Source organism: Tenacibaculum sediminilitoris (genome assembly GCF_964513795.1).
GTDB lineage: Bacteria > Bacteroidota > Bacteroidia > Flavobacteriales > Flavobacteriaceae > Polaribacter > Polaribacter sediminilitoris.
The window spans coordinates 1-57,671 of sequence record NZ_CAZEQR010000004.1; the positions used below are offsets into that span (position 1 = coordinate 1).

Here is a 57,671-nt window from a genome sequence, read left to right on the forward strand (position 1 = left end):
ATTTATAAATGTAATAATGGAAAGGAACTTAAACAATTAATTAAAGAGTCTATAAATACATATAATAACAAAAGACCACATTTAAGTCTTAACATGAAAACACCTAACTTTGTACATAACAAAAAAACCAGAGAAGTTAACTTCTCTGGTTCAATATAATTTTTTAAATAACTGTCAACCTATTTTAGGACGACTCACATGTTTCTTGTTTTTAACAATATATTAACATAAAATATATTACTATGAAAACACCTAAGAAAAATGCTAAAATGCAATTAGAAAAATTTTCAACTATTTTTACTCAGTTAGGATTAGTATTAACTCTGTTTGTAGTTTTTCTTGTTTTGGAGCACGAAACAGCGAAAGATATTGCAATGATTAAAACTTCAAATGCTCAAGTCTATGAGAAAGTTTACACCTTTGATAAGCCTGTAATTATAAAAAAAGAAGTAAAACAGTCTGAAGAATTAAAGAAAAAACGTGTAATTAAAGACCTATCTAAACCTAAAGAGGTAGATGATAAAACTGAAGTTGCTACAGTAATAGATTTGCTTGTAGAAGATACATCTATTGATATAGATAAAGTTCCAGAGTCAAAAGAAATTGAAATAATAAAAGATACTGATGACCCTGTTTCAATTAAAAATGTGCAAAATGCTCCTGTTTTTAAGGGTTGTGAGGGACTATCAGAAGAAGAAAATATAAAGTGTTTTGAAAGGAAAATACAGCAGCATATACAGCGTAACTTTAAATTAGAATTAGCGCAAGAAGTTGGGTTAAGTTCAGGGAAATATAAAATATTAACACAGTTTATTATTGATAAAAATGGAGAAGTAATTGATGTTAAAATTAGAGCTCCTCATTCTGAACTAGAAAAAGAAACAAAAAGAGTGGTAGGTAAAATACCCAACTTTACCCCAGGAAAACAAAATAATAAAAGAGTAAAAGTAAGGTATATTTTACCTATCACTTTTAAAGTTGAATAGAATGATAAGTAAAGAATAGATAACGTGTTTGTACTAAGCATAAATGCTATTTGAAAAACAGTAAATTAAATAAACATTAAGTTAGAGTTTAAAAATAGAAAAAAATCAAAAAAATATTTGAGAAAATAAAAATCTTATTTATATTTGAATAGTGGTTTTTTAAACCACTTTCTTTTTCTTTTTCATAGCAATTTTTCCCACTCAATATTGAGTGGGTTTTTTTATGTTTAATTCCCAAAAGAGAAAAGAATATAAAACCAAATATTCTAGTGCAATAAACCAAAGGTTTTCTTTCCATGGAGAGTTCGCATACGCTTGATAACTCAGTATAACAACTAAGCTCCACAATACAGCATAGCGGTACTGAGTAAATACTGATAAGATTAAAAGAGTTGCAATATACCAAGGATGCATAGTTGTTGTAAAAAAATAATAAAAAGATAAAGCAAATAGCATACTTACAATTAACTGTTTTGTAGACTTGTTTTTTTTGAAAAAAGTAAGAATCAATAAAAAGCAAACGGTAAGAATAGGTATTATCTTACCAATAATGGCAATCTCATTATAGCCTCTAAATAGATAACCAATTTCTCTAGCTAAATAGTAAAAACTAGCATTAAACTCAAAGTTTTTAAACCATAAGCCAACAGAGTTGGTGTAGTTTGAAATTAATTCAGGAGAGTAGAAAGGAAGAAAAAATAGAACAATTGTAAGAACTACAGTTCCATAAAAGAATGCTAATTTTTTAAATCCTTTAAGGAGTGAAAAATTATTCTTTACAAACCATTGAAAAAATAAAGGTAAAAAGAGCAAAGGAATTAGTTTTACAGAAACCGAACAAGCCAGTAAAATAGCTGCTAAAAACCACTTTTGTTTATGTAGCGTATAAATACTCCAAACCAAAAAGAACAACATTACAGGTTCAAAATGTAAGTTTCCAGTAAGTTCAATTATCACAAAAGGATTTAAAATGTATAGAAAAATGTTTTTAACAGGTAATTGTAGCCTTTCTAAAAGCTTTTTTCCGAAGTATAAAATACCTATATCAGCCAAAATAATCAACACTCTCATTACAACAACACTCCCTATAATGCTGTTTTTAGCAAAAAAGGCAGCTATTAAAAAACATAACTGATTAATTGGAGGGTAGTTGGTGTAATGACTTCCATTTAAAACTCCCATACCCTCATACAACTCCTTAGCTTGGTTAATAGGGTAGTTCTGCTGCTCAATAAATGTTTGAGGTAAGTATAAATAAGGGTTCAATCCTTCTAAAATCATACGACCATCCCAGATAAAGCGATAAAAATCTTGTGATAAATTAGGAGTAGCAAAAAAGAAAACAAACCGAAATAAGACTGCAATTCCTACTAAATAAGCAAACGATAATTCTTTATCACGTAGAAGAGCAAAATAACAAGCAAATAGGCTAATCCAGAGAAAAAGTAATTTGTTAAATTCGGTACGTTCAATTGTATAGGCAAATAAAAAATAAAGAACTACACTAACAAAGGTTAGTATAATTGAGCTATATTTTTTTAAAAAAGACATTTAAGCTTTTGAGAAAATCGATTTAAAAAAGACATACCCAAAACCAACAAATAACATTAAATGAAAGGGGAATAAACCAAAGTCTCCACCCTGATCACCAACAGTAAAAGCACTATACATACCGAAAGCAAAGTATAAAGCTAATAAACCTTCTATAATTACATGTAAAGAAGGTCTTTTACGGATGTATTTATTATTTTTCCAGCTATCTTTTAATGATTTAATATTGAACTTAGGTGTTCTTACAAACTCACTTTTTTTACCTAAATGCCCCTCTAAAACAGCAATTGTATTGTGTAAAGAAAAGCCCATAGCGATAGAGAAAAAAGCAAAAAAAGCACCTATGTATTTGATGAAATTCCAGAAGCCACCCCCGTAAGTTCTTTTATACATAAACCAGTAACAGATAAAGAAAATTAAGGTACTTACAATGAAAAAGCTCATTACTAAAAAATATATTTTTAAATGAGCATATTCATTTTTAATATATAGCATCGGTATGCTTAATACAGCAACTAAAAAGATACAAGTAAACATTGAACTATTTAGTAGATGTAATGTGCCATGAAGTTTAGTTTTAAGAGAAATGTTATTACTAGTAATTATTCTCTTTAACATTTTTTGAAAATTCTCAGCACCTCCTTTATTCCATCTAAATTGTTGTGAACGAGCAGCACTAATTACTACTGGTAATTCAGCAGGAGTAACAACATCTTCTAGGTATTTGAATTTCCAGTTTTTTAACTGAGCGCGATAGCTTAAGTCTAAATCTTCAGTTAAAGTGTCACCTTCCCAATTTCCAGCATCGTAAATACATTCTTTACGCCAAATACCAGCAGTACCGTTAAAATTGATAAAATGTCCTTGACTATTTCTTCCTACTTGCTCTAAAGTAAAATGTGCATCTAAAGCAAAAGCTTGAATTTTTGTTAAGGTAGAATAATTTCTATTAATATGTCCCCAACGAGTTTGAACTACACCTATTTTAGAATCTTTAAAATGGGGAACAGTTTTTAATAACCAATTTTCTTTAGGTAAAAAATCGGCATCAAAAATAGCAATGAACTCACCTTTGGCTGTTTTAAGTCCTTCTTTTAAAGCACCAGCTTTAAACCCTTGGCGGTTCTCACGTCTAATATGTTGAATGTTTAAACCTGTTTTTTGAAGCTCTTCAATTTGTGTAGCTGTACTTTCAACTGATTCATCGGTAGAGTCGTCTAACACTTGAATTTCTAACTTTTCACGCGGATATTCTAGCTTAGCAATGTTGCTTAACAAACGCTCCATTACGTAAAGTTCATTATAAACAGGTAACTGTATAGTTACATATGGAATTTTTTTAATATCAGATAAATCTAGTGTAGGTAGGTTTTCTTTTTTTTTCTGAGCTTTTAAATAATTGATAAGCAGGTTTAGCTGTGCTATGGCATATACCAATATAAGTACTAACGATATGGTGTATAGCGTAATTATTATGTATTCTAAAACCATTATTTAAAGCTATATTTAAAGATCCAACCTAAAATTTTTATGCCGGCTAATATACTACCTTTTACAGTTCCTGAAACTTTTGATACCCCTATTCTATTTCTGTATTTCATAGGAATTTCTGTATAAGTTAATTTTTGTTTTAAAGCTTTTAACTGCATTTCTACTGTCCATCCATAAGTTTTATCCTCCATGTTTAAAGCAAGTAGTTTATCATACCTTATAGCTCTAAAAGGACCTAGATCTGTAAAAGTTGCTCCAAAAAATAACTTCATTAATGAGGTTGCTAACCAATTGCCAAAAACTTGTTGAGGAGTCATAGAGCCTTTTTCACGTAGTCGTTGCACACGAGCGCCAATTACAAAATCAATATCATCATTTATAATTGGAGCTACAAGTTCGGTAAGTTGCTCAGGATAATCGGAATAATCTCCATCTAAAAAAACAATAACATCTGGTTTCTCATTTTGTTTAATAATATATTCCATTCCTTTCAAACAGGCATAACCATATCCTTTTCTATCTTCAGTAAGTACAGTAGCTCCTGCATTTTTAGCATTAACTTCAGTGTTGTCTGTTGAATTATTACTAATAACAATTACCTCGTTTACTAAGGAAGGAATATCATTAATTACATGGACAATAGAATCTTGCTCATTGTATGCGGGGATGATAACTTTTATAAGTAGATTCATTAATTACTTTAAATCGTTGAGACTGTTTTCTTTTGCAAAAGAAGACAAATTATTCCATTCTTTTAACTTTATTCCTTTTATAAATTTTATAGCTTTTGTTAATTTATGTTTCTCGTATAACAAACAGTATCCGTTTTTTTTATTGTTTTTGATTTGACACTTTTGATAAACGTTTCCTTTATTACTATATAAAACCCACCACTTATTTCGAATACCATTAACAAAGTGTCCTTCTTTTTCTTTAGAGGAATTTTCACGGTAAAAATACCAGTACTTTACTGGAATATTCTTTTTAAAGCGTCCTTCTTTTTTTTTATTTCCATTTTTATAGTAGAAAATCCAATAATCGATTTTTTTATTTTTTTCAAGCCACCCTTCTTCTTTTAGTGTTCCGTTTTCATAGAATGATTTATGATAAACTCTTTGTCCGACTAAAGAGAACGTAATAAAAAGGCATAGTATGAAAACATTATTTTTCATTTACTAATTTCATTAAATCTACATCGTTACCTAATAAAATTTCTGTTGGGTTTATACGTCCTTTTTCTGGACCGTTTTCTAATTTTAATACTCCACGAGGGCATACAGCTGAACATACTCCGCACCCAACACAACTAGCACGTACTATATTTTCTCCTTTTTGGGCGTATGCTCGTACATCAATACCTTGCTCGCAATACGTAGAACAATTTCCACAAGAAATACATTGTCCGCCATTGGTAGTAATTCTAAATCGAGATTTAAAACGTTGTACAATTCCTAAATAAGCGGCTAGAGGACAACCAAAACGACACCAAACACGATTTCCGAAAATTGGATAAAACCCAGTACCAATAACTCCTGCAAACCAAGCCCCTATTAAAAAGCTATACGTGTCTTTAATCCATTGAGAGTTAATTCCAAGGAAAGATTGTGTTCCAGTAAAATAACAGTACAAAGTTACAATGGTCATTATTAAAGAAAATACCAAGACACTATGTATTAACCAACGCTCCAATTTCCATGCATTCAAGCTTTTATTGGAATGTTGACGGTATGGGTCGCCTAAAGTTTCTGCTAAACCACCACAACCACAAACCCAAGAGCAATACCATCTTTTCCCAAAGAAATATACCATTACAGGAACAATAATAAGCGTAAGTACAATACCCCAAACTAAAATAAACAAACCAATAGCTCCACTATTTCTTAAACTATCTAAATTCCATTCAAAAAAGAAGTCATAGTCTAACGGAAAAGCATTTTTAAAATCATACCCAGGCATATTTAAACTGGTCATGATTTCTGGAATAAGGAAGGCAAATACAATTTGAAAGAATAAAACAGAAGTTGTTCTAATAACTTGATATTTGTTGTGTCTGTATTTTATATACATTCTCACTCCCATTACTAGCATAATTACACAGTATAAAAAACCATATACAAACCATTGGCTAGCTTCTCCGCCGTTTAAAAATTTGCTAATAGGGTCTAATATAAAAGTCCAGTTCACCACATAATCAGGAAAAAAGTAAAGTAATAAGTAAAAAGTAACTAAGTAAATTAAAACTAACCAAGCTACCCAGCCTCTATTTGTACTTGCTTCTAAATAAATTCCGTTATTTTTTATTCCTTTAGGTCCTAATAAAATAAAATTAGGAAGTATAAATAATAGTGCTCCGAAAATACCTAAACCAAAAGTGAGTAACCATAGTAAACCCGAGTTGTTTTTGACAAAACTATTCCCTGATTTTTTAGCTAATTCATAACTTAATGTATGAGGTTTCCCATAAATTAAATATTGATATTGCTCCCCTTTTTTATCCCAGTTCTTTTCGGCATCGTATTTAGTAATTAAGGCATTATAATGGTTGTTTGATGATTCGTAAGCGTTTCTAACTCGACTAGAAAATTCAAAAATATGTAAGCTTTTATCAGTTACAATAGCTTTGCTAAGTTCATTTTTTATGATTTCACTTTTGTATCCTTTTTCAGTAATAAAATTATCTAATTCTGATTGGCTTAAGCTGAAAGAACCTGTAAAAATTACTCCTGAAAAAATGATTAACCCTATTAAGAATAGTAGTAAACCTATTTGTTTTATTATTTTCATACTAAACTCTGCTAAAAATTCGCTTCCAGTTTTTCTTTTTTAATTGAATATTGGTGTTGTTTTCTTTGTTGAATTTAGCTACAATTTCTGACTCGTGTAGCTTGTAAAATTCAGGGTCGAAGTTAGCGTCTGCTAAATGCTCTAAAACATAGGCTATGGAGCGATTTTTATTCAAAACTTTATCAAAAAATTCATGACGCATTCGTATTCCCATAGTATTTATACCAATAAATTTCTGTGTTTTTTTATTGTAATTAATTCGAATACATTTTTTACTACTTTCGTGTTCCCAATAAAAATGGGCTTCATTTTCTTTAGGTTGTGGCCATACCCAACCATAGGTTTGGTATTCAATATCAATAAACTTTGCCGAGTTAAACCAATGTCCTGGTTTATATTGAATTCGGTTGCCACAAATAGTTTGTGCAACAGTTTCACCCATCATTCTACCAGTGTACCAAACAGCTTCTATGGGGCGACGTAGACCAATTGCTTCATGTTGTTCTGCACAATCACCAATAGCATACACATCTTTGATATTGGTTTCTAAAAAATGATTGACTTTAACTCCCCTACCAAGCTCAATTTCTGAGCCTTTTAAAAAATCAACATTTGGAGAAACACCAGCAGTCAAACCAACAACATTACAAGGTATTTCTTCACCAGTTTCTTCAATAATTACAGATGTAACTTGTCCTTTTTTATCGGATTTTATTTCCTTTAGATTTACACTTAAACGTAAATCGATATGATTTTCTATAATTTCACGATTTATCATGGCAGATTCTTCCATGGGTAGCACTTTGTCCCAAAAACTATCTTCTCGAACTAAAAAGGTTACAGGAATATTTCTGCTATGAAGCATTTCGGCAAGTTCAATACCAATTAAACCTCCACCAACAATAACAGCTCTTTTACATACTTTGTTGTTGGGTGCATATTGTTCAAGAGCCTCTAAATCTTGTTTATGATACATTCCCATAACACCTTTTAAGTCTTGTCCAGGCCAACCAAACTTATTAGGTTTAGAGCCAGTGGCTATAATTAACTTATTGTAAGACAATTTTTCTCCAGTACTAAAGGCTATTTCTTTTTTTGAAGAATGCACTTTTGAAACAAAACCTTTTTTAAGGTTGATTCTATTTTTCTTCCAAAACCAAGATTCGTAAGGTTGTGTATGTTCAAATTTCATGTGTCCCATGTACACATACATTAAAGCAGTTCTTGAAAAGAACTCATCAGCCTCAGAAGAAATAATGGTAATTTTTTTGTCTGATAATTTTCTGATATGCCTTGCGGCTGTAACTCCAGAAATTCCATTACCAATAATAACAACGTGCTCCATAAATGTTGATTTGCAGTTTAGGTCGTTGCTAAAGTTAAGAACTTAATAAAGGAATTAAATTTAGAATGAATTTAAATAATAAACTTTTGTAAGTGGATGTTTTTTGTTACGACCTATAGCTTAACATAAAAATTAATGGTATGAAACGACAGATACTAAGCCTTTCAATATTTTTCTTCTTTCTAGTACAAATTTCAAATGCTCAAGATGATAAAGTAGAAAAATCAAACATTCAAACATATACGCCATCTAAGCTTTTAAATAATGGACAATGGGATATTAAATGGTTTAATAATTTGTATACAGAGACAAAATTTGCAGATGCAAATAGTAATACTAAGTCAAAACTAAGAGAAAACTACTTTACTTCAACGTTGGAAGCTTTCACAGGAACCTCTAAAAACAACCGTATTAATGTAGGAGCAATTGTAGAGTTTCGTTCTAATACGATTGAAGGACGTCAAGCATTATCAGTATTTAGTTTGAAAGATAATCCAAATTCTGAAAGAAAAGGAATTACTTCAATTGCGCCAGCAGTAAAGTTTCAACCACTAAAAAATGTTGGAAACTTTTCTGTTCAATCAGCAATACACATTCCTTTAGTTAGTAATGAAACAGAAAATGGTGTATTTTTAGATCAAACAGCTTGGGCTTTTCAAAATCGGTTTTTTTATGACTATACTTTTTCTAGTGGTAAATGGCAGTTGTTTACAGAATTAAATACTGAGTATAATTTTGGTAATGATGACAGTTTTGCTAATAATACTTTTGTGTTAGTTCCAGGACTTTTCTTAAGTTATTTTCCAAATGATAAATCTACAGTATTGGCTTTTACGCAGCACTCACAGAGATTTGGAGACTTTACACAAGATTATACTGCATTAGGTTTAGGAGGAAAATATCAAATTACGAAGGTTTTAAATTTAGAGTTGTTGTATAGTAATTTTGTAAGAGGAACAAACAATGGATTAGGAGAAAGCTTTAACTTAGGTATTCGAGCATTATTTTAAAAATAGTAAATTAGAGGAGTCATGAAAACTCTAAAACTCCTTTTTTTAAGCTTTATTCTGTTTTGTAGCTCTTGTACAAGTCAGTCAAAAAAAATAAACGGTATTAGCTTTGTTGCTTCTTCAAAAGAAGTAACGAATCAACATCTTCATCATGTAAAAAAGGTATCAGCAAATTATGTTGCATTGATGCCTTTTGCTTTTGTTAAAAGTTTATCATCTCCAAATGTGATTTATAATTCCAAGAATCAATGGTTTGGAGAAACAAAAGAAGGTGTAAAACAATATGCTAAAGAGTTTCAAAAAGGCAATATAAAAAGCATGTTAAAACCTCAAATTTGGGTTTGGAATGGTGCATATACAGGAACTATAAAAATGAATTCCGAAAAAGAATGGAGAGCATTAGAACAATCTTATGAAGAATTTATTCTTGTTTTTGCAGAAGTAGCAGAAGAAATTAATGCAGAAATTTTTTGTATTGGTACAGAGTTGGAACAGTTTGTAAAAAATAGACCTGAGTACTGGAAAAAACTCATTAAAAAAATCAGAAAGGTATACTCGGGAAAATTGACCTATGCAGCAAACTGGGATGAATTTAAACGAATAGATTTATGGAAAGATTTAGACTTCATAGGAATTGATGCTTATTTTCCGTTAAGTGATCAAAAATCTCCAAGTATTGAAGACTTTGAAAAAGGTTGGCAACCTCACAAGAATGAAGTTATTGAAATTCAAAGTAAGTTTAATAAGCCTGTTTTATTTGCTGAGTACGGATATAGAAGTGTTGATTTTACAGGTAAAGAACCCTGGAATTCAAATAAAATTGATGGAAGTGTAAATTTAGCAAACCAAGAAAAAGCGTTACAAGCCTTGTATAATCAGTTTTGGAAAGAAGATTGGTTTGCTGGCGGTTTTGTTTGGAAATGGTTTCATAATCATAAGAATGTTGGAGGACAAGAAAACAATAGGTTTACACCTCAAAATAAACCTGCAGAATTGACTATAAAAAAGATGTATGAAAGCAGTAAATAAGAATCATAAAAGCATACACCTGTTTTTGTTTAAAATAATAATTTTTGTAATGTTTTGGTTGTCTCTAAACTGTTATTCACAAGAGAAAAGAATAGAGAAAATCACTTTCTCTGGAGCTGAAAAAACAAAAACACATGTTCTAAAGAAAATACTAATCTCAAAAGAAGGTGGAATACTAGATTCTATTATGTTGAATCAAGATATGATTCGATTAAAACGCTTACCAGCAATTTCTAATGCAAATTTCCAAACATCTTGTGCTAATAACAAATGTGATGTTGTTGTAACTGTAGAAGAGAATTTTACCATAATCCCAGAAGTCAATTTTCATAAAACTATTAATCAGAAACTAGCTTACAGAATAGGAGTAGGTGAATATAATTTTTTAGGAAGGAATATTATTTTAGGTGGATTTTATCAATACAACGGATTTGATTCTTACGGAGTTAACTTTAGGGCCCCTACTTTATTTTCAGCAAAATGGGGAGTATCATTGAATCATCAAAATTGGACAAGTGAAGAACCGTTGTATTTTGATGGTGAGTCGGCTAATTATAAGTATCAGAATATTTCTTATGAAGTTTTGGTGTTATATCAATACGATTTTAAAAATCAGTTACAGTTCGGAATTAATTTTTTTAAAGAAAAGTACAACTACTTAAATGGAAGCGTATCACCTGAGGTTCCTAACCAACTAGATGTAAACAAAAAGCTATTGAAGTTAATTTATACTTTTAATGATTTAGATTACAATTACCAATATATAAACGGATTTAAAAATGAGTTTCACGGACAGTATGTGACATCTGAAAATGAATATCAGGATGACTTTTTGATTTTTTGGAATGACTTTTTTTATTTTAAAAGACTAGGAGAAAAAGGGAATTGGGCAAATAGATTACGTATTGGTTTGTCATCTAACGATGATACTCCATTCGCTCCTTTTGCGTTAGATAATAACTTAAATTTAAGAGGTGTTGGTATTTTGGTTGATAGAGGAACAGGAAGTATTGTGTGGAATACTGAATACAGGCACACGCTATATGAAAAAAAATGGTTTGTTATTCAAAGTAATGTGTTTGTAGATACAGGAACCTGGCGTAATCCGGGAGGAAGTTTTAGTGACTTTACCGATAGTAATAATGTAAAAGTGTATTCTGGTATCGGCTTACGTTTTATCAATAAAAAAATATTTAATGCAATTTTTAGGATTGACTATGGGCATGGGCTTACAAAGAATGCATCAAAAGGATTTGTATTTGGAATAGGGCAATATTTCTAACCTGTAAGTTTAGATACTAAAAAAAGCGAGGTTTATAATTTAAACCTCGCTTTTAATTACTCTTTTATAGAAGAATATTTTTATTTTTTCTTTTGGTGTACTAATTTCATTTCATCAATTAAGTGTTTTGCCCCTGCATATTTATCAACAATAAATAATACGTAACGAACATCTACCATAATATTTCTACAAATTTCAGGATCGTAATTCATATCGCTCATCGTTCCTTCCCATACGCGATCAAAGTTTAACCCAATAAGATTTCCTTGAGCGTCAATGGCAGGACTACCAGAGTTACCCCCTGTTGTATGGTTAGTTCCTAAGAAACAAACAGGCACTTTTCCGTTTTTATCGGTGTACTGACCAAAATCTTTAGCATCGTATAAATCACGTAATTTTTGAGGAACGTCAAACTCATAATCTCCAGGTACATATTTTTCAATAACACCATCTAAATAACTTACAGGATTATAGTATACGGCATCTCTTGGTGAATACCCACGAACTTGGCCATAGGTAACACGTAAGGTACTGTTAGCGTCTGGAAAATAACGAGCATTTGGTAATGCTTCCATTAATGCTTTCATATACGTTTTTTGTAAAGTGCTAATAGGCTGGTTTTTTTGTTGAAATTTAGGGTTTATTTTAGTGTAAAACTCCTCAATCATTGGTTTTGCATACTGGTAAGCAGCATCTTTGTTTAAGTTTTTTACCACTTTTTTAGCATTTCCTTCTAATAATTGTAGGGCTTTGTCTAAATCAGTAAAACTAGTTTTATCATAAATTGATGCATCTATATTTTCAGCATTGTATAAAGGCATTACATTTTTAAACACACCTTTATCTACATTTACATCAAAGTTTTTGTGAATTCCTTTAATTTTATTAATCAATGAAGTTTTGGCTTCTTCAAGTTTTTCAGGTTTGTTTAAAGCTACTTGTTCTAATTGATAAGCTCTAAAAGTCATTTGCATCAACTCGTTAGTAACCAAGAAAACTTCAATAAAGTTTCTTCTTTTAATGTTGATACCAGCAAAATCATCATATAATTTTTCGAATTCAGGAAGAATATTTCCGTAGTTTTTTTCTAACCCTTTTTCTTTTAATGCTTTTTTGAAAGTAGCTTCAAAAGCTTGACGCTCTGCAATAGCATTACTCTTTTTAATTCCTAAATTTTCACCAATCCATTTTTTCCAAGCGTTTGCAATACGTGCTTGCTTTGAAGCGTATTTAATACGAACAGCATCGCTTGCTTTCATTTGTGCATCAATTTCTTTTAACGCAGCTTCTCTAATAGCAATGTTACTTGGGTTAAACTCTTGTGTAATGTGTTTAATAGCAACGGCTGGTAAATACTCGTTGGTACGTCCAGGAAAACCAAAAACCATGGTGAAATCACCTTCTTCAATTCCGTCTAAAGAAACAGGTAAAAAGTGTTTTGGTTTGTAAGGAAGGTTGTCTTTGCTGTACTTAGCAGGACGATTGTTTTTGTCAGCATAAATTCTAAATAATGAAAAATCTCCCGTATGACGAGGGAAAACCCAGTTATCAGTATCACTACCAAATTTTCCAATACTACTTGGTGGAGCACCAACTAAACGAATGTCTTCAAATTTTTCAGTAACAAATAAGAAATATTGGTTTCCTTTATAAAAAGGCTTAACCTTAATGCCTTGCCAAGTTTCTTTTTGTGCTGATTTAGTAATTTTATTGATGTTTTTATCAATTGTTGATTGTTTTTCACGTTCAGTCATTGTATTAGTAACACCATTTAATGCTTTGGTAGTTACATCATCAATTCGAACAATAAATTCAACATATAACCCTTTATTAGGCAATTCTTCTTTTTTACTCATTGCCCAAAAACCATCTTTTAAATAATCGTTTTCAAGAGAGGAATGTGACTGAATTTGTCCAAAACCACAGTGGTGATTGGTTAAAATTAATCCTTCAGGAGAAATTACTTCACTGGTACAACCTCCATTAAAATGTCCAATAGCATCTTTCAAACTAGAGTTGTTTACATCGTAAATGTCTTTTGCAGTAAGTTTACTTCCTAAAGAGGTCATTTCTTGTTCGTTCATTCCTTCTAAAAGTGAAGGAATCCACATACCACCTTGTTGTGCAGTAACCTGAACGACAATAAATAGGAATAGAATTTTTATATACTTCATCTGTTTATTTTTAAAAAGCTAAAGATACAAATAGGCAGTAGAACAGCTAATTGAAAGTATGAAGTAATAGGTTAAAAAAGACTTAAAATATTATTTTTTTCCTATAGGATAGAGTTCTTGGTGAATAAAATCCTTTGGAAATTTTTCATCTCCTTCAAAACCTAACTCAATATCACGTCCGTTGTAAGGAATGTAGTTGGTTTTAAAAATATAGTCCCAAATACTTAAGGTAATTCCAAAGTTGACACCCATTTTTTTTTCTGGCGGAAGTTCTTTTGCGTGATGCCAAATATGCATTCTTGGATTATTTAAAATATATTTTAACCAACCGTAATCCCAGTTTATATTGGCGTGATTTAAGTGTCCGATAGTAATGTTAAAAAAATGCACAATGGCTACGTCTTGTGCTGTAAACCCACCCATAATAGCCAGCGGAATATACTTCATAGAGTTATATACTACGGGCTCCATCCAATGGTAACGAAGGTGCGCAGCAAACCCCATTTGTTTTACAGAATGATGTACTTTATGAAAGTTCCATAAAAACTCATAACGATGTAGTAAGGTGTGTGTAAACCACTGCACAAAATCAATAATGATAAAAAATACGGTGATTCTTGCCCAATAAGGAAAAGTATTAATATCAAACAATTGAAAACTAGCAACAGATAACCCCACTAAACCTAATACATCATCAAACAATTGCTCTGCTGTGTTTGATAAGGCAATAAGTACAATAAGGTTTAACAAAAAGAAATTAAAAAACATGTAAAATGTATCCAACCAAAAATCTTTACGGAATAAAGGTTGATTTTTACGCCATGGAAAGATGATTTCTAACCCCCAAACAATAAGAGAAATTATAATTAAACCATAAAAATAATTTTCCCAGTTTAACTCCATAAGTATTGACTGCTTAATGTAGTTCCAGTAGCCAGTGTATGAGTTTTTTATAATATCTATATATGTATCCATAAATGATTTAAAAATAGTAATTGTAAAATATAAATTAGTTAAACTATTTCTAAGATTTTAAAAATTACTTTATAGTTTGTTTGTAATAGCAGTAAATTCCTGCCCAGCATTCATTTTAGCAATTTTTTTACTCATAGTTTCACCTACATTTTTGCGTTTAATAATTCACCTAAAGTTATTATTTACACCATTAATGTATGAAAGAAAAGAAGTAGCCATAAAAAGTAGTATAAAAATCATGAGTTTCATTTAAGTATTGTTCTTTTGGTGATAGAATTAAATTAAACTTACATGCATAAAATTAAACAGCCATCAAAATATTTTGATGGCTGTTTAAAAAGGTGCTAAAAATAAATAAATTACTTTTTATTAGCTTCTTTAATATATTTCTCTAGAGCCATTGTCATTGAAGGCGTTTCAGGAGTTGGTGCAGCAATATCTACGCGTAACCCTCTATCTTCAACAGCTTTAATGGTAGTGTTTCCAAATACAGCTATTCGAGTATTGTTTTGTTTAAAATCAGGAAAGTTTTCAAATAAACTGTCAATTCCTGATGGGCTAAAGAATACTAAAATATCATAAAAAACATCTTCTAAATCAGATAAGTCACTAACTACAGTTCTGTATAAATCAGCACGTTTCCAATCAACTCCTAATTTATTTAATTCTTCAGGGATTAAAGGCTTTAACTTATCTGAAGATGGAAGTAAAAACTTTTCATCTTTATGTTTCTTAATTAACTTGGTTAATTCAGGAAACGTTCTGCTACCAACATAAATTTTACGTTTACGATATACAACGTATTTCTGTAAGTAGTAGGCAACAGCTTCAGACTGACAGAAATACTTCATGTCATCAGGAACGGTAAAACGCATTTCTTCAGCTATTCTAAAAAAATGATCTACAGCATTTCTACTCGTAAGTATAATAGCTGAATAATTATTTAAATCTACTTTTTGAGCCCTTACTTCTTTAACAGGAATTCCCTCGACATGGATAAACGAGCGAAAGTCAACCTTAACCTTTTGTTTTTCTGCTAAGTCAAAATATGGCGACGTTTCTGTCTTTGGTTTTGGTTGAGAGACTAAAATAGTTTTCACTTTCATAAAGATTCTCTTTATTACGTTGTTGTTTTATAAAGAATTAATAGCGGTGCTATTTCAAGGATGCAAAAGTACAAAATAAAATAAAACAACTTACTAATAACAAGCTTTTTATTATTTGTTAGAATTAAAAAAGCTCTAAAAATAAGTAAGATGCTAAAAGAAGAAATTAAAAAAATCTTATTAGAAAAAGTATACTGATAAAATATTATAATAGGGAGTAACCATAAACAAAGAACATATAAGTACCCTGACTTTATGTACAAAAAATAATTTATGATGGATGACAAACCCAAAATGTTGGCCAATACATAATCAATTAAAAATCGAGCAGAAAAATATAAAACTGTAAAAATAAGTACTCCTAAAAAAGCTAAAAAACTTTGCGAATATTTATCTGATAATAAGGTTAAAAACAAAAACAACGAGATTACAAGCATTGAATAAGCGAATAAAAGCAGCCTAAAAGGAGAAAAAAAAGAAGCACCTTCTTCAATTCTTTTATGAAAAAAACCAGGTGTAATAAATGCAATTGCATATCCATACAACTTGGTAGGTTTAAGCGACTTCATCATAGCTAATAGCACAATAGCTAATACTATAACTAAAGCAACCCAACTATCATTATTCGTAATTCGTTCTATTGCTTGCAATGGTCTTTATCCTTTTAATTAATACAAAATTAGTAATAAATAAGTGTATCTTTGCCCAGAATTATATGAAAATTACATGAAGTCAGATGCTTTAGTCATAATTCCAACGTATAACGAAAAAGAAAATATCGAAGCTATTATTCGAGCAACTTTTAGTCAAGAAAAGATATTTCATGTATTAGTTGTAGATGATAACTCCCCTGATGGAACTGCAAAAATAGTAGAAAACTTACAAAAGGAGTTTCCAAATCAGCTTTTTATTGAAAAAAGAACTGGAAAAAGTGGTTTAGGTACTGCTTATATTCATGGGTTTATGTGGGCTGTTTCAAAGAAATATGATTACATTATAGAGATGGATGCCGATTTTTCACACAACCCTAATGATTTAATTCGTTTATACAATACCTGTAAAGAAGAAGGAGCAGATGTTGCAATAGGATCAAGATATTCGGCAGGAGTAAATGTAGTAAACTGGCCAATGAGTAGAGTGCTGTTATCGTATTTTGCCTCTAAATATGTACGGTTAATAACTCGAATGCCAATTCATGATACGACTGCTGGTTTCGTATGCTATAAAAGAAAAGTATTAGAAACTATTAAACTAGATAAAGTAAAATTTGTAGGCTATGCATTTCAAATAGAAATGAAATACAAAGCGTGGAAGCATGGGTTTAATATCAAAGAAGTTTCGGTTATTTTTACTGATAGAGTTTTAGGAAAGTCAAAACTAAGTAAAGGAATTATAAAAGAAGCTGTCTTCGGTGTGATAAAAATGAGAATTAAAGGATTACCGAAATAGGATAATGACCACAATTACGATAAGAGAAGCAAGGAAAGAAGATTTAGAAATCTTGTTAGGATTTGAACAAGGTATTATAGAAGCTGAAAGACCTTTTGATTCATCATTGAAAGAAGGAAAAATTAGTTACTACAATTTGGAAGAAATGATTTTTGCTGAAAGCGTGCATTTAATTGTAGCTGTAGCTGAAGATGAAATTGTGGGGTCAGGCTATCTTAGAATAGAAAAATCTGGAAGTTATCGTAAAAATGAATTGAATGGATATATTGGTTTTATGTATGTAAAACCAAATTTTAGAGGCAAAAGAATAAGTTCACTAATTTTGGAGTCTTTAAAGGGTTGGGCAAAGAGTAAAGAATTAAAAGAACTAAGGCTAGATGTTTATAATGAGAATTTAGCAGCAATAAAATCTTATGAACGCTTTGGTTTTAACAAGAGTTTGATTAACATGAAAATGGAAATTTAGTAGAAAATGAAACAATCATATTTAATTAAAAACGCACAAATCGTTAACGAAAACAAAGTTTTTGAAGGCGATGTTTTAATAGAAGGAGAATTTATTAAGGAAATAGGTGAAAACATAATTCCTACGGATGATGTATTAATGGTAGATGCTGAAGGAAAATTCTTAATTCCTGGTATGATTGATGATCAAGTGCATTTTCGTGAACCTGGTTTAACACATAAAGCCAATATTGCTACTGAAAGTAAAGCTGCAATAGCTGGCGGAATTACGTCGTTTATTGAAATGCCTAATACGGTGCCGCAAGCTACGACTCAAGAATTACTAGCTGATAAGTTTGACATTGCAAGCAAAACCTCTTACGCTAACTATTCGTTTATGTTTGGAGGCACCAATGACAATTTAGATGAATTGTTAAAAACAAACCCTAAGGATGTTGCTGGAATCAAGTTGTTTTTAGGTTCTTCAACAGGAAACATGTTGGTAGATAACGAAGAAGTACTTGAGAAAATATTTTCATCAACCTCAATGTTAATTTCTGTACATTGTGAGGACGAAGCTACTATTAGAAAAAATACTGAAGCTTATAAAGCAACCTATGGTGATGATATTCCTATGAAATACCATCCATTAATTCGTAGTGAAGAAGCTTGTTATTTATCGTCTTCAAAAGCTATTGAACTAGCAAAAAAAACAGGAGCTCGTTTGCATGTTTTTCATTTATCTACCGAAAAAGAAACACATTTATTTAGAAATGATATTCCGTTAGAAGAAAAACAAATTACAGCTGAAGTTTGTATACATCACTTATGGTTTACTGATGCTGATTATGATACAAAAGGAACTCATATAAAGTGGAATCCGGCGGTAAAAACACAAAAAGATAAAGAGGGGTTATGGAAAGCATTGCTAGATGATAGAATTGATATTATTGCAACTGACCATGCTCCGCATACCTTAGAAGAAAAAGATAATGTGTATACCAAGGCTCCTAGTGGAGGTCCACTAGTACAACATGCAGTTACATCCGTCTTAGAAAAGGTAAAAGAAGGAGTGCTTCCAATAGAAAAAGCAGTAGAAAAGATGAGTCATAATCCAGCTAAAATCTTCAAAATTGAAAAAAGAGGATTTATAAAAGAAGGTTTTTATGCTGATTTAGTTTTAGTTGATGCGGATAAGAAATGGACGGTAAATAAAGAAAATATATTGTATAAATGTGGATGGTCTCCGTTTGAAGGTATTGAGTTTTCAAGTCAGATAACACATACATTTGTAAACGGAAATTTAATGTACCATGAAGGAGTGTTTAATGAAAAAATTAAAGGAAAACGATTATTATTCAACAGATAAATGAAGTCTTTTTTTTACACATGTATTGCATTATTTTTAATATCGTGTACCAGTAATACGATATACAAGAAACCTGAGAATTTAATACCTAAAGATTCAATGGTTTCGTTGTTAACAGATATGTATATCGCCTCTTCTGCTAAAAACCATAAAAATAAATTTTTAAAACGAGAAAAAAATTATTTTTTTTTAGTCTATGAAAAGTATAAAATTGATAGTACTCGCTTTGATATTAGTAATGCATACTATACATCTAAAGTTGATGAATATACAGAAATCTTAAAAAAAGTAAAATCGAATATTGATTCATTAAATATATTTTATAGAGAGCAACAAAAGATACAAGATTCAATAAAAAAAATAGAAAAGAAAGAAAGAATTCAAAAAGGCTCTATTCCAAAGAAGCTACAACTTAAATAAGTAAGATTTAAAAGATAAAAATAAATTAACAAAAAGAGTTTCAAGTTATTTTTGAAACTCTTTTGTTATGTTTAAGATAACAGTATCAATTGGTTCAAACTTAAAATTGAGTTGCTTTGTGATTTTTTTAGAACTATAAAATGATTTATTGTGTGCCGATTTTGCGGAGCTTTTAGTTAACAAAGGTTCTTTACCTGTTAAGACTGTTAAAAACCAATCAATTCTCCAGAAGATTGATGTAATTAGTTTGCCTACTTTTTTTGAAGGTCTTTTTTTATGTAAACTATCAGCAATGGTAAATAAAACATCTTTAAATGATTTGTTCTCTGAAACTAAAATAAAACGTTCATTTTTTATGTTAGAGTCCATCAGGTTAATCATTGCTTTTACCACATCATCTACCCCAACAAACCCAGTAACACCTTCTGTGTAAAATTTAAGATTATTATCTATTTGTGTAAACATTTTTCCAGAGCCTTCATGCCAAAAACCACCACCTAAAATAATCCCTGGGTTAACAATAACTACATTTAAACCTTCTTGGCTTCCTCTCCAGACTTCCATTTCTGCACCATATTTAGTAATTGCATAACCATGATTATCATTACTGTCTAACCATTCGTTCTCTTCATTGATAGGTTTATCATTAATGGTATCACCAACAGTAGCAATAGAACTCACAAAACAAAATTTTTTAATATTCTTGTCAAGCGCTAAATTAACTAAGTTAGCTGTTCCATCGATATTTACTTGGCGCATTTTCCTATAATCTTTAGGATTAAAAGAAACTAAAGCAGCACAATGATAAACCCGTGTAATATTATTAAATACAGGTTCTAAAGATGGTACATCGGTAATGTCAGCTTGTACCCATTCAATTTTTGAAAAATATTGTTGTACATTATTGGTGTAAAAAGAAAAGATTTTTTTTACGTGTTCACGCTTTTCTTCTGTCCTAAAAACAGCACGAATTTTCTCATTTTTTAGACTTAAATAATATAATAAATGTGAGCCTACTAAACCGGTTCCTCCTGTAACTAAAATCATAAGAGCGAATTTAGTTTTTTTTAGTTGATAAACTTATATTTGCTTCTTTAAAAACAGAATAAAATGACCAAGAATTTAGTAGAAGAATTAAGATGGCGTGGAATGATTCACGATATAATGCCAGGAACTGAAGAACAGCTACAAAAGGAAATGACAGCAGCTTATATTGGTTTTGATCCCACTTCTGATTCTTTACATATTGGAAGTTTAGTACCCATTATTTTATTGGTTCATATTGAAAAAGCTGGACATAAACCAATTGCATTGGTAGGAGGAGCAACTGGAATGATTGGTGACCCTTCAGGTAAATCTGATGAGCGTAACTTATTGAATGAAGAAGCATTGGCAAAAAATGTAACAGGAATAAAAAGAACTCTTGGGCGTTTTTTAAAATTTGATAATGGATTAGAAAACTCTCCAGTTTTAGTGAACAACTATGATTGGATGAAAAACTTTTCTTTTATAGATTTTGCCCGTGATGTAGGTAAACGTATTACAGTTAACTATATGATGGCTAAAGACTCTGTGAAAAAACGTATTTCGGGAGAATCTGGAGGAGGAATGAGTTTTACCGAATTTACCTACCAATTAATTCAAGGTTATGACTTTTACCATTTATACAAAACCTTTAACTGTAAATTGCAGATGGGCGGTTCTGATCAATGGGGAAATATTACTACAGGTACTGAGTTAGTTCGTAGAATGACACCTGGTGAAGATACAAAAGCATTTGCGGCTACTTGCCCATTAATTACTAAAGCCGATGGTTCTAAGTTTGGGAAATCTGAAGGAGGAAATATTTGGTTAGATGCAGATAAAACATCAGTTTACAAGTTTTATCAGTTTTGGTTAAATACTTCAGATGAAGATGCAGAAAAGTATATTAAAATATTTACTTTTTTAGATAAAGACACAATTGAAACTTTAATAACAGAGCATAAACAAGCCCCTCATCAAAGAGTTTTACAAAAGAAGTTAGCTGAAGAAGTAACAACTTTTGTACACTCTAAAGAAGAGTTAGATAAAGCAATAGCGGCATCTAATATTTTATTTGGTAAGTCAACAGCCGAAGATTTAAAAAGTTTAGATGAACAAACTTTTTTAGACGTATTTGATGGGGTACCACAAGCAGCGGTTACTTCAAAAGATATTACTGAGGGACTTGATATGATTGCAGCTTTGGCAGCTAAGACAGGTTTCTTAAAATCAAACGGTGATGCAAGAAGAGCATTAAAAGAGAATTCAATATCAGTTAATAAAGAGAAAGTAAATGAAGACTTTATTATTACTTCGAAAGATTTAATAGCAAATAAGTACGTACTGTTACAAAGAGGTAAGAAAAATTACTTTTTATTAAAGGTGGCTTAAGAGTAAACTCTTGTAAAGAAAAGTAAAAGCCCTTTAAAGCTTTTGTTTTTAAGGGTTTTTTGTTTAAAATATATAAACGGGGGCACTTTAATTAAGAAACAGCTTTTAGGTCAAATGTTAAAGGACATCTTTTACAGTTAATTCCCTTTTTTTGATATTTGTTACAACACTTACTTTTAGGCTTAATACAGTTCGAGCAAGCCGAACTACAAATAGTAGTTTTCTGTAATGTCTTAACCACAGTAGTTGAAGTTGATTTACTAGTTTCAGAATAAAAAACAATCATTATTTTTTCTATAAAATCTTTGCAAAGATAAGTTTTTTATTTAGAATAAATTAAAATAGAGATGAAAAGTGAATTTTTATTGTTGGCAATCAATAGAGTAACCTACAGCAAAACTTAGCACAAGGAACAATAGATGTAAAATATAGGTAGGCTATTTATTTGAATTGCAAATTTTAAGAAGATTAACTTCTGTTTTTAGAAATGAAAAACAAGATTGTATTAAAAAAAGAACAGATTTTAAGTAAGGATTCTTAAATTTGATGACAAATCCCTTAATTATTTATAAAAAATAAAAACATGGAAAAATCAATTTTATCAATTATCGTATTTGTTGTAGCGTTAGTATTTTCAAATGAAATAGTAGCACAGAAGTTTCCTGACTTAGATAAGAGTCCAATGGATGCGGCTGCATATCCAAGTAGCTATAGAATTTCAGATAAGAAAGTTAAAATTACATATAGTCGCCCACAACTAAAAGGAAGATCATTGGCAAAATTAGCTCCTGCAGGAAAAGTATGGAGAACGGGTGCTAATGAAGCTGCTGAAATTACGTTTTACAAAGATGTAATCTTTGGAGGTAAAGAAGTAAAAGCAGGAACATATACTTTATTTACAATTCCAGGAGATAAAGAATGGACGGTAATTTTAAGTACTGCTAAGAACGTATGGGGTTCTTATTTTTATAAAGAATCTGAAGATGTAGTACGTGTTAAAGGAACTGTATCAAACACAGCAGAACCAACTGAAGTTTTCTCAATAGTATTTGAAGGAGAAAATGACATTTTTAATATGTATTTAGGATGGGGTAATGTTGTAGTTACTGTACCAATTAAAGGTTAAAAAACAATAATTTAAATGAAAAAAGCATAACCAGATGGTTATGCTTTTTTCATTTTTTAAATATTTTACTCTACTAGTTCATATTTTAATTCAATATTAGAGTCCATTAAATAAGTAAAAACTATAGCGCCAAAATTAATAGGATGTTCAATATGCATTTCCAAAGGGAGTGTTAAAGAAGATTCACTTCGTGTTAACCAAATGTCATTGTAAACATGTACCAAGGTATCTAATATCAAATAATTATAACGCTCAATATTAATTGAGTTTACCGCTACCTTTTTATTTGGAAGTTGGATGGGAATAATTGTGTTTTTGTTTGATGAGACAGCTTCTCGTACATTTAAAATGGTATCAATCTCTATAAATTTGTGTTTAGGGTCAGAGATAAGATCAACAGCTAAACTCATTTTTACCAATACATTTTCTGGAATTACAGACACATCTTGTGGTAGTTGAGGTAATAAGTTAAATAAAATAGGAACATAACACTCTCTATATAATAAAGCATCTAGTGTTTCACTAAATAAAATATGATATTTTTCAGCCTCTGGTATATCAAACATAACAGCATCAGCATTGTAGTAATCCATTACGTAATTAGAAAGACTTAATTCTAGAATGAGGTTTTTAGCATATTGTATAGATTTGCTATTAATATCTAATAAAGAAAACTGTACCTCTTCTGAGGTAAAAAGGGGAGCGATTAAAGTAATGAATGGAGCATAAGGGCCACATCCAGCATAAAAAATTCGAATAGTCTCATTAGGGTGTTTTTGTTGCTTTTCTTTAATAGCCGTAACCATAGCTTTTAAAAACTGTACTGTCCGTTTATAATCTAATAAACATTGCGCTGCATGGTTTAAACCTAAAGCCTTACCTTTTACAGTGTCAACTGCAGCAAGGTGCTCTATACTGTTGTCAAAACCTGTGAGTTGAATTAATTCTTTAAAATAAACATGTATTTCGTTTATTAGATTTTCTGATTCATTTTGTGTAGTAGTATCTTTAAGTAATGTTAATACCTTTTCTTTAATATCTAAAGCAATAATAGTTTTATTCATATGTAGGTAGTTATATAGTCTCCTAAGTTATAAAAATAGAATTAGTAAAAACTTAGTTAAGTTAATTTTCTTCCTAATGCAAAATGATTCGCTTATTACTTAAAAACAGTCATTAAAGACTTTTTTTTGTTTTGGTAGTTAATAGGTTAATACTTTGCGAAAGAACAATTAAAAATTTAAAAACCTTTATTATGTCTACAAACTACACTACGCTATCTGTTACCAATCAAACTAAAAAATCAGTAGAGGTCTATGTAACTTTTGCTGCATCGAACAGTGCCAATAAATGTTGTCCATCACCTGTTGGAGTATCAGATTTTGGTTTTTTAACTAAAGTAAATAAACTAATGGGCAAATTTGAATTAGGAGCAGGAAAAACGCAAGAATTTGATTCGAAAGGGGCATGTTTTAGTGGAAATATTTGCTTTTACATAGAACCACAATGTCCAGTTCCAGGAGCAGACTTTAACCACGGAAAAGAAGGAACTAGTATCGCAGAATTTACACTAAACCCTAACACACCTTGTGCAGAAGCATTTGATATAAGCTGTGTTAATGGTGTAAATAGTTTTATTGCTATGGAAGTAGACAAAGGCGGAGGTTGGAATTACGGCCCTAACAAAACACCTATTACAAAAATTTATAATAAAGGATTACAAGAAAACTCAGGAAATCCGGGAGTATTTCCAGTAAACTGTACCGATTGTATTCAGTTAGTAGGAGATAAACCGTGCCCAATATTACCATTAGGTCCTGCACAAACAGAAAGAATTTGTAATATTCAACGATCTGGAAGAGGAGGAACGCTAAAAGTAATTTTAATAGCTTCCGTACCTTGTTAGAATAATATTAAACAACTTTTATTTCAATTTTAAACCTTACAAAGCTTAAAGGCTTGTGAGGTTTTTTTGTTTATTTAAGCTTTTATAAAGTATTAAAAAACTAAACTTTTTACTTATCAACAATAACCGTAAATTTGCATCCTTTAAAACAAGCGATTACAAATGCAATACAATCACCAAGAGATAGAAAAAAAGTGGCAAAAGTACTGGGCAAATCAAGGTACATTTAAAGCTGAAAATAATTCTGATAAACCAAAATATTATGTGTTAGACATGTTTCCTTATCCTTCAGGAGCAGGATTACACGTTGGGCATCCGTTAGGATATATTGCATCTGATATTTACGCTCGTTACAAGCGTCATAAAGGGTTTAATGTATTGCATCCACAAGGATATGATTCTTTCGGGTTACCTGCTGAACAATATGCGATTCAAACAGGACAGCATCCAGCAATTACTACTGAAACGAATATAAAAACCTATCGTCGTCAGTTAGACAATATCGGATTTTCATTCGATTGGTCTCGCGAAGTTCGTACTTCGAATCCTGAGTATTACAAATGGACACAGTGGATTTTTATTCAATTGTTCAACTCTTGGTATAATAAAGATACTGATAAAGCAGAAGATATTGCAACCTTAGTAACTGTCTTTGAAGCAGAAGGAAATGCGAATGTAAACGCAGTTTCTGATGAAGATATTAGGCTGTTTTCTGCCGAAGAATGGAAAAGTTTCTCTGAGAAAGAACAACAAGAAATACTATTACAATACCGTTTAACATTTTTATCTGATACCGAAGTAAACTGGTGTCCTGCTTTAGGAACGGTATTAGCAAACGATGAAATTGTAAACGGAGTTTCAGAACGTGGTGGGCATCCAGTAGTTCGTAAAAAAATGACCCAATGGTCTATGCGAATTTCTGCGTATGCACAACGTTTGTTAGATGGATTACAAAATATCGATTGGCCACAACCTCTAAAAGATTCTCAAACTAACTGGATTGGTCGCTCACAAGGAGCGATGGTTTCTTTTGAAGTGGATGGACATGATGCTAAAATAGACGTGTTTACTACACGTCCTGATACCATTTTCGGTGTGTCATTCATGACTTTAGCTCCAGAGCACGATTTGGTGGCAAAAATTACAACTGATGAGCAAAGAAAGGTTGTTGAAGAATACATAGAGGCAACAGCAAAACGTTCAGAGCGCGACCGTATGGCAGATGTAAAAACCATTTCAGGAGTGTTCACTGGTGCGTATGCATTGCATCCTTTTACAGGAAAACAGGTACCAATTTGGATTGGTGATTACGTGTTAGCAAGTTACGGTACGGGAGCTGTTATGGCGGTACCATGTGGTGATCAACGTGATTACGATTTTGCAAAACACTTCGGATTAGAGATTCCAAATATTTTTGCTAATGTTGATATTTCTGAAAAAGCAAATGATGCTAAAGACGGAATCAAATTAGCGAACTCTGATTTTTTAGACGGTTTAAACTATAACAAAGGAATGAAAACCGTAATCTACGAATTAGAAAAACGTGGTGTTGGTTACGAAAAGATAAATTATCGTTTACGCGACGCAGTATTTAGTCGTCAACGTTATTGGGGAGAACCTTTCCCAGTATATTACAAAGACGGAATGCCTCAAATGATTGATGCAAAGCATTTACCAATTGTATTACCTGAAGTTGAAAAATACTTACCTACTGAAGATGGAAAGCCACCACTAGGAAATGCAGATGTTTGGGCATGGAATAGTATTGAGAATAGAGTAGTGAGTAATGAGTTAATAGATAATGAAACTGTATTTCCTTTGGAGTTAAACACAATGCCAGGGTGGGCAGGAAGTTCTTGGTATTTTAACCGTTATATGGATTCGAATAACGAAGGAGAATTTGTAAGCGCAGCAGCGGTTGACTATTGGAAAGAAGTAGATTTATATATTGGAGGTTCTGAGCATGCTACAGGACACTTATTATATGCGCGTTTTTGGCAAAAATTCTTATTTGATAGAGGATTGTTACCTGTTGATGAATTTGCTAAAAAACTTATCAATCAAGGTATGATTTTAGGAACTTCTGCTTTTGTTTATGAAGCAACTCTAGATGGTAAAAGCTTAAATATTTTTGAAACTACCAGTTTAGTTCAAGGTCCAAATTACTTGACTAATCAGCACCCAAAATGGGAGGAATATAAGTCTAAACTTCTTAAAAAAGGGTTGACAGAAGATGATATTTTAAGAGTTAAGTCTAGATCTATCCATGTTGATGTAAGTATGGTAAATACTTCTGATGAATTAGATACTGAAGCTTTTAAAAATTGGAGACCAGAATTCAAAGATGCAGAATTTATCTACGAAGAAGATGGGACTTTCAAAGTTTTACGTGAGGTTGAAAAAATGTCGAAATCGAAATACAATGTGGTGAATCCAGATTTGATTTGTGAAGAATATGGAGCAGACAGTTTACGTTTATTCGAAATGTTCTTAGGTCCGTTAGAGCAAACCAAGCCTTGGAAAACTTCAGGAATTTCAGGAGTGTATTCTTTCCTTAAGAAATTATGGAAATTGTTCACTGATGAAAATGGTATCAACGTTTCAGACGAAGAGCCAACAAAAGAAGAATTAAAAACATTACATAAAACAATAAAGAAAGTAGAAGAAGATATCGAGAACTTCTCGTTCAATACGTCAGTTTCTACCTTTATGATTGCAGTAAACGAGTTAACAGCACTAAAATGTAACAAGCGTGCTATTTTAGAGCCGTTACTAGTGTTAATATCTCCTTATGCACCACATATTGCAGAAGAATTATGGAGTCAGTTAGGACACAATGAGTCTATTGCAACCGTAGCTTTTCCAAAATTTGAAGAGAAGCATTTAGTTGAAAGTTCTAAAAACTATCCAGTATCTTTCAATGGTAAAATGCGTTTTACTTTAGAGTTACCGTTAGATATGAGCAAAGACGAAATTGAAAAAACGGTAATGGCACATGAAAAAACACAACAACAATTACAAGGAAGAGAGCCTAAAAAAGTAATTATTGTACCAGGGAAAATTATAAACATTGTAGGGTAAGCTAACCTTATAAATATAGAAAGCCCACAAGCAATTAATTTGTTTGTGGGTTTTTATTTTTAAACTAAATTCGCAGCCTGTAAAAACAAATTAAAATTTCAACGAATGAAAAAGATTTTTAAAATTAGCTATGTGGTCTTGGTTGGCTTAACTCTGATGATAAGTAGTTGTTCAGATAATGATTTGTCAGGAATAGCAAATACAAAACTCTCAGGAGAAGTATTTGGAACAAATTTTAGTGCCAAAGGAGGAAAATCGTTCATGTCTGGAAACAATGAGCTTTCAGTACACATTACGAACATAGAAGCTAATTGCAATTCTGATATTTTTGATTATGAGTTAGAGATTTCAACAAACATAAAGGCTGAGCTTGGTGTTTATAACAATGTAAATGTAGTATTTAATAAAAAAGGAGTAGCACCTTTAAATTATCTAGCAGGAAGTGTTGAGGTTGTAAGGTTTACAAGCAAAGAACTTACGTTAAAAATAAAAGCAGCTGCTAATGCTAATAATATAGTAGAAGGTTTTTTTACAGTTCCCTTTTGTAAATAATATATATGATTATTCATTAAAAAGACTTTTACCTTTATGTAAAGGTCTTTTTTTTATAAGATAAAGTCAAAAACTTTTCTCAAATTTGCTTTCCAAAAAATAAAATATGAAAAAAGTATCCCTCAACAACTCGTGGTTATTTGCAATAATTCCAATTGGAATTTTCATTTTCGTGGCACTTCCACAATTACAAAACACATACGATTCATTTCATAAAAGAGAACTAGAGGTACAGCAGAGTGTACAAGAATTAGATTCGTTGCAACAACTTACAAACCCTACAAGAAAAGACCTAAACGATATAAAACGTCTTGAAATAACTGTTCCAATTCATCAATTAAGTATTGGTAAACAACGATATACTTACTATAAAACAGGCGGAATGTTAGTAGTATTGGCTTTCATGTTTGTTGGAATGTTTGGTTCTGGTTATTGGACAAAAAGAAAGAAAAATTCACCAACCAATAAACAAATAGAGTTTTCTTTTGGTGACTTTACAACCGATGCTATTGGGCAAAACATTTCTTGGAGTGCAGTTAAAGGTTCAGGAAGTAATTTTTTAAGCGAACGTTTAAGAAAAACAGCCTTTGGCTATAAAATTACCTCTAGTTCTTATTTGAAGTTTGTAGCCTGGAGTTTCTTTTTAATGGGTTTAAACTATGTAGCTTGGTCTTATGTAGAGTTTTTTGAGTTTTCAAAACAGCCATTAACCTTTATGCATGGAGGTAAGCTGTTTTTTACCTCTGGAGGCCCTTTTTTATTAGTAGGTGTTTTCTTATTATTTTCTTTCGGAGCTAAAGTTTTTTTATATTCAAAAAAGAGGAAAGTATTAGTTGATGGTGAAATAATACCTTTTCAACGAGTGTATGCATTACAAGTATTGTCAAAATTTGTTGAGGGAAATAAGTCAGGAGGTTATTACTGTTACGAAGTTAATTTAGTTACTCAAAATGGAGAGCGTTATAATTTATTAAATCATGGAGATAAAGAGTATTTGTTAAGCGATATGGTTAAAATAAGTAGATGCCTAAATGTACCTGTTTGGAATAATGGGGTTGTATAAAATATATTCATAGGGTATTTGCTAAACTTTTATTAATTTACGCACAAACTATAAAAGCTACTACTATTTTATTCTGTAAAAAAAAAACACCCAACACATGTTACTTTTCTTCAGTAAAAGAGATACCAGAAAAGGTTTGGAAAGAACTTCAATGTACTCATAGTGCATATTTTCAACCAGCATATTTAGAAGCTTTAGAAAAAAACAATCAGCAAATACAATTTTCTTATATCTTGTTGTTTGATGAAGAAAAAAAAGCAATAGCTTTTGCAACTATTCAATTGGTCGATTTTTATTTGGATAGTGTTCAAAACGATTTACAATCTGTTATAGATTGGATACGTTGTATGGGTAGGAATCTACACTTGTTATCTCCTCAAAAACCATTTAAAATACTTACCTGTGGTAATACTTTTGTGAGTGGAGAACATGGAATTTTTATCAAATCAAATCAAGATAAAAAACAAGTTGTAAAACAACTCGCCAAAGCTATAGTAGCCTATGAAAAAGATATTTCACGAGAGGCAATTAATGTTTTTATGTTGAAGGATTTTGAAAACGAATCACTTTTTATTACTGATGCACTGCATAATGTAGGTTATAATTCGTTTAATGTAGAGCCTAGTATGGTATTAGTATTGAATAATGATTGGCATACTTTTAATGATTATTTAGCTGCACTTAAAACCAAGTATAGAGTAAAAGCAAGAAAAGCATTAAAGCAAAGTGCAGACTTGCGGATTGAAGATGTAACCATTGATTCTTTAGAGCAATTATTACCAAAAATGACGTTGTTGTATAAAAAGGTATCCAACAAGGCGAGGTTTAATTTAGGCGATTTTAATTTAGAAACATATACATCTTTAAAAGAAAATTTAAAAGACGATTATGTTATAAAAGCCTATTGGTTAGGGGATAAATTAGTCGGTTTTTTATCAGGAATAATTAATAAAAACTCACTCGACGCACACTTCGTAGGAATCGATTATACAGTTAATAGAACCTATGCCGTTTATCAAAGAATGTTATATGATTATATATTATTAGGAATTGATAATAAAATAGAAATTATAAATTTTGGGAGAACAGCAAGTGAAATAAAAAGCTCAGTAGGAGCAACCCCACAAGATTTAACAATATACTTACGACACAAGAAAAGTATTCCAAATCGTATTTTAAGTTTATTTTTGAATAGAATTCAACCAACAGAATTTAGGCTAATAAAGCCTTTTAAAATAGAAAGTGTAAAGAATTAAATTCTCTTTATTGTAGTAACAAATGAAAAACACACAAGAGTTATTAAATATACTTACCCTTGATGATTTAGGAGAGGGTAATTTTAATGGAGTAAGTAGAGATATAGGTAGCCCAAATGTTTTTGGTGGTCAGGTATTGGCACAAGCACTAAATGCAGCGTATAGAACAACACCTAAAGAGCGTATCTTACACTCGTTACATTCGTATTTTTTAGAAGCAGGAAACTTAGAGTTACCTATAACTTATAACGTACAAACTATTAGAGATGGAGGTAGTTTTTCTACGCGTAGAGTTACAGCCCACCAAAAAGATAAAACAATTTTTATATTGTCTTGTTCTTTTCATAAAAATGAAGAAGGGTATGAGCATCAAATGCCTATAAAAAAAGACTTAAAACAACCTGAAGAATTGTTAAGTTGGACGGATATGTTAGGTCAATTTGGAGCCTTCTTACCAAAGAAAATGAAAGACTTTTTAAGTATTGAGCGTCCTATCGATTTTAAACCTGTACAAATTGTAAACCCGTTAGATCGTAAAGATTTACCTCCAGTCGTTGATGTTTGGTTTAAACTAAAAGGAGAAACATCTGAGTTACCATTAGCAATTAAACAACAAATACTAACCTATATATCAGATTACAATATTTTAACCGCTTGTTTAAACCCTAATGCAAGTGTAGCCAACTTTGGAAACACACAAATGGCAAGTTTAGACCATTCTATGTGGTTTTATCGCAATTTTGATTTTAATGATTGGATGCTATTCTCTATAGAAAGTCCTAATACGAATGGGGCTAGAGGTTTTGCTTGTGGAAATATTTATACTAGAGATGGTGAACTAATTGCTTCGGTAGCGCAAGAAGGTTTAATGCGCCCTATAAAGAAGAAGTAATAATTTAGTTTTGTGTCAACTTATTTCAGGACGGGACACTTTTGATTTTGGCATTTGATGAAAATTAGGATTACTCCAGTCTAAGGTACCATATTTTCTGAGCCATACCAAAACAGTACTCCTACCTTGAATACCATAGACTTTTTGTACCTGCTTATAGGTGTAGTTGCCTTTTTCTACCTCGGCTACTAAGGCTAATTTAAAGCCTAAATTGTAATCGCGTTGGGTGCGCTTAACCCGCTTGTTTACTCCTTTACTCATAATAAGTCGATTTTGTGTCAACTTATTTCAGGACGGGACAACAATAAAAATAAAAAAGCCGAGTTTTAAACTCGGCTTTTTTTATGTTGTTGATTAAGCTTCTATTTCAACAGCTTTGGTGCTTATATGAAATTCTTCGTAAGTTTCTAATAAACTCATTAATCCAGAAACTAAATCTTGTGTTTCAATCAAAATACTAAAGTATAAAGTAGTATTTTTAGGACTTGTTTCGTCAGTTCTAATACGTTCTACTTGCTTTTCAATAGATTTAGATACATCTTTTAATAATTCTTTCTTCTCGTCAATAATATGTTCTAAATTATCAAAACTTCTATTTTCAAATGTATTAGCAATATCATCTAATAACTTAGAAAGTGTATTATCTATACTTTTAAGATCTTTAATTTGTCCTTTTTTAAGGTTTTTATGATTGTTATTTACGTGTTTGTATGTAGCTCTAGAAATATAGCTAATAGATTGTGCAACGTCTTGTAAATAACCTAAAATTAAAATATAGAATCTACTTGCTTGTACCGAGGTATCGTCTAACGACTTAATAAAGTAGAATACACCATCTTTTAAGCTATCAATTTCATCATTTAGTTTCGTAACGTGCTTATCAGTTTTACGTAATTTAACTAAATCATGAGTAGCTAGGTCTTTTACAACACTAGAATATAACTTGTTTATACGATTAGCAACACCAGCAATATGGTCTGAACTTTCTTCAATCACACCATTAATGGTGATTAATTCTGCTCGTTCCATATGTACTTGTTTCTTTTCTTCTTTAGATTTTTTTCTGTGTTGTAATGTGTTTCTTCCAATTAAAAGCGCAACTACTAATAACAATACAGGAATCATAACCATATCCCAGCTAATTAAATAAGCAACTAAAGCAGCAGTTAAAAAGGCTGTAATGGCAGTTAAGAACCACCCACCAATAACGTTAATTACACCAGCAACTCTATAAACAGCACTTTCACGTCCCCATGCTCTATCAGCTAAAGAGGTACCCATGGCTACCATAAAGGTTACATATGTGGTTGATAATGGTAACTTCATAGAGGTTGCAATAGATATTAAAATACCAGCAACAATTAAGTTTACAGCTGCTCTTACTAAATCGAAAGCAGGCATTTCATATGTTTTATCTTTAGGTAATTCAATTACAGGTTTTTGAAATTTAGAACCTATAAAATTTAAAGTTTTCTTTGGTACAATAAAGCTAATAGCTGCATTAATACCCATAGCACCTCTTACTACAATTCTTGATAATGGATTTGGTTGAAATTTTTCATGCCCGTCTCCTTGACGCGATAAATCAATACCCGTTTTAATTACATTTCTTGCTTTACTAGAAGTCCATAAAGTAATAACCATAACGGCTCCTGCTAACAATAGTAACCATACATTAGAAGGTACTTTTTTAGCTAATATTCCCATAGAAAATGCGTCTGGAGCAACACCAGATACTTCCCAAGCTTGATATGAGTTCCAAGCAGCAATTGGTACACCAATAAAGTTTACCAAATCGTTACCAGAAAACGCCATAGCTAACGAGAAGGTACCAACACCAATAATTAATTTTAAAATATTAACCTTTAAAAACTGAATTAAAACCTGAGATATAACACTCCAAAAAACAAAGCTTCCAGAAATTATAAGTATAGAGTTTCCTTCAATTAAGTGTTTTATATCACTATAAAAAGGAGTTCCTTTCATTCCTTTAATAATAATGAAATAAGTAATTGCAGTAATAGCAAAACCTCCAAATAATGAATTAATGTATGTTGGTCTTTTTTCAAAATTAAATGAATAAATCAAACGAGAAACAAATTGCACAATGGCACCTACAGAAAAGGCAACTACCACTGAGAGTAGAATTCCATTGATAATTTGGATAGCTTTTTTATGATTGATGTAGTTCCAGATATCAGAAATAGATTGATCGTCGTTGGCTGCAATTTTTATTAATGACACACATACTGCTGCACCTAATAATTCAAATACAATAGAAACCGTTGTTGAAGTAGGCATTCCTAAAGAGTTAAAGATATCTAGTAATAAAATATCAGTAATCATAACTGCCATAAAAATAAACATGATGTCTTGGAACATAAACATGCTAGGGTTAAAAATACCCTTACGTGCTACTTCCATCATCCCACTTGAAGTAACCGCTCCAAAAAATACACCAACACTCGCAATTATCATAATGTTTCTTACTTTAATTGCCTTAGAACCGATTGCTGAATTTAAAAAGTTAACAGCATCGTTACTAACTCCTACAACCAAGTCTACAATAGCTAAAACAGCTAAAGCGACTAGCATTAAAATATATGGATCTCCCATTTTTTAGTTTTTAATTAAGTTTTGCAAATTTAGTTACACAAGAATGCTCTTGTGTTATGTTTATGTTAACATTTAAAAGTGAATGTCTACCTGTAGTCTATACATTAATTGGTTTGTAGTGGTTGCTATATCTAAGTAACTAACATCAGTTTGTACTTTTAATTTATGTCCAGCAATGTACTTAGACAAACCTATTGTGTATTGATCTTCAGTACCTTTTCCTGTTATAGCTTCATTCAATGAAATATTAGTGAAACGACCCGATACCTCCCAGTTATTTGTAAATAAATATCCTGATTGAAGGTTTAATGCACTACCTACTTGTACGATTTCACCTGTAAGAGTACCGTCTGAATTTTTTGCAACAGGATCTTTGGCGTCTCTGTAAGCATATTCTCCCATGAATGAAAATCCTTTATACTTAAACATTGTATCTACAAACAGGGTTGTAATATCAGTTTGATAATAACCTTCATCATTAATCATGTAGTTTCCTTGGTTACTTCTGTTTTTAACAGCATCGTTATTAAAATCGTATCCCATAGCAAAAGCAAGCTTAGGAGTTTGTTCTCTTTTTAAATCTCCTCCTGTATAATCTCCTTTACCTTCAAATTTCCCAAAAGGCAAAAGCTCAAGATGTGCTGTGTATTGATGTCCTCCAAGATTTCCTACCGTAATGTTTCTTCCTTCACCTTGCGAAAAAGCGAAAGCTTCTCGAACAATAAACTTATCAGATAATTTAAAATGATGTCTTAGTTGCATTCCCATATCTCTATCAATATTAAAACGCTTGTTTAATAAAGAACGATCTACCAATTGCATATTAGCAGAAGAGATAACACGTTCTCGGTTACCTGGTAGTTTTGTTTGTCCAAACCATAACTCAAAATTTTGATAAAAGTTCCACTTTAAAACAGCATCTAAAATATATCTTGGTGCATTTCCAGTATGTTCTGAAGCTCCACTAATATCTCTGTTAGATAAGCCAAGTTCCATCTTATATTTTAATTTTGGAGAAAAAGCAAACCCATTAAACTTTAAACGAGCTCTTCTTACCAACATTGAAGAGCTAGGATTGTATAATCCATCTCTGTTAGAGTCCCAATCAGCAGTTGCTAAAAACTGAACTCTAGCACTCATATTCATAGTCCATGTACTATCTTTTCCTACTAGATTAAATAATCCTTTACCAAATTTAGGTGCGTTTGTTTGTTGTGCGTAAGTAAATAGTGCTACAAACATACTTACAGATGTAAGTGCTGCTTTACAATTCATTAGTTATGTGTTTATTAGTTTTTGTCGCGGCAAATAACAAACCTTAATGTTAAGTTAGTGTTAACCTAATATTAAAAAAACTGCCTTGTTTTCAAGGCAGTATATAGTAAGCCAAATAAATAGTCGACAAAAACTAATAAATTTATAATGACTGTACGCCTCAAGATGAGGTAAAACAAAGATATTCTCTTTCTTTAATACTGATATTAAGTATAAATTAAAAAACTGTTATATAAGGAGTGTATTTATGTTATCATAGTGTTATGTAGTTTAAATATAATTTGATATTTTTTTCGGACCTTCCAGTACTGTTCTTGTAATTTGCATGGTACCATCTTTATTGGTTAGTACATGCCATTTTATAAGTGTTATTTCATTATTTTCAATTTCTAAACCAGTAATACATCTTGGATGTACACAACTACCATCGTTAAAAAGAGGAAGCTTATTTTCAGATGGAAACCTTGGACGGTGTGTATGACCAGTAACAATCATTTGGTTATCATTGCCCCTAATCCACCTTTCTAAGCGGCGCTCTACTTTAATTAATTCTTTAAAGTTTTGAGCAGGACTTGTAGGGTCTTTAATTCCATGAATTTGTAGGGGGCGCCATAAAACACGAACCAAAAACCTACTAAATTTCCAAAAAGTATAATTAAACCAATCTGCTTGATGACCATGGAGTAAGAAGATACATTTTCCGTCTTTTCGTACGAGTCGAATTGCTTCTGAAAAAGAAGCATTTGGCATTAATTTTTTTTCTTTTCCGTCAATTGTATCATAATAAGAGCTTAAATTTTTGGTAACATTTTTAGGTTTTCTATAATTCATGTCATGGTTTCCCCAAATGAAATGTAGTTTTTCTTGTTGATGAAACTTTTGTAGTAATAAATAGATGTCTTTACTAGCGTTGAAGATATCTACAAATTTGTTTTCCCAAAGCTCATCGCCGTCTCCTAATTCTATATAAGTAAACCCATTTTGAAGGTATTGAGATAAGGCATAATGGTATATTTTACGATTCTGAGAAAAGTCGTCTGCAAAACTGTTATCACCTCTGTGACAATCAGAAAACAAAATATATTTAGAATTCTTGTTTAATGGAAGTTTTTTAGCTTTTTTAAAAGCTCTAGTTATTCTGTGCTTTGAAGACATTTATAATAAAAATTTATGTACATATAAAGATGCAAAAAAAATAAAAGATAGTACAAAAATTGTTAGATGTTAGAACAATTTTTTAACACCTTAAGTTAATATTAATTAAGAAGTTAAAAATACTTTGATGCTATAATGTTAAAATTTTATAACTTACAGGAAATTTAAAAAATTAACATTAATACCCTTCAAAAATGAAAAAAAAGTATTTATTGCTTTCGTTACTATTGCTGTGCCTTAGTTTTTCTAATGTTCACAGCCAAGAAAAAATGTTTTATGGCACTATTGAAACTAAAGATGCTTTAAAATTACTCAAAGTAGCCCCCTCTGATATTAAGATTCTTTCCTCCACTAATGGCTTTAGTGCTGTAAAACTAAGTCATCATGCAGCTGAAAAACTGCATCATATGATTTTAACTCATGGTCCAGGATTTATTTACGAGCCATCAGAAAAACAGGCTTTACAAACAATTAAGAAACTACAAAGTAGAAAGGCTCACAAAAAGAGAGCCTCATACACAATTAGTGAGAATCAACTTGTAAATCAAAGTTTAGGTTTGGTAAATAATACAAATATTGCCAACCATATTGTAGAGCTTGAAAATTATGGAACCAGATATCATACTACTCAAAAGGCGACCCAAGCTGTTCAAGATTTAAAACAAAAATGGGAAACAATAGCTAATGGTAGGTCTGATGTTAGTGTTAGAATAGTAAACCACAGTAGTACCTCAATGCCTTCTGTAGTTATGACTATTCAAGGGAGTGATTTTCCAAATGAATATGTAATTATAGGTGGTCATATCGATTCTGTTAGTCCAGAAAGAGCAACCAATGCTCCTGGAGCAGATGACAATGCTTCTGGTATTGCTACAATTACTGAAATGGCTAGAGTACTTTTTCAAATGGATTTTCAACCAAAAAGAACTATTGAGTTTATGGCATTTGCTGCCGAAGAAGTTGGTTTAAGAGGATCAAAAGAGATCGCTCAGGATTATAAAAATAGAAATATTAATGTTTTATCGTATGTACAATTTGATATGACAAATTATAAAGGATCACCTAAAGATGTTTATATTTCTGATGACAGTTATAATAGTAGTACACTTAATGATTTTTTAGCTAGCCTTATGGATTACTATAACGCTTCAGGGAATCATCAATTTACTTATGATTATACTAGGTGTAATTATGGTTGTTCTGATCATTATAGTTGGGCACAACAAGGATATGATGCAGCTTTCCCTTTTGAAGCTTCATTCAATGATTCAAGCCCGTATATTCACACGGTGAACGATACGTCTGATCGGTTTCCAACTGCCAATGCTACACATGCAGCAAAATTTGCAAAATTAGGTTTAGAATATCTAATTGAAGTAGCTAAAAGTAAAACGAGTGTTAGTGTGCCAACTTACTGTGATTCAAGAGGAAACAGTGTTAATGATGAGTATATTCAAAATGTGTTACTAGGAGCAATTAATAATAATTCTGGAGCTACAAATGGTTATCAAGATTTTACGAATATTTCTACTGATTTAGAGCAAGGTAGTTCCAATACAATAACTATTACCCCTAAATGGACAGGTACAATTTATAAAGAAGGATATACCGTTTGGATTGACTATAATCAGGATTCTGATTTTGAAGACAGTGGAGAGCAAGTATGGATTAAAAGTGCTTCTACAGATAGCCCAGTAAACGGTACTTTTACTGTTCCAGCCAATGCAAAATTAGGTAACACAAGAATGAGGGTGTCTATGCGATATAACACAACGCATACTTCTTGTGGAGCATTTAGTTATGGCGAAGTAGAAGATTATACTATAAATATTATTGAAGACGATGGAGATATTAGTACGAATATTTGTGATGGAGTACCTCAATACGATTCTTCTCAAAGCTATCAGGCTGGTGATAGGGTTGTTTATTTTAATGTTTTGTATGAGAGAACTTTAGGAGGATGGAATAGAATAGGAAATTGTGGTAGTGCTAAAATCACGGAATTAAATACAAAGCAAATTTTAGTAGATAATACTAATGTAATTGTTTTTTCTCCTAATCCTGTTGAAGAAGATTTCATTACTTTACAGGTATATAATGAGTTATGGAAAAATAAAGAAGTAATTATTTATAATGTAAACGGAAAGTTACTTAAAAAACTAAAAATGAGTGCTGGAAGTAATAATATAGATGTTTCAAAGTTATCTGCTGGGGTATATTTTGTGTCTCTTGAGGATACTGGAAAAATGTATACTAAACAATTAGTTAAAAAATAATTTATAAATTAGGAGGTAAAAAAGCCCAAGTTTTTAAACTTGGGCTTTTACTGTTTTTAGAGATAATAATTATCTTACTTTAGGAGTAAAAGCTCCTGGAGCATCTTGAGGTGCGTTAGTTGTACCAGCAGCACCAGTATCATTCCAAATATCCCATTCAGAGAATGTGTATGTCTGATTTCCTTGCGTTACTGAAGCTTTACGATTAGCTCTACCATCTTCAAATTCGTGATTTGTCCCAGAACCATCTTCTCCAATAATTCCAAAAACATCAATTACAGTTCCGCTTGAATCTACTAATTCTAATTGGTCGTCTCCATTAGAATCCGCTGCTGCAGAAGTAGACTCCATATCGGCAGTAACACCATATACAGTAGAGAATTCTAAAGCATTTTTAGCAATCACAAAAGTACTTCCACCAGCAATTGTTTGACCAGATAAGTCAATTGATGATGTTGATGAAGTAGCGTCATTAGTATACCTTCTGATTACCCACCCTGATAAATCTATGGCGTCAGTTCCTGAATTATATAACTCTATAAATCTAGCATTAGCATTATTATTAGGGTCTGCTAATTCTGAAAAGAAAATAGTATTGGTAGTACTACTACCTCCACAAGTAGTATAATCTTCAGTAAAGTTAACATCAGCTTCATTTCTTAAATAGATTTGAACCCCTTTAAAATCAGATATTACTCCTGTAAGAGTACCTTTTTTATCACTTACAGGGTTATTAGCAAATGTAGCTTGTCCTCTAACAAAAGTTGTTAATTCATCTCCATCACATTCGGAAATTAGCTGATTACTACCATCATAATTTTTAGTATTGTCTTTAAATTGTACTCCTTCAATTTGTACTAATTTACCTTGGTAATCTCCTGTTAAAGCTTGTGCTATTGTAATTACTTCAGGAGTAGGTAATGTTCCTGCTGTAGTATTAATGATACTTGATGGAGAGATGTTTAATTGTAACAAACCATTATATTCACTTAATTTAGCGCCACCAACAGTAACTTCTATTTCATCCCCTAAGTCTAAGTTATAAACATCACTAAAACGTAAAGCGATACCAGCTGTAGCATCTTGAGCAAAAGCATTTTGATTAGAGATGTTACCTGTAGAAAGATCTGAAGTGATTACAATTTTCACTTTTAAATTTTGAGTAATGGTGGTTTCACTACCTGCAAATAAAGCCTTAACATCAGCTAAAGAAGCTTCAGTAGGATTGTTATTACAACCATACTCTTCCGTAAAATCAACATCGTTTGTATCTCTAATATATAATTGATAATCACTACTAAATTTTCCAACAATGGCAGTAACACTTCCTTTTTTGTCAGGGATAGGGTAAGATTTGAAAGTAGCAAAACCACTTGTTCTCATGATAATAGACTCAAAAGTTTCACAGCTAACAAAATTTCTGTTTATAGAATAAGTGTTATCTGGATCCGGATCAGCATAAGTTAAACCCTTTTCTTGAGATTGTACTCCATCAATTTTAACTAAAGTATTAATATGGTTATCAGTTAATTCACCAATTGTTAAGTTGGTTGGTACAATTTCAGCAATTTCAGAAGATCTATCAATAAAGTTGATGTAATCGTTTGCTTCAATTCTATCTGTACTATTTCCATTTAAAACACCTATTTGAAAAGATGCAAAGTATTTACTTAAAGCAAGTCCTTTTAACTTAATGTATACCTTTCTACCCACATTATAACGAGCACCTAAATTAGTGTCATCTATTCTTACTTCTAAACCAACAGTTGGGTTTTCTGGTTTATCTTGAATTATGATTGATTTAAAAAAGTTCCCTTCTCTATCATCAGAAACTACATAACCACATACAGTAACGTCCTCTACAAATTCTACAGGATCACCATTGTATTGTGCAATAATTTCATCTAAAGACTTTAAGTTTTCGTATTCTTTATCTGGTCCAATAGTTGGTAATTCAAAATCATTATTGTCAACACATGAAGCAGAAATTGCAATAAAAAGTATTGCAAAAATCTTGTGTAAATTTATTTTTTTCATTTTGAGTGTTTTTTAGAATCTATAATTTAAGTTTAAGAAATAAGTAGTACCTCTACCATACCAGTATTTATTTCCAAAGATTGGTGTTCCGTTAGCATTATCGTCACGTAATTGGTGATAATTTGCATTTCTCCCTTGCTCAAAACCTCCTGTTTTGTATTCTTCGTTGAATAAGTTACTAACACTAGCAAATAAACTAATGTATTTACCATCGCCTACTTTCCATGATTTCCCCCCTATGGCATTTACAACCATATAATCATCAAATTGCTCTTGAGTTAATAATTGTCTAGCTAACACTGGGTCATAATCTGCAAAAGCAGCACCATCTATATCACTTATAAAATTACTAGTTCTTCTAATTGGAGAAACATCTACGTAGGCTTCGTCCATATAGTTTGCTGTAACACTAACAAACCAATAATCTGGATCTCTATATTCAAAACCAAATGAGTATGCTTTATGAGGTCCTGCAGCAATTTTATAATCTTTAAGAGAAGCTGTTCCTAAGTCTCTTTTACCATTAATAAAACCAGGAGTAGAAGCATTTTCAGTTGCGATTACAAGATTAGGGTTGTTGTTGTAGGTGTATTGACCAATGTTAGCAGCTCCTTTTAACTTGATAGTTGGAGTTACTTGTGCTTCGATACCCAATTCAACACCAAAGTGTCTTTTGTCAATACCTGTTAAGATTTCTTGAATAAATGCAGAAGTCTCTCCTCCAATACCATCAGCAAAGAAGAAGGAAATTTCTGTAGCATCTTTAATGTCTGTGTAATATCCTGTAATTCTTGAAGTAACTAAAGGGCTTCTAAAAATATAACTAAAATCACCAGATAGTATTTTTTCACTATTTAACTCAGCTATGTCAGCAACCGTAATATTGTTAGCTCTTGAGTTTACAAAAGAATTACGTAATGATGGTGCCTTTGTAACGTGACCCCCATTTATATCAATTAAATGACGACCAGAAATTTTATAGGTTAATCCTCCTTTAGCTCTGTAGTTAAAGAAGTCTAATTTATTTGACTTTCCATAAGAGTTAGTAGGGAAGTATCCATTTTGGAATAATCCTTCTCTTTGGTGTGTAGTATTGTTTGCTTGTCCTGCTACATAAAAATCAACTTTGTTGTATTTGAATTGTAATTGAGCAAAACCGCCATATACTTCAGAATTGAAGATATAGTTGTATTTAAAGCGGTCTCCTAATTCAATTGTTCTATTAGGAGTTAAAAGGTTACTTTGTTGTTGATCAAAATTATCACCAAAAGTATTCACATCCAAATAACCTGTAGCTCCAAGCATATCTATTGGAGAAGCAAAGTTTTCAGACTTTAACTTTCTATACTCACCACTAGCTGTTAGTGTAATGTTTTCATTTAACTCTGAAGATAAAATCATATTAGCTGTTAATTGCTGATCATCGTTTCTATCTTCATATAAAATTACACGAGCATTTTCTGGACTTCCTTCGTTTCCAATATATAATTCATTCCAATCAATTTGTCCATCATTTTGAAAACTAGTTAATGATTTGTATGCGTTTTCATAATCTGGTCCATTAGGATCTGATAAATACCAGCTTGGTAACTTTCTGTAATACGTAGGATCAGGGTTGTTAGCACCGTTATAGTCTAAACGGCTATTTCCAATTTCTCCAGATTGAAATGCAATATTTGTATTTAATGTAGTATTTTCAGAAAGATTCCAATAGTGATTTAACATCACAATAGGTTCGTATATTCTTCTAATTCTTGAGTTTCTGTTTTTATCACCTTGTTTACCCCAGAAAGAATTGTAACGAATTCCTTTAATATCAAAAACTTCTTGAGTATTTGGTGAAGATTTTCCTCTTTCGTTTTCTGCAGCAATCACTGTTAAGTTTAAGCTATGTGTATCACTAATTTGTTTTTCAATCGATAAAAAGATAGAGTTAGCATCGTAAAAAGTACCATCTACATACCCTTCGTTACCAGCTCTCCTGCTTCCAGAAACAGTTATTGCCCATCTATTAGCTAATAAGCCAGAAGAATATGTAGCCATTAAACGATGGTTGTAGCTTCTATTGGAAGCAGCATAAGAAATACGTCCACCCTCACTATACTCAGAAGCTCTAGTATTAATATTTGTAGAACCTAATACACCACCAAACGTATAGTTAGAAGGAGTTAAGCCATTACTAAACTCTTGATTACGTAACACATCGTTTAAACCTCCCCAGTTACTCCATTGAGGTCTTCCGTTGTATAGCTTGTTCATTTCAATTCCATTAATCAAAATTTTACCATTTTCAGAATCTAAACCTCGTACCCTGTAAAACGAACCACTCCATTCAAAAGCTGCTGTACGTAAGTATACATCTCTAGAAGCTTGAAGTAATCCAGAAATGTTATCTGCAGCAGTTGCATCATCATTTAATTCGTCATCAGAAATAGTAATTGTGCTTAGGTCTTGGTCTTCAGATAAATCTTCGTACATGAATATTGTACCTAAGTCTACTGTTTTTCCTTCTAATTCAACTGGAAAATTTTGGGTTTCGTATCCATTTAGTGATACCGTTACAATTTGTCTTCCATTTGGTAAGTCATTAAGTGCAAAAAGACCACTAGCATCTGTAGAACTAGAAATATTGGCTATTTTTACACTTACAGAAACACCTTGCATAGGATTTTCAGAGTCACCGTTTATCACGATTCCCTTTACAATATTTTGTGCATTCAAGGCGAGTAACCCTGAAAACAACAATAATATCGTTATTGTAAAAATTCTCATAAATGATTGTTTATAAAATATTTAAAATAGTTAATAACCTTTATCAAAATTCACGACAAAAGAGAGGTAAAATTACGAAAATATTGCTTATTAATTAAGTTCATATTATGAATAGATAGTTAATATTACTTGTTGATTTTTGGCTCAAAAATTGTTTTATTTTTGCTATGTAAAATTTATAAAATGAGAAGTATAATTGTTTTTTTAATGTTTGCTTTTGTTGTATTTTCTACTCATTCGCAACAAAATCAAAAAAAATATAAAATAAGAACTATTGGTTTTTATAATTTAGAAAACCTTTTTGATACAAAGAATGATCCTAAAAAGAATGATGAGGCTAGCCCGATTATGGAAATGAAAGGGGATAAAGAAGAGGTTTATTGGGATAAAATACATAAGCTTGGAGAGGTTATTTCTCAATTAGGGGAAGAAAAAACTCATACAAGTCCAGCTATTCTAGGAGTTGCTGAGGTAGAAAACAAAAAAGTTTTAGAAGATTTAGTAAAATCTGAAAAGCTAAAAAAGAAGCGTTATGATATTATTCATTTTGATTCTCCAGATAAAAGAGGGATTGATGTAGGTTTGTTGTATCAACCACGCTATTTTAAACCCATTCATTTTGAAGCATTCAACCCTAATATTTATGACCAAAACAGAAAAATATATACTCGTGATATTTTATTAGTTTCTGGATACTTAGATGATGAGTTAATACATGTTATTGTAAACCACTGGCCATCTCGAAGAGGAGGAGAAGCTAAAAGTAGACCTTTACGTGAAAAAGCAGCGTATAAAGTAAAGCAGATTATAGAAAAAATTAAAGAGAGTGATCCGAATCCAAAAGTTTTAATTATGGGAGATTTTAACGATGATCCTATTAATTCTAGTTTTAAAACTGTTTTAGAAACAAAGAGTAAAAAGAAAAATGTTAAAGAAGGTGATATCTATAATCCATACGAAGATATGTTCCGAAGAGGGTTTAATACTTTAGGATATAGAGATAATATTAATTTATTTGATCAAATTATGTTTACCTCTCCATTGTTAGAAAATGGAAAAAAGGACTTTTCAAATTATAAAATGTTCAAATCAGGAATCTTTAACAAGCGTTTTCTAACTCAGAAAAATGGTCGTTTCAAGGGGTATCCCTTTAGAAGTTTTTCCTATGGTAGGTATACCGGAGGTTATAGTGATCACTACCCAGTATATATGTACTTAATTAAAGAAGACTAAAATTAAAAAGACTTGCATTTTGCAAACCTTTTTAATTTTTACAGATGTTTTTTAAATAGTTGTTCATTCTTAGTTGAAATAAGGTGCCTCTTAACAAATCGTCTATTTGTCCTAATTCGATTAATGATACTGCTAAACTAATTTTGTTTGAAGGAGTTTGAAGTAAAATAGATTTACAGTGCTTTCCTTTAATGCAGGTATCACAATTTTCTCGTTGTTTAGAATCTGCTACTTTTTCCAAAAACTCTTCAATTTCTCTTTCTTGTAGATGAAAGCCAGTGTCTCTGAAAATTATTTGAATTAGGTTAGACTTGTTTTCCTTCCATTGGAAAGAAATACCTATTTTATTGTCATATATTTTCGTTATGCTTTCCATAATTATAATTAATTATGAAACAAAGATAAAAGTTTATTTGGAATTATTCTAAATAAAAAAATAAGGAGTTTTATTATTTTAAATCTTTTAACATCAATTGGATAGAGGTATAGCCATTCCAAGTATTTTCATCTATAGTATAGACAATGTCAAAATCGTTTTGTGTTGAAGTTATTTTATCTCCCAAACCAAATCCAATTGCATTGTATGTTTTTTGGTCAGAACCGTAAATGATATTCAGCTTTAAATGACTACTGTCAGCCCCAACTTGTTTACCATAACCGTTATCTCTTACAGCAGTTGTGATAAAAACAGGTTTCATGTTTTGTGGACCAAACGGAGCCATTTGTTGAATGATACGGAAAAACTTAGGGGTAATTTCTGATAAGTCAATCTCAGCGTCAATAGTAATTTCTGGAGTTAACAAGTTTTTATCAATGGTAGTAGCAACTACTTCTTCAAACTTGTTTTTAAAGTTTTGATATTGCTCAGGTAACAAGGTTAACCCCGCGGCATATTTATGCCCTCCAAACTGTTCGATAAATTCCGAGCATTGTTCTAAGGCATTATATACATCAAACTCCTTTACAGATCGTGCAGAAGCCGCTAATTTCTCTCCACTTTTAGTAAACACTAAAGTCGGTCGATAATAGGTTTCAGTTAAACGAGAAGCAACAATACCAATGACTCCTTTGTGCCAACTTTCATCAAAAACAACTGTTGTGTAATTTTCTTGTTCGTTATTGTTTTCAATTTGTAATAAAGCTTCTTGGGTAATAGCTCTATCCAATTCTTTTCGGTCAGAATTAAATTTTTCAATGGCAGAAGCAAACTCAACTGCTGAATCAAAATCCATTTCGGTTAACAACTCAACAGCATAGTTCCCGTGTTTCATTCTTCCAGCAGCATTTATCCGTGGAGCGATAATAAAAACTACATCAGTAATGGTAAGTTCTTTTTTTTGTAACTGATGAATAATGGCTTTGATACCGTTTCTAGGTTGTGAGTTAATAACTTGTAGTCCATGATAAGCTAACACTCTGTTTTCACCAGTCATTGGAACAATATCAGCGGCAATGGCAGTAGCGACTAAATCTAAATACGGAATTAAATCTTCAATAGTTTGATTTCTTTTTGAGGCTAATGCTTGAATCAATTTAAAACCAACACCACAACCACATAATTCATCATACGGATAGTTGCAATCTATTTGTTTGGGGTTTAAAACAGCAATAGCTTTTGGAACTTCGTTTCCTGGTTTATGGTGGTCGCAAATAATAAAATCAACTCCTTTTTTTGAAGCATATTCAACTTTATCAATTGCTTTAATACCACAGTCTAAAGCAATAATGAGGGAAAATCCATTATCTTCAGCAAAATCTATCCCTTGATAAGAAACTCCATATCCTTCTTCGTACCGATCAGGAATATAGGTTGTAATATTAGGGTGAATTGTTTTTAGGTAAGAAGACATCAAAGAAACTGCTGTGGTTCCATCAACATCGTAATCGCCAAAAACTAAAATGTTTTCATTATTAACAATAGCGGTTTCTATACGTTGCACAGCAAGCTCCATATCTTTCATTAAAAATGGATTGTGCAAGTCGTCTAAAGAAGGGCGAAAAAATTGTTTTGCTTCAGAGAATGTTTCGATACCACGTTGTACTAAAATTTTAGCCAAAGTTGTGTCGACTGATAATTCTTTGGCTAATTGTTTTACTTTAATGGTGTCTGGTTGTGGTTTTAATGTCCAGCGCATAGCAATTTTTCTCAAAAATTAATTATTGTGTAGATGTATGCCAGTAGTTACGTCAGCAAATTTTCTAAACATTTCCATAACACCACAGTATTTTTCTATTGATAAATCTACCGCTTTGTTAATTTTTTTTTCGTCTAAATCGTTTCCGTAAAAATGATAATCAACCAATACTTTGTGATAATATTTTGGATGTTCTTCAGTTAATTCTCCAGTAACTACAATTTTAAAATCGTCAATTTTTACACGCATTTTTTCTAGCATGGGTACAATGTCTAAACCAGAACAACCAGCTAAAGAAGATAGCATCATAGTTTTAGGACGTAAGCCGGTATTATTTCCTCCATGCTCTTCAGAAGTGTCAATTACTACTGTATGTCCACTCGGATTGTCACTTTCAAATTGCATGTTTTCTTTCCAAATAGTTGTAACTATATTTGTTGCCATATCTTAATATTTTTTGTTTATTGCGTAAGTAAGTCGATGAATATCTCGACGAAAGTATTTAATTAGTAACACAAACTTACTGTAAAAAATTAGTATTAAAAATTTAAAAAATAAAACTATGGCTTTAGTAACACCTTTAGACCCAAATCATGATGAAGAAACAAAACGTTTATCAGATTTTTATAATGAAACCTTAGGTTTTTGCCCGAACTCGGTTTTAACTATGCAACGAAGACCTGAAATATCGAAAGCCTTTATCAACTTAAATAAAGCAGTGATGGCAAACCATGGTCGAGTAACATCAGCATTGAAACGTATGATTGCTTGGGTGAGTAGTAATGCTACAGGGTGTCGTTATTGTCAAGCACATGCAATTAGAGCAGCAGAACGTTATGGGGCAGAACAAGAACAATTAGATAATATTTGGGAGTATAAAACACATCCTGCTTTTTCTGATGCAGAACGCGCTGCGTTAGATTTTTCTTTAGCAGCATCAATGGTTCCAAATATGGTAGATGAAAAGATAAAAGAAGAATTATATAAACATTGGAATGAAGGAGAGATTGTTGAAATGTTGGGGGTAATCTCTCTTTTCGGGTATTTAAATCGTTGGAATGATTCTATGGGAACCAGTATAGAAGATGGCGCGGTTGAAAGTGGAGAGCAGTATTTAGGTAAACATGGATGGAACGAAGGAAAACATGTGTAAAAATTAAAAGCTCGCAATTGCGAGCTTTTTTATTAAGTGTATAGAGTTTTTATTGTTTTTTTAGTAAATCTCTAATCTCAGCTAATAATTCTTCTTGACTTGGTCCTTTTGGAGCTTCAGGTGCAGGTTCTTCTTTTTTCTTCATTGCATTTACCGCTTTAACAACCATAAACATTACAAAGGCTACGATAATAAAATCAATGACGTTAGTTAGAAACTCACCATACATTATGGCAACTTCTCCTGTTACTTTACCAACCTCATCAGCAACCCCCTCCTTAAGTACATATTTCACATTTTTAAAATCAGCCTTAAAAATAAGCCCAATTAAAGGAGAAACAATTCCTACTGTGAAAGAAGTTACTATCTGTTTGAAAGCAGCACCCATTACAAAACCTACTGCAATGTCAACTAAACTGCCTTTCATCGCGAAGTCTTTAAACTCTTTGAATATTCCCATATTTTTGATTTTTAATAGTTTATGAATAAAAAAAATTAACTTTTTACCAATCTTTTTATACGTTGAGATAAAGCTGTAAGTATTTCGTATGGAATAGTTTCACTTTTATGTGCCATGTATTCTACATGTTGCTGATGATTGAAAATAACAACTTCATCTCCTTCTTCACAATCAATTTTAGTAACATCTACCATAATCATATCCATACATACATTGCCAATAATTGGAGCTGGTTGATTGTTGATAAATACAAAACCGTTTTTATTCCCCAGCTTTCTTGAGATACCATCTGCGTGCCCTATAGGAATTGTAGCACTTCTTGTAGGTTTGCTGGCTACAAAAGCTCTGTTATAACCTACGGTTTCACCAGGTTGAATTAAATGAATTTGAGAAATAATAGATTTTAATGTGTGTGTGTGTTTAAGTTGAGAAGTTTCTTGTTTATCGTTTCCAAAACCGTATAAACCTATTCCTAAACGTACCATATCGAACTGAGCTTTTGGATAATTAATAATTCCTGAAGTATTTAAAATGTGTATCATAGGTTGATATCCTAAATGCTCATAAATATGCTTCACAATGTAAGCGAAGTTATTTATTTGACCTACGGTGAATTCTTGTTCATTTAAATCTTCGCTGGCAGCTAAATGAGAAAAGAGAGATTCTACTTTTATATTATTTGACCCTTTTAATCCCGTTACAATAGCAGGAATATCGGTATGCCAAAACCCTAATCGATTTAAACCTGTATTAAACTTTAAATGAACGGGGTAGTTCATTAAAGGTTTTTCATCAGCAAGTTTTAAAAAAGCATCAAAAATTTTAAAATTGTAGAGGTTGGGCTCTAAGCGATATTTAACAATATCTTTTAAGTTTTTAATTTGTGGATGTAAAACTAAAATAGGTGTATTAATTCCAGCTTCGCGCAGAGTAATACCTTCACTTGAATAAGCAACGGCAAAATAATCAACCTGATCTTGAACAATTTTAGCAATTTCTGTAGCCTCACTTCCGTAACCAAAAGCTTTCACTACTACTAAAATTTTTGTTTCTGGTTGTAGTTTTTGCTTAAAGTAAGATAAGTTATGTAGTACAGCTTGCGAGTTAATTTCTAATATAGTGACATGATTATTGTTCATTGTTCTTTTCTTCTTTTTGATGTAATTTTTGATCCTTCATGGCCTTGTAATAAGCAGCCCTACTTAATGGTTCGTACTCTTGAGTTTCACCTAAAAAAACTAAATCGTCACTTTGTGCTTTTCGGTAGCTATAATGTGCTAAATTTCCTGTACGGGTACAAACAGCGTGTACTTTTGTAACATACTCTGCAGTAGCCATAAGTGCTGGCATTGGTCCGAAAGGATTACCTTTAAAATCCATATCTAAACCAGCGACTATAACACGAATTCCTCTATTAGCTAAATCGTTACAAACAGCTACTATTTCATCGTCAAAAAATTGCGCTTCATCTATACCTATAACATCTACATCATTTGCTAATAATCGAATATTAGAAGATGCAGGAACAGGTGTGGATCTAATTCTATTTTCGTTGTGAGATACAACTTCTTCATCGTCGTATCGAGTATCAACAGAAGGTTTAAAAATTTCAACACGTTGCTTGGCAAACTGTGCTCGTTTGAGTCTACGAATTAATTCTTCTGTTTTACCCGAAAACATTGAGCCACAAATTACCTCAATCCAACCAAATTGTTCTGTATGATTTACTGTATTTTCAAGAAACATTTTGTAATTTTAAGCTCTAATTATTGATTTTTGTATTACTTTCGAATGAAGAACAAATTTATTAAAATTTAGCAGCAAAAATTAAAATCAAATAACAACTTATGCACAAAAAACTAGCATCGGATTTAACCAGTTTAGCACACAGTATCTTACAGATGAAAAATAGAGAAGATGTGTTTGAGTTGAAAAAAAAGGCATATGAAGTTTATGAGAAACTTTTGGTTTTGGCGTATGTAGAAGAGTATATTAATAACACTCCTAACCCTGAAAAAAATAAAGAACAGCTATTAAAAGAGGTTTTGTTAGCTGAACGGAGAAAGAATGCAGATGCTGTGGTTGAAGATTTTTCTTTTAAAGAAGAAAAGATAAGTGTTAAACCTGATGAAGAAGTTGTTAGTAATGTGGAAGCTTTGATAGAAAGGAAAGAAGAACTAATTGAAGAAGAGATAAAATTAGAGGAAGAACCTATAAAAAAGGAAGAAGAAAAGATACAGGAGGAAGAAAATTTAGAAGAAGATTTACAACAAGAAGCAGCTGAAAAGGTAATTGAAGAGGTTGATAAAGAAACAGTTGCTAATGAATTTATTGAACAACCTTTTGATGAACTTGAAGAATTACTTCACGGTGAAACCAAAGATGAAAAAAATGATGTAAGAGATGTAGGAGAAAGAAAAACACCTACTCTTGAAGATGAGTTACAAGATACCATTTCAGTAGATATCATGACAGATTTATTTACTAAAGCAGAATCTAAAAAATCATTAAATGACCATTTTCAAAAAACAATACAGATTGATTTAAACGATAGAATTGCTTTTGTAAAGCATTTGTTTGATGGAAATCAAAATGATTTTAATAGAGTCATTTCTCAATTAAATACTTTTAAAACAGAAAAAGAAGCTAAAAAGTTTATCAATAAAATGATAAAACCTGATTATGATTGGTCTACTAAAGAAGTGTATGAAAACAGGTTGATAGAAATTATAGAAAGAAGATTTGCTTAGATGGATACTAACCTTGTAGTTGTACATACACATTTTCATAATAGAAGAACAGGTGTTACAAGAAGTATTGAAAATGTACTTCCTGAATTAAAAAAACTATGTACAACTTATCTTTATGGTTATTGTATTGAAGGAGAAAAAATTTCAACGAGTCAGTTAAAAAAGATATTGTTTTCTAAAGAAAACATTGTTGTTCATTGCCACCGTAACAATGAAATTTTAAAAATGTTATGGTATCGAGTTTTAGGAGCAAAATTTAAATTAGTAGCTACACGACATGCCGAAACAGTACCTTCAGGCTTTACCAAACTTTTATTAAAGAAATCAGACCAAGTTGTTACATTAACAAGTTCAATGCATAAAACCTTAGGAATACCTAATGTAAAAGTGCCACATGGAGTAGATACAGTTTTTTTTTCTCCTAATCAGAAAAAAGACTTGAAAAATATTGTTCAAAAAAATATTATTCTTTGCGCGGGTAGAGTAAGAAAAGCTAAAGGGCAAAAAACATTACTAGAAGCGGTAGCACCTGAATTACAAGAAAACAAAGATTGGGCATTGGTTGTTGTTGGAAAGGTAGATAAACCTGCTTTTTTAGAAGAACTAAAAGAAGTAGCTAAAAAGAATAATGTTGAAAATCAAATTTACTTTATTGATGAAACCTTAGATATTGTTTCTTATTACCAAGCAGCTACAATTACCGTTGTTCCTTCTTTTACTGAAGGGTTTTCTTTAGTATGTGCAGAAGCTATGGCATGTGGAAATACAGTAGTAGCTACAAAAAATGTTGGAGTTCATTCTGAACTGATAACGAATTTAGAATCTGGATATTTATTTAATTCAGGAAATACAAGTGAGCTTCAAAAAATAGTTAAAAGTTTAATGAGTAAGCAGCTTCCTCAATTAGGAGCTAGAGCTAGAAAAGAGATTGAAGAAAATTGGAGTGCACAAAAAGAAGCCGAAAACTTAATAAGAGTTTATTAAAAGCAATTTTGAAGGGAAAAGCTAAGATCAATATCTTAGCTTTTGATTAAATCTTAAAAGTAAGCATAGGTCGTATAGCGTTTTTTGAAAGATTCTTGGTAATACTTCCATTAAATATATGAGACAATCCACTTCTTCCATGAGTAGCTAATGCAATAATATCAGCATTAACTTTACTAGAAAAGTTCAGAATCCCTCTTTCAATAGAGGAATCGTTATAAACGTTAATTGTGTAATTTTTTAAATTGTATTTTTCGATATAGTTTTTAATACGGTTGTTAGTCTCTTGAGTATTTTCAAATTTTTGAGGAGTATTGATTTTTAGCAAATGAACTTTGGAGTCAAAATTATTGGCAAATTCCAAAAACCGTTCAAAAGCCTTGTTTTTATTAGGCTTAAAACTCGAAGCAAAAACAACGTTTTTAGGTTGAAAATTATCATCATCTTTTTTAGTAACTATTACAGGGGTTTCAGAATTCCGCACTACTTTTTCAGTGTTAGAACCTATAAGAATTTCTTCTAATTCTGTATGACCTTTGGCCCCCATTACAATGAGATCAGCTCCAATTTTTTTAGAATACTCACGAATTCCGTCATAAGGACTTTGAAATCGTATAGCGTGTTTTATATTGTTGTTTTCAGGAAAAAATTGTTCTTTGTAGTCATTTAATCTATCCCGAACTTTCCGTATATATAACATGCTTTCAGGGATACTAAAATTACTTCCAGCCCCCATATCTAAAATTCCTGTAGGGAGTTCAATCATATGAAGAAGATGAACTTCGCTATTAGCTTTTTTTGCTATTTCAGAAGCTAACTTTGAAGCATATTCAGATGGTTTTGAAAAATCAGTAGGTACTAGTATTTTTTTCATAATAGTAAGATTTAAAGAGAGATAGTCTCCTAAAGATACGAAAAAACAATGTAACAAGGAAAGATATTTGTATGTTAATGAATAACTTACTATATTTGCTGCAAATTTATTAATCAGATAGATGAAGGGGACGTAAGTCCCCTCTTTTTATACCTAAGATGAATCAAGAACGAGTTAAAGAATTATTACAAGAAGCCCTACAAGAGAACGAATCGTTATATTTAATAGATTTACAGTTCTTGGCAGATAACAAAATAAAGGTAATAGTAGATGGTGATTTAGGTGTGCCTTTAAGTGAATGTATTCGTATTAGTAGAAATATAGAGCATAACTTAGATAGAGAAGAAGAAGATTTTTCGTTAGAAGTTACAACACCAGATATTGCTCAACCATTAACCGTTAAGCGTCAGTATAAAAAGAATATTAATCGAATTCTAAAAGTTAAAACAGCAACTGAAGAGTTTGAAGGAATATTAACAGAGGTAACAGAAGATGCGATTACCTTATTTTGGAAAACAAGAGAACCTAAACCAATAGGTAAAGGAAAGCATACGGTAGAGAAAACAATGACACTAACGTATCAAGATATTAAAGAAGCAAAAGTGAAGATCATATTTTAATTAGAGAATGAAATGGAAAATATTGCGTTAATTGAATCATTTTCGGAGTTTAAAGATAATAAAAGTATAGACAGAGTAACATTAATGTCTATTCTAGAAGAAGTATTTCGTGCAGCCTTAAAACGTAGATTTGGGTCTGATGAAAACTTTGATATTATTATCAATCCAGATAAAGGGGATTTAGAGATTTGGAGAAACCGAGTGGTAGTGGCAGATGGAATGTCTGAAGACGATAATGAGGAAATTGAACTTTCAGAGGCAAGAAAAATAGAACCAGATTTTGAAATTGGGGAAGATGTTTCTGAAGAAGTAAAACTAATAGACTTAGGAAGACGTGCTATTTTAGCATTGCGCCAAAACTTAATTTCTAAAATTCACGAACACGATAGTACAAACGTATTTAAGCAGTTTAAAGATTTAGAAGGAGAAATTTATAGTGCAGAAGTACATCATATTCGTCATAATGCTGTAATTTTGTTAGATGACGAAGGAAATGAAATTGTTTTGCCAAAGAGTGAACAAATTCGTTCAGACTTCTTTAGAAAAGGAGATGCCGTTAGAGGAGTAATAAAATCAGTAGAGTTAAGAGGTAATAAACCTGCTATTATTTTATCAAGAACTTCGCCAGCGTTCTTAGTGAAATTATTTGAACAAGAAATACCTGAGGTATTCGATGGCCTAATTACGATTGAAGGTGTAGCAAGAATCCCTGGAGATAAAGCAAAAATAGCGGTAGATTCTTATGACGATAGAATTGATCCTGTAGGAGCTTGTGTTGGAGTAAAAGGATCTCGTATTCACGGTATTGTGCGTGAATTAGGGAATGAGAATATTGATGTAATTAATTACACCAAAAATGAGCAACTATTCGTTGCAAGAGCATTAAGTCCTGCTAAAGTAACTTCTGTAGATATTCATATGTATGAAGAAGAGAAAAATGGCAAAAAAGGACGTGTAAATGTTTTATTAAAGCCAGAAGAAGTATCAAAAGCAATTGGTAGAGCTGGTGTTAATATTCGTTTAGCGAGTGAACTAACAGGTTACGAAATAGATGTTCAAAGAGAAGGGATTGAAGAAGAAGATGTAGAGTTAACAGAATTCTCAGATGAAATCGAAGCTTGGGTAATTGCAGAATTCAAAAAGATTGGTTTAGATACAGCAAAGAGTGTTTTAGAAAAAGATGTTTCAATGTTAGTGCAGAGAACCGATTTAGAAGAGGAAACAATTTTAGACGTTCAACGAATTTTAAGAGAAGAATTCGAAGATTAAAAAATATTAAGGAAGCTAGTTTCCTGCTTTTAATGTAAAATCTAGCAAAAAAGAGAAAAAAAGCATAACTATACTTAACACGTATAAAGTGTGTTTTTTCAATAAAAAAGTATAAAATAATATATGGCTGAAGGCAAAAAATTAAGACTAAATAAGGTTTTAAGAGAACTAAACATTTCTTTAGATAGAGCTGTAGAACACCTAGCTAAAAATGGCTATGATATAGAAGCTCGCCCTACTACCAAAATATCAGATAAAGAATATCAAATTTTATTTGATGGTTTTCAAACTGATAAATCTAAGAAGGTGGCCTCTAAAGAAGTTAGCGAAGAAAAGAGAAAAGAAAAAGAGGCAATTCGTCAGCAATTAGAACAAGAGCAAGAGAGAAAGCGATTAGAAGAAGCTAAAAAACAAGAAGTTTTAAAAGCCAAAGCTGAAAAGTTAGAACTTAAAACTGTAGGTAAAATAGATGTAGAAACTGGTAAAGCAGTTGAAGAAAAACCAGTACCTATAAAAAAAGAGGAAAAGGTAGAAACACCTAAAAAAGAAGAACCTGTTCAACCAGTCAAACCAGTAGAAGAAGCTATAAAAGTTGAAGAACCTACTGTAAAAGTTGAAGAGAAAAAGCCAGAGCCTCCAAAAACTGAAAAGCCAAAAGAAAAAGCAGTTAAAGTTCCTGTACAGGAAGTAAAAAAAGAACAACCTAAGGAAGTGAAAAATACTGTTGAAAAAAAGGTTAAAGAGGTGAAACAAATAGAAAAGGAAGTTGAGATTACTCCAGAAAATGCTGAGAAAATTGAAACTCAGTACAAAAAATTAGACGGTCCTAATTTTACGGGTCAAAAAATTGATTTAAAACAATTCGAAAGACCTAAAAAGAAAAAACCAGAAGCTAAGACAGACGCAGATAAAAAGAAACGTAAAAGAATTAGCAAACCTGGTACCCCAAGTACTGGAGCAAAACCTCAAGGAAATAACCGAGGGAGTCAAAACCGCGGTGGAGCTAACCGAGGAGGAGCTAACCGAGGAGGAGGTCAAAGAGGCAGAAGACCAGTTGTAACCCCAAAAGAAGAATTAACAGAAGCACAAATTCAAAAACAAGTTAGAGAAACCTTAGAAAAACTTCAAGGGAAATCTAAGAAAGGAAAAGGTGCAAAATATCGTAGAGATAAAAGAGATGCACACCGTCAGCAAAGTGAGGCTGAATTAGAAGCAGCACAAGCTGAAAGTAAAGTGTTAAAAGTAACAGAATTTGTTACTGTAAGTGAAGTAGCTACGATGATGGATGTTCCAGTTACTCAAATTATTTCTAGCTGTATGATGTTAGGAATGATGGTAACCATGAATCAACGTTTAGATGCTGAAACATTACAAATTGTTGCTGAAGAGTTTAATTATACAGTAGAATTTGTTGGTGCAGAGGTAGAAGAAGCGATAGAAGAGGGACAAGACAGTCCAGAAGACTTAGTAACTCGTGCTCCAATTATTACAGTGATGGGACACGTAGATCATGGTAAAACTTCGTTGCTAGATTACATACGTAACGCGAATGTAATTGAAGGAGAGTCAGGAGGTATTACCCAGCATATTGGTGCATACGCCGTTAAAGTAGGAGATCAAAAAATTGCTTTTCTAGATACACCAGGTCACGAGGCCTTTACAGCAATGCGTGCTCGTGGAGCTCAAGTTACCGATTTAGTAATTATCGTGGTAGCTGCCGATGACGACGTTATGCCACAAACAAAAGAGGCAATTTCTCACGCACAAGCAGCAGGAGTACCAATTATCTTTGCAATTAACAAAATAGATAAGCCAAACGCTAATCCTGACAATATTAAAACTCAGTTATCTGCTATGAATTTATTAGTAGAAGATTGGGGAGGTAATATTCAATCTCAAGAAATTTCTGCTAAAACAGGGCAAGGAGTTAGTGAATTATTAGAAAAAGTGTTGTTAGAGGCTGAGGTTTTAGAATTAAAAGCAAACCCTGATAAAAATGCGAATGGAGCGGTTGTAGAAGCCTTATTAGATAAAGGTAGAGGTTACGTATCTACAATTTTAGTACAAACAGGTACACTAAAAATTGGAGATTATATCTTAGCAGGAAAGCATAGTGGTAAAGTAAGAGCTATGTTTGATGATAAAGGTAAAAAAGTAGAAGAAGCAGGCCCGTCAACACCAGTATCAATTTTAGGTTTAGATGGTGCACCTCAAGCAGGTGATAAGTTTAATGTATTTGAAGACGAGCGAGAAGCAAAACAAATTGCAGCTAAGCGTTCTCAATTACAACGAGAACAATCAGTTAGAACACAAAAAACATTAACGCTTGCAGAAATAGGTCGTCGTATTGCACTAG

General features: G+C 31.7%; 49 protein-coding genes and 1 pseudogene (1 of these 50 running past the window's edge). 25 read left to right on the plus strand and 25 right to left on the minus strand.

Annotated features, from left to right (window positions below):
* Both ACKTSW_RS01605 and ACKTSW_RS01610 read left to right on the plus strand, forming a co-directional pair.
* Positions 1–159, plus strand: a 159-nt coding sequence (locus ACKTSW_RS01605; RefSeq protein ID WP_408023416.1) for an integrase core domain-containing protein, incomplete at its 5' end; no start/stop codon positions are given.
* An 83-nt stretch (positions 160–242) separates the two neighbouring features.
* Entirely contained in the window at positions 243–986 is a 744-nt protein-coding gene (locus ACKTSW_RS01610) for an energy transducer TonB (RefSeq protein ID WP_408023526.1), read from the plus strand.
* A 201-nt stretch (positions 987–1,187) separates the two neighbouring features.
* Here ACKTSW_RS01610 and ACKTSW_RS01615 read toward each other — a convergent pair whose 3' ends face one another.
* Genes ACKTSW_RS01615 through ACKTSW_RS01640 form a run of 6 tightly spaced genes read right to left on the minus strand, consistent with a single transcriptional unit; the run spans position 1,188 to position 8,157 of the window.
* Positions 1,188–2,537 (minus strand): mannosyltransferase, encoded by a 1,350-nt coding sequence (locus ACKTSW_RS01615; RefSeq protein WP_408023527.1) that lies wholly within the window; start codon positions 2,535–2,537, stop codon positions 1,188–1,190.
* A complete protein-coding gene (locus ACKTSW_RS01620) occupies positions 2,538–4,028 on the minus strand; it encodes a cellulose synthase family protein (protein ID WP_408023528.1) in 1,491 nt (496 codons plus the stop codon).
* Complete coding sequence (locus ACKTSW_RS01625) at positions 4,028–4,720, minus strand: glycosyltransferase family 2 protein (RefSeq protein WP_408023529.1); 693 nt, start codon at positions 4,718–4,720, stop codon at positions 4,028–4,030. Before ACKTSW_RS01625 ends, ACKTSW_RS01620 begins: the two co-directional genes overlap by 1 nt.
* 3 nt (positions 4,721–4,723) lie before the next feature.
* Positions 4,724–5,200, minus strand: a complete 477-nt coding sequence (locus ACKTSW_RS01630) for a toxin-antitoxin system YwqK family antitoxin (protein WP_408023530.1) — start codon at positions 5,198–5,200, stop codon at positions 4,724–4,726.
* Positions 5,190–6,812: a 4Fe-4S binding protein gene (locus ACKTSW_RS01635; RefSeq protein ID WP_408023531.1), complete on the minus strand. Its 1,623-nt coding sequence runs from the start codon at positions 6,810–6,812 to the stop codon at positions 5,190–5,192. The genes ACKTSW_RS01630 and ACKTSW_RS01635 overlap by 11 nt, the downstream gene beginning before the upstream one ends.
* Position 6,813: 1 nt before the next feature.
* Positions 6,814–8,157: an NAD(P)/FAD-dependent oxidoreductase gene (locus ACKTSW_RS01640; RefSeq protein ID WP_408023532.1), complete on the minus strand. Its 1,344-nt coding sequence runs from the start codon at positions 8,155–8,157 to the stop codon at positions 6,814–6,816.
* Positions 8,158–8,297: 140 nt separating this feature from the next.
* On the opposite strand from ACKTSW_RS01640, the gene ACKTSW_RS01645 reads away from it, so the two are divergent.
* From ACKTSW_RS01645 to ACKTSW_RS01655, 3 genes are read left to right on the plus strand one after another with little or no spacing between them, the layout of a single operon-like run.
* Positions 8,298–9,167: a transporter family protein gene (locus tag ACKTSW_RS01645; RefSeq protein WP_408023533.1), complete on the plus strand. Its 870-nt coding sequence runs from the start codon at positions 8,298–8,300 to the stop codon at positions 9,165–9,167.
* 21 nt (positions 9,168–9,188) lie between these two features.
* Positions 9,189–10,196 (plus strand): glycoside hydrolase family 113, encoded by a 1,008-nt coding sequence (locus tag ACKTSW_RS01650; RefSeq protein ID WP_408023534.1) that lies wholly within the window; start codon positions 9,189–9,191, stop codon positions 10,194–10,196.
* A complete protein-coding gene (locus ACKTSW_RS01655; protein WP_408023535.1) occupies positions 10,180–11,478 on the plus strand; it encodes a POTRA domain-containing protein in 1,299 nt (432 codons plus the stop codon). Before ACKTSW_RS01650 ends, ACKTSW_RS01655 begins: the two co-directional genes overlap by 17 nt.
* A gap of 80 nt (positions 11,479–11,558) precedes the next feature.
* Here the strand turns inward: ACKTSW_RS01655 and ACKTSW_RS01660 are convergent, their stop codons facing one another.
* From ACKTSW_RS01660 to ACKTSW_RS01675, 4 genes are all read right to left on the minus strand, one after another.
* Positions 11,559–13,652, minus strand: a complete 2,094-nt coding sequence (locus ACKTSW_RS01660; protein WP_408023536.1) for a S46 family peptidase — start codon at positions 13,650–13,652, stop codon at positions 11,559–11,561.
* A gap of 90 nt (positions 13,653–13,742) precedes the next feature.
* A complete protein-coding gene (locus tag ACKTSW_RS01665; RefSeq protein ID WP_408023537.1) occupies positions 13,743–14,627 on the minus strand; it encodes a sterol desaturase family protein in 885 nt (294 codons plus the stop codon).
* Between the two features lie 359 nt (positions 14,628–14,986).
* The gene (locus tag ACKTSW_RS01670; protein WP_408023538.1) at positions 14,987–15,733 is read right to left on the minus strand and encodes a uroporphyrinogen-III synthase; all 747 of its coding nucleotides are present in this window, start codon (positions 15,731–15,733) and stop codon (positions 14,987–14,989) included.
* Between the two features lie 14 nt (positions 15,734–15,747).
* Positions 15,748–16,383, minus strand: a complete 636-nt coding sequence (locus tag ACKTSW_RS01675) for a DUF4271 domain-containing protein (protein ID WP_408023539.1) — start codon at positions 16,381–16,383, stop codon at positions 15,748–15,750.
* Between the two features lie 76 nt (positions 16,384–16,459).
* Between ACKTSW_RS01675 and ACKTSW_RS01680 the strand changes: the two genes are divergently transcribed.
* The 4 genes from ACKTSW_RS01680 to ACKTSW_RS01695 are packed head-to-tail and all read left to right on the plus strand — an operon-like array spanning position 16,460 to position 19,415.
* Positions 16,460–17,182 (plus strand): polyprenol monophosphomannose synthase, encoded by a 723-nt coding sequence (locus tag ACKTSW_RS01680; RefSeq protein WP_408023540.1) that lies wholly within the window; start codon positions 16,460–16,462, stop codon positions 17,180–17,182.
* A gap of 4 nt (positions 17,183–17,186) precedes the next feature.
* Positions 17,187–17,648: a GNAT family N-acetyltransferase gene (locus ACKTSW_RS01685; protein WP_408023541.1), complete on the plus strand. Its 462-nt coding sequence runs from the start codon at positions 17,187–17,189 to the stop codon at positions 17,646–17,648.
* A 6-nt stretch (positions 17,649–17,654) separates the two neighbouring features.
* Positions 17,655–18,995, plus strand: a complete 1,341-nt coding sequence (locus ACKTSW_RS01690) for a dihydroorotase (RefSeq protein ID WP_408023542.1) — start codon at positions 17,655–17,657, stop codon at positions 18,993–18,995.
* Positions 18,996–19,415, plus strand: a complete 420-nt coding sequence (locus tag ACKTSW_RS01695) for a DUF4296 domain-containing protein (RefSeq protein WP_408023543.1) — start codon at positions 18,996–18,998, stop codon at positions 19,413–19,415.
* A 45-nt stretch (positions 19,416–19,460) separates the two neighbouring features.
* Here the strand turns inward: ACKTSW_RS01695 and ACKTSW_RS01700 are convergent, their stop codons facing one another.
* Positions 19,461–20,462 (minus strand): NAD-dependent epimerase/dehydratase family protein, encoded by a 1,002-nt coding sequence (locus ACKTSW_RS01700; RefSeq protein WP_408023544.1) that lies wholly within the window; start codon positions 20,460–20,462, stop codon positions 19,461–19,463.
* Positions 20,463–20,525: 63 nt separating this feature from the next.
* On the opposite strand from ACKTSW_RS01700, the gene tyrS reads away from it, so the two are divergent.
* Positions 20,526–21,830: a tyrosine--tRNA ligase gene (gene tyrS, locus ACKTSW_RS01705; protein WP_408023545.1), complete on the plus strand. Its 1,305-nt coding sequence runs from the start codon at positions 20,526–20,528 to the stop codon at positions 21,828–21,830.
* Between the two features lie 583 nt (positions 21,831–22,413).
* On the plus strand, positions 22,414–22,956 hold the full coding sequence (locus tag ACKTSW_RS01710; RefSeq protein WP_408023546.1) for a DUF2911 domain-containing protein: 543 nt from the start codon (positions 22,414–22,416) through the stop codon (positions 22,954–22,956).
* Between the two features lie 65 nt (positions 22,957–23,021).
* Here ACKTSW_RS01710 and ACKTSW_RS01715 read toward each other — a convergent pair whose 3' ends face one another.
* Positions 23,022–24,020 (minus strand): SAM-dependent methyltransferase, encoded by a 999-nt coding sequence (locus ACKTSW_RS01715; RefSeq protein WP_408023547.1) that lies wholly within the window; start codon positions 24,018–24,020, stop codon positions 23,022–23,024.
* Positions 24,021–24,211: 191 nt separating this feature from the next.
* Here ACKTSW_RS01715 and ACKTSW_RS01720 point away from each other — a divergent pair, with 191 nt between their 5' ends.
* From ACKTSW_RS01720 to ACKTSW_RS01745, 6 genes are all read left to right on the plus strand, one after another.
* Positions 24,212–24,862 (plus strand): hypothetical protein, encoded by a 651-nt coding sequence (locus tag ACKTSW_RS01720; protein ID WP_408023548.1) that lies wholly within the window; start codon positions 24,212–24,214, stop codon positions 24,860–24,862.
* 162 nt (positions 24,863–25,024) lie between these two features.
* A complete protein-coding gene (locus ACKTSW_RS01725) occupies positions 25,025–27,943 on the plus strand; it encodes a leucine--tRNA ligase (RefSeq protein ID WP_408023549.1) in 2,919 nt (972 codons plus the stop codon).
* Positions 27,944–28,048: 105 nt separating this feature from the next.
* Complete coding sequence (locus tag ACKTSW_RS01730) at positions 28,049–28,495, plus strand: hypothetical protein (RefSeq protein ID WP_408023550.1); 447 nt, start codon at positions 28,049–28,051, stop codon at positions 28,493–28,495.
* 106 nt (positions 28,496–28,601) lie between these two features.
* On the plus strand, positions 28,602–29,558 hold the full coding sequence (locus ACKTSW_RS01735) for a hypothetical protein (protein WP_408023551.1): 957 nt from the start codon (positions 28,602–28,604) through the stop codon (positions 29,556–29,558).
* Positions 29,559–29,794: 236 nt separating this feature from the next.
* Complete coding sequence (locus tag ACKTSW_RS01740) at positions 29,795–30,814, plus strand: GNAT family N-acetyltransferase (RefSeq protein WP_408023552.1); 1,020 nt, start codon at positions 29,795–29,797, stop codon at positions 30,812–30,814.
* A gap of 22 nt (positions 30,815–30,836) precedes the next feature.
* A complete protein-coding gene (locus ACKTSW_RS01745) occupies positions 30,837–31,706 on the plus strand; it encodes an acyl-CoA thioesterase (RefSeq protein ID WP_408023553.1) in 870 nt (289 codons plus the stop codon).
* A gap of 42 nt (positions 31,707–31,748) precedes the next feature.
* Here ACKTSW_RS01745 and ACKTSW_RS01750 read toward each other — a convergent pair.
* The 4 genes and pseudogenes from ACKTSW_RS01750 to ACKTSW_RS01765 all read right to left on the minus strand — a co-directional run.
* Positions 31,749–31,967: pseudogene (locus tag ACKTSW_RS01750) on the minus strand (IS3 family transposase); the annotation flags it as partial.
* 93 nt (positions 31,968–32,060) lie between these two features.
* Positions 32,061–34,322 carry an inorganic phosphate transporter gene (locus ACKTSW_RS01755; protein WP_408023554.1) on the minus strand — a complete coding sequence of 754 codons (2,262 nt, stop codon included), beginning with the start codon at positions 34,320–34,322 and terminating at the stop codon, positions 32,061–32,063.
* A gap of 72 nt (positions 34,323–34,394) precedes the next feature.
* Positions 34,395–35,597, minus strand: coding sequence for a porin (locus ACKTSW_RS01760; protein ID WP_408023555.1), 1,203 nt, complete (start codon positions 35,595–35,597; stop codon positions 34,395–34,397).
* 270 nt (positions 35,598–35,867) lie between these two features.
* Positions 35,868–36,752 carry a metallophosphoesterase gene (locus tag ACKTSW_RS01765; protein WP_408023556.1) on the minus strand — a complete coding sequence of 295 codons (885 nt, stop codon included), beginning with the start codon at positions 36,750–36,752 and terminating at the stop codon, positions 35,868–35,870.
* A gap of 194 nt (positions 36,753–36,946) precedes the next feature.
* Here ACKTSW_RS01765 and ACKTSW_RS01770 point away from each other — a divergent pair, with 194 nt between their 5' ends.
* Entirely contained in the window at positions 36,947–39,028 is a 2,082-nt protein-coding gene (locus ACKTSW_RS01770) for a M20/M25/M40 family metallo-hydrolase (protein ID WP_408023557.1), read from the plus strand.
* A 69-nt stretch (positions 39,029–39,097) separates the two neighbouring features.
* On the opposite strand, the gene ACKTSW_RS01775 is transcribed toward ACKTSW_RS01770, so the two are convergent.
* Positions 39,098–41,065 (minus strand): DUF5689 domain-containing protein, encoded by a 1,968-nt coding sequence (locus ACKTSW_RS01775; protein WP_408023558.1) that lies wholly within the window; start codon positions 41,063–41,065, stop codon positions 39,098–39,100.
* 12 nt (positions 41,066–41,077) lie between these two features.
* Positions 41,078–43,837: a carboxypeptidase-like regulatory domain-containing protein gene (locus tag ACKTSW_RS01780; protein ID WP_408023559.1), complete on the minus strand. Its 2,760-nt coding sequence runs from the start codon at positions 43,835–43,837 to the stop codon at positions 41,078–41,080.
* Positions 43,838–44,020: 183 nt separating this feature from the next.
* On the opposite strand from ACKTSW_RS01780, the gene ACKTSW_RS01785 reads away from it, so the two are divergent.
* The gene (locus ACKTSW_RS01785) at positions 44,021–45,070 is read left to right on the plus strand and encodes an endonuclease/exonuclease/phosphatase family protein (RefSeq protein ID WP_408023560.1); all 1,050 of its coding nucleotides are present in this window, start codon (positions 44,021–44,023) and stop codon (positions 45,068–45,070) included.
* 31 nt (positions 45,071–45,101) lie between these two features.
* Here the strand turns inward: ACKTSW_RS01785 and ACKTSW_RS01790 are convergent, their stop codons facing one another.
* From ACKTSW_RS01790 to ACKTSW_RS01800, 3 genes are all read right to left on the minus strand, one after another.
* Positions 45,102–45,446, minus strand: coding sequence for a hypothetical protein (locus tag ACKTSW_RS01790; protein ID WP_408023561.1), 345 nt, complete (start codon positions 45,444–45,446; stop codon positions 45,102–45,104).
* A 73-nt stretch (positions 45,447–45,519) separates the two neighbouring features.
* Positions 45,520–47,205 (minus strand): single-stranded-DNA-specific exonuclease RecJ, encoded by a 1,686-nt coding sequence (gene recJ / locus ACKTSW_RS01795; RefSeq protein ID WP_408023615.1) that lies wholly within the window; start codon positions 47,203–47,205, stop codon positions 45,520–45,522.
* Positions 47,206–47,223: 18 nt separating this feature from the next.
* Entirely contained in the window at positions 47,224–47,649 is a 426-nt protein-coding gene (locus ACKTSW_RS01800) for an OsmC family protein (RefSeq protein ID WP_408023562.1), read from the minus strand.
* A gap of 118 nt (positions 47,650–47,767) precedes the next feature.
* Here ACKTSW_RS01800 and ACKTSW_RS01805 point away from each other — a divergent pair, with 118 nt between their 5' ends.
* On the plus strand, positions 47,768–48,358 hold the full coding sequence (locus ACKTSW_RS01805) for a carboxymuconolactone decarboxylase family protein (RefSeq protein ID WP_408023563.1): 591 nt from the start codon (positions 47,768–47,770) through the stop codon (positions 48,356–48,358).
* Between the two features lie 49 nt (positions 48,359–48,407).
* Here the strand turns inward: ACKTSW_RS01805 and mscL are convergent, their stop codons facing one another.
* From mscL to ACKTSW_RS01820, 3 genes are read right to left on the minus strand one after another with little or no spacing between them, the layout of a single operon-like run.
* On the minus strand, positions 48,408–48,818 hold the full coding sequence (gene mscL, locus ACKTSW_RS01810; protein ID WP_408023564.1) for a large-conductance mechanosensitive channel protein MscL: 411 nt from the start codon (positions 48,816–48,818) through the stop codon (positions 48,408–48,410).
* 35 nt (positions 48,819–48,853) lie between these two features.
* The gene (gene alr, locus ACKTSW_RS01815; protein ID WP_408023565.1) at positions 48,854–49,957 is read right to left on the minus strand and encodes an alanine racemase; all 1,104 of its coding nucleotides are present in this window, start codon (positions 49,955–49,957) and stop codon (positions 48,854–48,856) included.
* Positions 49,947–50,564: a thymidine kinase gene (locus tag ACKTSW_RS01820; protein ID WP_408023566.1), complete on the minus strand. Its 618-nt coding sequence runs from the start codon at positions 50,562–50,564 to the stop codon at positions 49,947–49,949. Before ACKTSW_RS01820 ends, alr begins: the two co-directional genes overlap by 11 nt.
* A gap of 101 nt (positions 50,565–50,665) precedes the next feature.
* Between ACKTSW_RS01820 and ACKTSW_RS01825 the strand changes: the two genes are divergently transcribed.
* On the plus strand, positions 50,666–51,568 hold the full coding sequence (locus ACKTSW_RS01825) for a hypothetical protein (RefSeq protein ID WP_408023567.1): 903 nt from the start codon (positions 50,666–50,668) through the stop codon (positions 51,566–51,568).
* The gene (locus tag ACKTSW_RS01830; RefSeq protein WP_408023568.1) at positions 51,569–52,552 is read left to right on the plus strand and encodes a glycosyltransferase family 4 protein; all 984 of its coding nucleotides are present in this window, start codon (positions 51,569–51,571) and stop codon (positions 52,550–52,552) included. It abuts the gene before it with no gap.
* A gap of 46 nt (positions 52,553–52,598) precedes the next feature.
* Here ACKTSW_RS01830 and ACKTSW_RS01835 read toward each other — a convergent pair whose 3' ends face one another.
* The gene (locus tag ACKTSW_RS01835; protein WP_408023569.1) at positions 52,599–53,426 is read right to left on the minus strand and encodes a universal stress protein; all 828 of its coding nucleotides are present in this window, start codon (positions 53,424–53,426) and stop codon (positions 52,599–52,601) included.
* 158 nt (positions 53,427–53,584) lie between these two features.
* Here ACKTSW_RS01835 and rimP point away from each other — a divergent pair, with 158 nt between their 5' ends.
* The 3 genes from rimP to infB all read left to right on the plus strand — a co-directional run.
* The gene (rimP, locus tag ACKTSW_RS01840; protein ID WP_408023570.1) at positions 53,585–54,046 is read left to right on the plus strand and encodes a ribosome assembly cofactor RimP; all 462 of its coding nucleotides are present in this window, start codon (positions 53,585–53,587) and stop codon (positions 54,044–54,046) included.
* Positions 54,047–54,058: 12 nt separating this feature from the next.
* A complete protein-coding gene (gene nusA / locus ACKTSW_RS01845) occupies positions 54,059–55,315 on the plus strand; it encodes a transcription termination factor NusA (RefSeq protein ID WP_408023571.1) in 1,257 nt (418 codons plus the stop codon).
* Positions 55,316–55,438: 123 nt separating this feature from the next.
* Positions 55,439–57,671 carry the 5' portion of a translation initiation factor IF-2 gene (infB, locus tag ACKTSW_RS01850; protein ID WP_408023572.1) on the plus strand. The gene runs 623 nt beyond the window's last position, so 2,233 of the gene's 2,856 nt are visible here — the first part of the coding sequence; the start codon lies at positions 55,439–55,441; its stop codon lies off the right edge, out of view.

What these genes read in the sequence shown, in the direction of transcription:
- ACKTSW_RS01610 (WP_408023526.1), top strand. Translation starts at nt 243, where the DNA reads ATGAAAACACCTAAGAAAAATGCTAAAATGCAATTAGAAAAATTTTCA.
- ACKTSW_RS01615 (WP_408023527.1), bottom strand. Translation starts at nt 2,537, where the DNA reads ATGTCTTTTTTAAAAAAATATAGCTCAATTATACTAACCTTTGTTAGT.
- ACKTSW_RS01620 (WP_408023528.1), bottom strand. Translation starts at nt 4,028, where the DNA reads ATGGTTTTAGAATACATAATAATTACGCTATACACCATATCGTTAGTA.
- ACKTSW_RS01625 (WP_408023529.1), bottom strand. Translation starts at nt 4,720, where the DNA reads ATGAATCTACTTATAAAAGTTATCATCCCCGCATACAATGAGCAAGAT.
- ACKTSW_RS01630 (WP_408023530.1), bottom strand. Translation starts at nt 5,200, where the DNA reads ATGAAAAATAATGTTTTCATACTATGCCTTTTTATTACGTTCTCTTTA.
- ACKTSW_RS01635 (WP_408023531.1), bottom strand. Translation starts at nt 6,812, where the DNA reads ATGAAAATAATAAAACAAATAGGTTTACTACTATTCTTAATAGGGTTA.
- ACKTSW_RS01640 (WP_408023532.1), bottom strand. Translation starts at nt 8,157, where the DNA reads ATGGAGCACGTTGTTATTATTGGTAATGGAATTTCTGGAGTTACAGCC.
- ACKTSW_RS01645 (WP_408023533.1), top strand. Translation starts at nt 8,298, where the DNA reads ATGAAACGACAGATACTAAGCCTTTCAATATTTTTCTTCTTTCTAGTA.
- ACKTSW_RS01650 (WP_408023534.1), top strand. Translation starts at nt 9,189, where the DNA reads ATGAAAACTCTAAAACTCCTTTTTTTAAGCTTTATTCTGTTTTGTAGC.
- ACKTSW_RS01655 (WP_408023535.1), top strand. Translation starts at nt 10,180, where the DNA reads ATGAAAGCAGTAAATAAGAATCATAAAAGCATACACCTGTTTTTGTTT.
- ACKTSW_RS01660 (WP_408023536.1), bottom strand. Translation starts at nt 13,652, where the DNA reads ATGAAGTATATAAAAATTCTATTCCTATTTATTGTCGTTCAGGTTACT.
- ACKTSW_RS01665 (WP_408023537.1), bottom strand. Translation starts at nt 14,627, where the DNA reads ATGGATACATATATAGATATTATAAAAAACTCATACACTGGCTACTGG.
- ACKTSW_RS01670 (WP_408023538.1), bottom strand. Translation starts at nt 15,733, where the DNA reads ATGAAAGTGAAAACTATTTTAGTCTCTCAACCAAAACCAAAGACAGAA.
- ACKTSW_RS01680 (WP_408023540.1), top strand. Translation starts at nt 16,460, where the DNA reads ATGAAGTCAGATGCTTTAGTCATAATTCCAACGTATAACGAAAAAGAA.
- ACKTSW_RS01685 (WP_408023541.1), top strand. Translation starts at nt 17,187, where the DNA reads ATGACCACAATTACGATAAGAGAAGCAAGGAAAGAAGATTTAGAAATC.
- ACKTSW_RS01690 (WP_408023542.1), top strand. Translation starts at nt 17,655, where the DNA reads ATGAAACAATCATATTTAATTAAAAACGCACAAATCGTTAACGAAAAC.
- ACKTSW_RS01695 (WP_408023543.1), top strand. Translation starts at nt 18,996, where the DNA reads ATGAAGTCTTTTTTTTACACATGTATTGCATTATTTTTAATATCGTGT.
- ACKTSW_RS01700 (WP_408023544.1), bottom strand. Translation starts at nt 20,462, where the DNA reads ATGATTTTAGTTACAGGAGGAACCGGTTTAGTAGGCTCACATTTATTA.
- tyrS (WP_408023545.1), top strand. Translation starts at nt 20,526, where the DNA reads ATGACCAAGAATTTAGTAGAAGAATTAAGATGGCGTGGAATGATTCAC.
- ACKTSW_RS01710 (WP_408023546.1), top strand. Translation starts at nt 22,414, where the DNA reads ATGGAAAAATCAATTTTATCAATTATCGTATTTGTTGTAGCGTTAGTA.
- ACKTSW_RS01715 (WP_408023547.1), bottom strand. Translation starts at nt 24,020, where the DNA reads ATGAATAAAACTATTATTGCTTTAGATATTAAAGAAAAGGTATTAACA.
- ACKTSW_RS01720 (WP_408023548.1), top strand. Translation starts at nt 24,212, where the DNA reads ATGTCTACAAACTACACTACGCTATCTGTTACCAATCAAACTAAAAAA.
- ACKTSW_RS01725 (WP_408023549.1), top strand. Translation starts at nt 25,025, where the DNA reads ATGCAATACAATCACCAAGAGATAGAAAAAAAGTGGCAAAAGTACTGG.
- ACKTSW_RS01730 (WP_408023550.1), top strand. Translation starts at nt 28,049, where the DNA reads ATGAAAAAGATTTTTAAAATTAGCTATGTGGTCTTGGTTGGCTTAACT.
- ACKTSW_RS01735 (WP_408023551.1), top strand. Translation starts at nt 28,602, where the DNA reads ATGAAAAAAGTATCCCTCAACAACTCGTGGTTATTTGCAATAATTCCA.
- ACKTSW_RS01745 (WP_408023553.1), top strand. Translation starts at nt 30,837, where the DNA reads ATGAAAAACACACAAGAGTTATTAAATATACTTACCCTTGATGATTTA.
- ACKTSW_RS01755 (WP_408023554.1), bottom strand. Translation starts at nt 34,322, where the DNA reads ATGGGAGATCCATATATTTTAATGCTAGTCGCTTTAGCTGTTTTAGCT.
- ACKTSW_RS01760 (WP_408023555.1), bottom strand. Translation starts at nt 35,597, where the DNA reads ATGAATTGTAAAGCAGCACTTACATCTGTAAGTATGTTTGTAGCACTA.
- ACKTSW_RS01765 (WP_408023556.1), bottom strand. Translation starts at nt 36,752, where the DNA reads ATGTCTTCAAAGCACAGAATAACTAGAGCTTTTAAAAAAGCTAAAAAA.
- ACKTSW_RS01770 (WP_408023557.1), top strand. Translation starts at nt 36,947, where the DNA reads ATGAAAAAAAAGTATTTATTGCTTTCGTTACTATTGCTGTGCCTTAGT.
- ACKTSW_RS01775 (WP_408023558.1), bottom strand. Translation starts at nt 41,065, where the DNA reads ATGAAAAAAATAAATTTACACAAGATTTTTGCAATACTTTTTATTGCA.
- ACKTSW_RS01780 (WP_408023559.1), bottom strand. Translation starts at nt 43,837, where the DNA reads ATGAGAATTTTTACAATAACGATATTATTGTTGTTTTCAGGGTTACTC.
- ACKTSW_RS01785 (WP_408023560.1), top strand. Translation starts at nt 44,021, where the DNA reads ATGAGAAGTATAATTGTTTTTTTAATGTTTGCTTTTGTTGTATTTTCT.
- ACKTSW_RS01790 (WP_408023561.1), bottom strand. Translation starts at nt 45,446, where the DNA reads ATGGAAAGCATAACGAAAATATATGACAATAAAATAGGTATTTCTTTC.
- recJ (WP_408023615.1), bottom strand. Translation starts at nt 47,205, where the DNA reads ATGCGCTGGACATTAAAACCACAACCAGACACCATTAAAGTAAAACAA.
- ACKTSW_RS01800 (WP_408023562.1), bottom strand. Translation starts at nt 47,649, where the DNA reads ATGGCAACAAATATAGTTACAACTATTTGGAAAGAAAACATGCAATTT.
- ACKTSW_RS01805 (WP_408023563.1), top strand. Translation starts at nt 47,768, where the DNA reads ATGGCTTTAGTAACACCTTTAGACCCAAATCATGATGAAGAAACAAAA.
- mscL (WP_408023564.1), bottom strand. Translation starts at nt 48,818, where the DNA reads ATGGGAATATTCAAAGAGTTTAAAGACTTCGCGATGAAAGGCAGTTTA.
- alr (WP_408023565.1), bottom strand. Translation starts at nt 49,957, where the DNA reads ATGAACAATAATCATGTCACTATATTAGAAATTAACTCGCAAGCTGTA.
- ACKTSW_RS01820 (WP_408023566.1), bottom strand. Translation starts at nt 50,564, where the DNA reads ATGTTTCTTGAAAATACAGTAAATCATACAGAACAATTTGGTTGGATT.
- ACKTSW_RS01825 (WP_408023567.1), top strand. Translation starts at nt 50,666, where the DNA reads ATGCACAAAAAACTAGCATCGGATTTAACCAGTTTAGCACACAGTATC.
- ACKTSW_RS01830 (WP_408023568.1), top strand. Translation starts at nt 51,569, where the DNA reads ATGGATACTAACCTTGTAGTTGTACATACACATTTTCATAATAGAAGA.
- ACKTSW_RS01835 (WP_408023569.1), bottom strand. Translation starts at nt 53,426, where the DNA reads ATGAAAAAAATACTAGTACCTACTGATTTTTCAAAACCATCTGAATAT.
- rimP (WP_408023570.1), top strand. Translation starts at nt 53,585, where the DNA reads ATGAATCAAGAACGAGTTAAAGAATTATTACAAGAAGCCCTACAAGAG.
- nusA (WP_408023571.1), top strand. Translation starts at nt 54,059, where the DNA reads ATGGAAAATATTGCGTTAATTGAATCATTTTCGGAGTTTAAAGATAAT.